We start from the raw sequence: 56,862 nt of genomic DNA on the forward strand, positions 1-56,862 counted from the left end.
TTGAGTTGGCGCTCTGGGATTTATCCCAAACAGCGAGTGCTCGCAACAACTTACGTGACCTCGGTCCAATTTATTCCGGACAGTAGTGGGCGAACGCCGGGAGGACATCAATGGGCCTCAGCCCTTCCAGCGGCTCCAGGCGCCTTCGGGTTGGGCGAGGCGGTCAGCGACGACCGAAATCACCTTCGGGTTCCACGGCAAACCCAGGTGGCTGCCGTCCACCTCGATGTTTTCCGCCCGGCGGCCAGCCCGCAGCATGCAGGCCTCCCAGGACACGACCCCATCGGAGCGGGAGTACACCGACGTGGTGGGAACATCGGGGGTGGTGCTCAGCCGAACCGACAAGGTGATGTCGCTGGCGCTGGGTTGCACGTTGAGGGCACCATACAGCCAGCCCACGTTGCTGTTGTTGCCAGTGCCCCCGAAAGGCGTGCCCAACGTGACCACCTGGCGCACGGCATCGGGCACGAGCTTGGCGATTTCCCGGGCGTAGACACCCCCGAGGCTCCAGCCCACGAGGCTGGCGCGGCGCCCATGCGCGTCCGACACCGCCTGCACGTGATCCGCCAGGCCGGCGAGCCAGTCCCCGATGTGCCCTTGCGGGCCGGTGTTCAGGCCGAGCTCCCAATCATGCACGCTGTAGCCGAGCCTCTCGCAGCAGTTGCGCAGCGGCGCAATGGCACGCTGGTCGGTTGCAAGGCCCGGGAAAAAAACCACGGGATGGCCGTCGCCGGCCGGGAGGCTCGAGCGGTCCATCAGGTGCATGCCGGCGAACTCGAACGCCGCGCGCAGCGGTTCGATGCCCAGCAGACCGAGGAACGGGGGGAAAGGCATCGCGGCGGTGGACATGGGGAAACCTCTTGGACAGTATGGGTGCATCATGAGGCCGCGCGAGGATTTTCCGCGCCCACTGTCGAGATGATTCCCGGGTCAGCGTTGGCCTACGTGATGCTGCGTAGACAGTTCCAGCAGGAAGCTTGCCGGCGCCCCTTCACCCGCCGATGGGGCGGTCCAGACGTCGAAATCGCCCGGCTCCACGGTGGGGCGACCGTCCCTCCCCACGAACCCGAGGTCGTGCCGAGTGAGCGTGAACGTGACGGATTCGGAAGCGCCGGGGGGCAGGTGCACCTGGCGGAAGCCCTTGAGCTCGCGCACCGGCCGCGTGACCGACGCGACACGGTCACGCACGTACAGCTGCACCACCTCGGTCGTGTCGCGCGTGCCGCGGTTCGTGACCCGGGCGGTCACCCGCAGCGTGCCGTTCCAGGGCAGCCGGGTGTGGCTCAGCACGGGCGGGCCGTAGTGCACGTCGCCGTACCCGAGGCCATGGCCGAACGGGTACAGCGCCTCGTTCGGGCTGTCGAGATACCGGGCCTTGTAGAACGAGTCGGGCTGCGACGCCGGCACGGGACGGCCCGTGGGCGGGTGGGCGTAGTAGTACGGCACCTGGCCGGGCTCCCGCGGGAAACTCACCGGAAGCCGCCCGCTCGGGCTGGTGTCGCCGAACAGCACGTCGGCCACCGCGTGGCCGGTTTCGCTGCCGAGGAACCAGGTGACGAGCAAGGCGGGCGCATCGCGCACCGCACCCTTGAGGGCCAGTGCCCGGCCGTTGCGCAGCAGCACCACGACCGGCTTGCCCGTGGCAGCCACGGCCTCGGCCAACGCCTGCTGGGCTGCCGGCAGCGAGATGTCGGTGCGCGAGCGGGCCTCGCCCGACATGGCCTCGCCTTCGCCCACCGCGAGGAGCACCACGTCGGCGGCACGCGCTGCGGCCACCGCGGCCGACAGCCCGCCGCGCAGCGGAGTGTCGATGCCACTGCCCCGCACCACGGTGAGCCGTGATGGGTCGGTGAGGGCCGCCCGCACGCCGTCCTCGAGCGTCACGGGTGGGCGGGCGCCGGGGAACAAGGTCCAGGGGCCGAGAAGGTCTCCGGCCCCGGCGAACGGCCCGATCAGCGCGATGCGCTGGCCGGCCTTCGGCAGCGGCAGCAGCGCACCGTCGTTCTTCAACATCACGATGGACCGCTGTGCGGCTTCGCGTGCGAGCGCGCGGTGTTCGGGCCAATCGGTTCGATCCGCACCGTCGAGCCCGCGCATCGGGGCATCGAAGAGGCCGAGGCGCTGCTTGATCCGCAGCACGCGCCGCACCGCGTCGTCGAGCCGGACCATCGGCACCTCGCCACTGGCGACCAGCGCCGGCAGGTGGTCTCGGTACAGGCCGCTCTGCATGCTGATGTCGGTGCCGGCGAGGAACGACAGCCTGGTGGCATCGCGCGCGTCCGCCGCCACGCCGTGCGCGATGAGTTCCTCGTCGGCGGTGTAGTCGGACACGACCACGCCGTCGAAACCCCATTCGCCACGCAGCACGGTGTCGAGCAGCCACGGGTTTGCGTTCGACGGCACGCCGGCGATGTCGTTGAACGACGTCATCACGGCCGCGCCTCCCGCGCCGAGCGCGGCCTGGAACGGCGGCAGGTACACCTCGCGCAGCTGGCGTTCGGAGAGGTCCACCGTGTTGTAGTCGAGCCCCCCTTCGGCCGCGCCGTACGCGGCGAAGTGCTTGGCGGTGGCGAGCATCGTGTCGGCGTGCGCGAGGTCGGTGCCCTGGAACCCGCGCACGCGGGCCGCGGCGAACTGCCGGCCGAGGAACACGTCCTCGCCGCTGCCTTCCACGCTGCGGCCCCAGCGGGCGTCACGGGCGATGTCCACCATGGGCGCGAATGTCCAGCGGAACCCGTCGGCGGTGGCCTCCACCGCTGCCGCGCGGGCGGTGCGTTCGGCCAGGGCCGGATCCCAGCTCGCGGCCTCGGCCAGCGGCACCGGAAACACGGTGCGAAAGCCATGGATCACGTCGGCCGCGAACAGCAGCGGAATGCCGAGGCGGGACTCGTTCACCGCGATGCGCTGGGCCTCGCGCTTGATGGCCAACCCCTGGCCGTTGAAGAAACCGGTGATGCGGCCCGCGCGGAGGTCGTCGCGCTGTTCAGCCGCGCTGGGCTGGCGCGTGGCGGGATTGCCCACGGTGCCCGCCGAGACGGGTGCGAACAGGCTCAACTGGCCCACCTTCTCCTCGACGGTCATGCGCGCGATCAGGGTGTCGAAGGACGGCGGGGCCGCCGCGGCGGAAGCGGCCACGAGGGCCAGGGTGGCAAGGGGCTTGAATCGCATCGGCCCGATTCTCACGGTGGCGGCGGAGGCCCTACGCCGTGCCCGGGCTCGCGGCGTCGCGGATGGCCTGCGAGAGCAGCCTCGCCACTTCCTCGATGGCATACGGCTTGGCGATGGTGCGCACCGGCAGGTTGGTGTCGAGCACCGCGGCGTACCCGCTCACGAGGATCACCGGCAGCCCGGGGCGCTGGTGGCGCAGCGCGTGCACCAGGTCGACGCCGCTCATGCCTCCGGGCATCACCACGTCGGACAGCACGGCGTGGATGTCCTGGCGCGAGCCGGCGATGGCCAACGCGTCCGGGGCGCTCGAGGCCACCAACACCGAGAAGCCGCAGTCCTCGAGCGCCTGGGCGGTGAGGCCACGGACCAGGGCGTCGTCCTCGACCAGCAGCACCGTGCCGCTGTGGCCGTGCGCGGGCGAGGCCTGCTGCACCGGCGCATCCACGGTGGGCGCGCGGCTGGAAGCCGGCACGAACAGCGTCACCGTGGTGCCGCGGCCGGGTTCGCTGCGCACGGTGGCCAGGCCGCCGCTCTGCGTGGCAAACGCATACACCTGGGCCAAGCCGAGCCCGGTGCCTTCGCCCACCGGCTTGGTGGTGAAAAACGGTTCGAACACGCGGGGCAGCAGGTCCGCCTCGATGCCGTGGCCGGTGTCGGTGACCCCCACGGCCACGTAGTTCCCGTCAGCGAGGCCGGGAATCTCGTTGTCGCGCACGCGGCAGTTGAACGCATGGACGGCAATCTTGCCACCGCGCCCCTTCATCGCGTCGCGGGCGTTCAGCACGAGGTTGAGCACCGCCAGTTCGAGCTGCACGGGGTCGAGCAGCACGGGGGAGGTGCCGGCTTCCGTGTGGAGCTCGACCGTGATGCCTTCGCGCACCGCGCCGCGCAGCAGTTCGGCCAAACCTTCGAACTGGCGGGCCAGGTCGACCACCTCGCGGTGGCCCGGCTGGGCGCGGCCGAAGCTCATCAGCTGGCGCGTGAGCTTCACGGCCTTGCCGATGGCACGTTCGCAGGCACCGAGCGCCTTGTTCGCGCGCGGGTCGGTGGCCAGCTTGCCGGCCAGCTGCACGCCGGACGCCATGGTCTGAAGCAGGTTGTTGAAGTCGTGCGCGATGCCGCCGGTGAGGCGGCCGAGCGCCTCGAGCTTCTGCGTGCTCAGCGCCGCACGCTGCGCCCGTTCGGCCTCGGCCACGGCCGACTTGACGCGCTTCTGCAGGTTGGCTTCGGCGTCGCGCAGGTCGCGGCTCGCGTTGGCCAGCAACTGCTGCACCACGTCGGTTTCGGCCAGCCCGGTGGGCTTGGGGCGCACCACGTTGCCGGCGCCCAGCGCCTCGGCGTCCGACTGCAGTAGCGCCACCGGCCCTGCGATCGACCGGCCGAGCCACATGGCCGCCAGCGCCGCGACCCCCCACATCGCCACCGAGATCAGCAGCATGGTGCGCAGCGCGTCGAGCGCGGGGCGGGTGAGTTCGGCACGAGGCAGCCCGATCAGCACGGTCCAGCCCGAGTCGGGGGCGCGGTTGAACACGGTGAACACCGGCGTGCCGTCGACCGTGGTGGTCTCGTGCACGCCGCGGGCATCCAGGGCGATGCGCGCGAGCATGTCGGGCGGGGCCGACCGGCCGATCAGCTGCTCGGCATCGACGCTGCGCGCGAGCACGCGGCCCTTGGCATCGACCAGCGTGCCCGTCCAGCCGGCCGGCAACTGCTGCTGGTCGAAGATGCGCTGCAATTGCGACGCCACGCTGCCCATGGACACGTGCAGCCGCACCTGGCCGTCGCGGATGACCGGGATCCACACCGCGAAGCTGTACTGCTTCGCGAGCGGCGACATGTACAGGTCGGACACGACCGGCCGGCCGTCGATCCTGCCCAGCTCGGCAGGCGCGCTGATGGTGGCCGGCGGCACCACCAGCAGCGAGAACGGTGCACGGGTGTTGATGAGCGTGCGGCCTTCGAGGTCGGTCAGCATCACGGCGTTGTCGGCACCCGGTGACACTGCCTTGGCCTGCTCGTAGAACGCCCGCATGTCGCCACGGTCGAGGGCGGGGGACGTGGCCAGGGTCTTCAGGATGCCGGCGCGGTAGGCCACCTCGCGGTCGGCCACGAGGCTCAGTGCGCGGGCGGTTTCGGACGCGGCCGACGTCAGCGACTTGCGGGCCTCGACGTGGATCGTGTAGGCCGCGTACAGCGAGATGCCGCTGGTGGGCAGCAGCACCCCGAGGGTGAGCAGCATGAGCCGGCGGCGCACCGATGGCGACCGGCTCCGCGGAAGCGGAGCGATCGGCACGGTGTCGGGGCCCTGGGAACGCATGGGCTGATTCTAGAAGCCCCCGGATGTTGGCCTGCCGGGCGTGATGCGGGACAATGGCGCCCAACATGAAGCGCGTTCGTTCGATGATGTGGGGTGGGGCGGTCCTGGCCGTTGCCGTGGTGGTGTTCCTGGTGTTCCAGGTGGCCGTGCGCCAGTTGCGTGCGGGCATCGAGCAGGCGCTCGGTCCGCGGGCGTCGGTGGACTCGCTCGAGGTGGGGTGGTCTGGCGTCGTGCTGACCGGCCTGCGCGTGCGCGCTGAACGCCCCGGCTGGCCTGCCGACGACGAACTGCGTGCCGACCGCGTGCGGGTGGTGCCCGCCTTGTCCAGCCTGTTTTCCGATGCGTGGCGCGTGAACCTCGTGCGGGTCGAGGGCGCGTACGTGTCCGTGCTGCGCCGCCGCGACGGCGGGCTCCAGGTGGTGCCGGGGCTCGTGCGGCCGTCGGCCAAACCGGCGGCCGCCACCGGCCGGCCCGTGCACATCGGCCGCATCGAGCTGGTCGACGCCACCGTGGCGTTCTACGACGCCAGCGTGCGGCAGCCCGCCCACCGCATGCGCCTCGAACGGCTCAATGCCGAACTCGAAGACATCGCGCTGCCCGCGCTCGACCGCCCGGTGTCCGTCGCACTGCAGGCCGTCTTCAAGGGCCCGAAGCGTGATGGCGACATTTCCATCCAGGGCCAGGTCACACCGGCCACGCGCGATGCCGACATCGCCGCCCGGCTCACCGGCGTGGACCTGATCGCGCTCGAGCCGTACCTCCTCAAGGTGAGCGAAGCCGGCGTGCGGCGCGGCACGCTCGACCTGAGCCTCGACGCCAAGGTCGCGCGCCAGCACCTGCACGCGCCAGGTGTGCTGGTGCTGAAAGACCTCGAACTCGGTGCCGGTGGCGGCATGTTCGGCACCTTCGCAGGGGTGCCGCGGCAGGCCGTGCTGGCCAGCCTGAGCCGCGACGGCCGCATCGACATGAAGTTCACCCTAGAAGGCCGGCTCGACGATCCCAAGTTCTCGCTGAACGAGACGCTGTCGCTGCGCATTGCCGCCGGCCTCGCCGAATCGCTGGGCGTGAGCATCGGCGGTGTGGTCGACGGCGTGGGCGGGGTCATCAAGGGCCTGCTCGGGCACTGACCCTCTCGAACGCCGGGCCGCCTCGCGCAGCGAGAAAGCGCTACCCGCAGCGACCCGTGGGCCCCGACGTCCGTCGGGGTGACGGGTGACGGGGTATTTATCCCGGACAGTGGGGGCCTCTCAGGACTTGCGCACCCCCTTCACCGGTGCCTTGGCGGCACCGGGCAGCGCGCTGCGTATCGCCGCGGCGGCGTTGTCGAATGCCTCTTTCGGCGATCGCTCGTCGGCGTTGATGTCCCCGAGCGCGGCGCTGAAGTGTTTCCAGAACAGCGTCATCTCCGGGTTGTTCGGCATCGGGCGGCCGTTGTAGATGGTGTCCATCGACGTGCGGATCTTCTCGTCGCTGTACATCGTCCAGAACATCGCCTTCGAGGCCGGCACCCCGATGGGCTTGTCGGCGTTCATCAGCGCCAGGCCTTCGCGCTTGAGCAGGTGGTTCTTCAGGAAGTCGTTCGCGGCGTCCTTGTTCGGCGACCTGCTGGTGATCATGGCCCCCAGCACCCCCACGAATGGCTTCGGTGTCTTTCCGGCCACGGTGGGCAGCATCGCCACGCCGTAGTTGACCTTGGCCTTCGCCAGCGCCTCCCATGCCCAGGGCCCGGTGATCCACATCGCCTGCTTGCCGGTCTTCATCGCTTCTTCGGCGTCGCCGTAGCTCATGCCGCCCTCGGGGATGGCACCGCCCTTGATGAGTTGCTGCAGCAGGTTGCCGCCCACGGCGGCGCCGGGGTGGTTGATGCCGGTGTCGGTGGCGTCGTAGGTGCCGTCGATCTTGCGCTGGAACACGTATGCGCCGCCGGCCGACATCAACGGCCACGTGAAGTAGGGGCTCGCGGTTTCCCAGCCGATCGCCCGCACGCCCTTGGCCTTGAGCTTGTTGTGCAGCGGCAGCAGCTCCTCGAAGGTCTTCGGCGGGTTCGGCACGAGGTCCTTGTTGTAGATCAGCGCGACGGACTCCACGGCGATCGGGTAGGCCCACACCTGGCCGCCGAGCGTGAAGGCGTCCCACGCGATCTGCACCACGTCGCGGCGGAACTCGTTGCCCGGCACCACCGGCGACAGCCATCCGGCCTGGACCCAGCCACCCAGGCGGTCGTGCGGCCAGATCCAGATGTCGGGCCCCTTGCCGGCCTTCATCGCCGCCTCGAAACCGCCCGGGGCATCGGTGTTGTGCGCATCGTTGTCGGCGGCGGCCTTCGTGCCCGACATGTCCTCGAAGCGGCCTGTCGTGCCGTTGAACGGCATCACGCGCACCTTCGTGCCGGTCTGGCGGGTGTAGTCGTCGGCGACCTTCTTCAGGCCCTTGTAGCCCTTGTCGTTGTTGATCCAGATGGTCAACACGCCCGGGTCTGCCGCGTGCGCGCCGCTGGCCAGCAGCAGGCCGAGGAGTGTGGACACCGCGGCGCGGCGAGTGAGGCTCGGGTACTTCATGAAAATCTCTCTCCGTGGATGAAACGAAAAAAAGGCCCCGCCGGATGGGCAGGGCCTTCAGGGTGTCGGCTGTGTCGCCGCTCGTTCAGTTGTTGACGACGTAGACCACCGCGGTGCGCGGAGGCACCGTGAAGGTCCCGTTCGCCGCGTCGTACGACGCATCGGCCGCCGGGCGGCGGTCGGTGCCGGTCAGGTGCACCGGGTGCAGCACGTACGGCTTGCCTTGTTCGGCCGCGATCGTCAGGGTGTGGGCCACCTTGTCGACGTTGACGAAGTACAGCACTTCCTTGAAGTTGGCGCCGCTGTAGCCGGTGCCGTCCAGGTGGCCGGCGAGCACGGTGGGCACCTGCGACGCACCGGTGTTGAGGAACGCGAGGCGCGCCTTGACCTCGTCGGCCGACCGCAGGCGGAACAGCGGGGTGCTCTGGCGGATCTTCAGCAAGTCGCGGAACATGCCACTGGCCGCCTCGATCTGCGGCTTGGCCGGCTTCATCGCGGGCAGGTTCGCCGCGGCCAGCACGTCGAGCGCCAGGGCCTCGTCGCCGCTGACCGGCAGCCCCACGCCGAAGTTGTTGGACGTGTACGACCAGTCGAGGCGGTTGAACCAGTCGCCCGAGTTGAAGCTGTTGTTGTCCATCGACTTCGAACGCAGCACGTCGGCTCCGGCATGGAAGTAGGCGATGCCCTGGCTGAAGCTGTTGATCGCGGCGGCGAGGGTCTGCGCGCGCACCCGGTCGTCCAGCGTCGTGGCCTTCGGCATCTTGGCGGCCAGGCCGTCCCAGAACGTGCGGTTGTCGTGGTTCTCGTAGTAGTTCACCACCTCGCCCGGCTGGCTCGCGTAACCGGCGGGGTCGGATCCGTAGAGGATCTCCTCGCCCTTGCGCACCGTGCCGTCTGCCGTCTCGAAGGCGAACGAACGCAGCGAACCGGAGAGGCCCACGCGGATCACGTCGGCCGCCTCGAGCAGCTGGGCGGCGGTGTGGCCGCTGGCTGTTTCGTTCTGGTCGTAGAACAGGCCGGTCACGAAACCTTGCTGGCGGAAGTTCGCGCCGTCGTCGCAGCAGCCGCCACCGCGGATGCGGTCGCGGGCACGGTCGCTGAACGTCGCGATGCCGGAACCGTTCAGGGACAGCTGCGAGGCCTGCGTGAAGCGCGCGCCGTTCGCCACCTCGCCGAAGTTCCAGCCCTCGCCGATCAGGAACACGTTGCGGCCGGCGGCGGTGTCCACCGCGGTCTTCAGCTGTTCCATCACGCTGCGGGGCTGGTGGCCCATCAGGTCGAAGCGGAACGAGTCGATCTTGTACTGGGTGGCCCAGGTCTTGACCGAGTCGATCATCAGCTTGCCCATCATCGCGTTTTCGGTCGCGGTGTTGCTGCAGCAGGTGGACTCCTCCACGTTGCCCTCGGCATTCAGGCGGTGGTAGTAGCCCGGCACGATGCGGTCGAGCACGGACTTCTCGTTCTGGCCGTGGCGGAACGTGTGGTTGTAGACCACGTCCATGCCCACGCGCAGGCCGGCGGCATGCAACGCGGCCACCATCTGGCGGAACTCGACGATGCGCCTGGCCCCGTCGGCAGCGTCGCTCGCGTAGCTGCCTTCGGGCGCGGTGTAGTGGTACGGGTCGTAGCCCCAGTTGAAGCAGTCGGTGTCGGCGTCGGCCTCGACGGCGTCGCGTGGGGCGGTGGAGTCGCTCGCGCCGGCGGTGATGGCCGGCACCTTGCAACCCGTCTCCGGGACGCTGCCGATGTCGTACACCGGCAGCAGGTGCACGTCGGTCAGGCCGGCCTGGGCCAGCGCCTTCAGGTGGTTCATGCCGTTCGAGGCGGTCTCGGCGAACGCGAGGTACTTGCCGCGGCGGGCTTCGGGCACCGTGCTGTCGTTGATCGAGAAGTCACGCACGTGCAACTCGTAGATCGACATGTCCTCCTGCGACGCCAGCACGGGGGCGGTGGACGCATCCCAGCCCGTGGGCTTCAGCGTGGCGCTCGACAGGTCGGCGATGTAGGTGCGCTTCGAGTCGGTGGTCAGGCTCACGGCGTAGGGGTCGGTCACGCGGTTGCGGACGACTCCGGTGCCGCGGGCGTACACGTCCACGAGGTAGGTGTAGTACTTGCCGGTGAGGTCGGCGGCATGGGCCACGCTCCAGACACCGGTGGTGTTGTCTCGCACCAGGTCCTTCACGAGCGTGGCGCTGCCAGAGCCGGTGTCGTGCACGCAGGCGCGCACCTTTTGCGCGGTGGGGGCCCACACCTTCAGCGTGGTGCTGCCCGACGCCACGGTGGCGCCGAGGTCGGTCACCCCCGTGGCCGCGGCGAAACGGTCATCGATGGCACCGGCCAGCTGGGTCTCGGTGGCGTTGATCGCCTTGCCGTCGACCGTTTCCTCCACCACCACGAGCTGGTCGCCGAGGTGGCTTGCGAGCGTCGCCTGGTCGGCATCGGCCACCGCGAGCACGGCGCCCGCGGCCACGTACTTGAAGCGTTCCGCCGCGGCGGCCGGCACGGTGGCGCCGGCGGCCAGCGAGATCGAACCGTCGGCGCCGCTCACCGGCTGGCCCTTGGCGATGCCGATCTTCGCGGTGTTCGAGTAGTAGAGCTTGTAGACCGATCCGCCCGGTGCGGCAGGCCACTGGATCAGCTTCTGGTCGAGCCAGTAGGCCCCGGCGGTCGTGAGGTTCACCTGCGTGAGGGCGGCCTCGGTGGGGTACAGCTTGGCGTCACCCTGCAGCAGCCAGACGTCGCCGACCTGGCCGTCCACCTTCAGGATGTCGTACGGCACGACGATGTCGTTCGCGCGGCCGTCCTTGTCGTTGGTGTCCGGGTTGCCCGTGCCACCCATGCCGTGCACGAGGAACGTGAAGCCGGTGCGTGCCGCGTTGTCCTTCGGGTTCAGCACCGGCACCTCGAACACCACCTCGTTCGCCGACACCGTGTAGTTCGGCATCGACGACAGGGCGACCGGGGCGTTCCATTGGGCGAGGGCGCTCGCCGGGAACGGCAGGCGGGCCGTGTCGATGCCGTTCGAGTCCCACAGGTGCAGGCCCCAGCCGGCGTAGTTGCCGTCGGTGCGGCGGTAGTGGACGCGCAGCGTCTTGATGTCCTGCGCACCGACCGCGACCGCGTCGCCGGCCGAAGACGCGTGCAGCACCTTCTGGAAATCGGCGCCGTCGCAGAACGCTGCGTCCACGTCGTTGAGGGTGCCGCCGCCGGGGGTGGTGGTGGTGCTGTCGTTGCCGCCGCCGCAGGCCGCGACCAGCGCGGCAAGTGACACCAGGGACAAGGAGGCGTGGCGCTGCCAGCCCCACGTGGTCGTGTTTCTCATTCGTCTTCCTCGATCGTTTGGCGAGGGCCCCGGAGGGCCCCGTTGATGCCGGATCGAGGGGGACGAACCTGTGTGTCGCCATGCGAACGCTTTATCGATCCAGCCCTGCGGATTCTGAATCGGTAAAGAATTCGGTCAAGTCCTCAGGTGCGAGGACTTTCCCTGATGGCGTGCCCATCCCGGGCACGAAGTGCCGGAAGGTCAGTGCACGATCTTGCCGTCGGCACCGAACATCGCGAAGTCGACGTACTGCGAACCGGTGCGGTTCTTCTGCGTGAAGTCGAGGACGTAGCCGCCCACGTCGATGGAACGGGCCGAGTCGAGGGCCGAGGTCACCGTGGCCGCGGTGGGGTTGGAGATGCCTTCCAGGGCTTTCACCAGCGCCTTCGCAGCGATGTAGCCCTCGATGGAACGGGCCGACAGGTTGGGGTCCTTCGAGGCCTGGCGCAGTGCGAGGTACTCGCGCACCACCGGGCGGTTGGTTTCCTGCGCGAGGGGCAGCACCACCGAGAACGCATAGCCGCGGGCACCCTTCGGGCCCAGGGCCTTCAGCAGCGCCTCGGTGTCGATGATCGACATGCCGTACAGCGTGGCGGTGCCGCCGGCGGTGTTGTACTGCTTGACGAATTCGACGGCCGCGGCAGTGGTGGCACCGAGCAGCACCACCTGGGGCTTCGCCTTGAGCATGTCCGACACGCTCGTTTCAACCGCGATCGTGTTGCGCGCATACGCCGTCTTGGCGGTCAGCTCGATGCCGGTCTTTCTCGCGGCTTCTTCGGCGCCCTTCAGCACGTCCTTGCCCAGGCCGTCGTCCTGGTACACCAGGCCCACGTTCTTGATGCCGAGCTGGTTGAGCTGGGTGAACAGGCGCGCCACTTCGTCGTGGTAGCTGGCCTTCACGACGTGCATGCCGTCGGCTTGTGCCACGGACGCGGCGCCGGACACGGCACCCACCATCGACACCTTGCGTTGGGCCAGGATGCCGTCCTTCACGAGGGCCTCGAGGTTCGCGGTGCCCACGGTGCTGATCATCGCGACCGGGGCCGAGCTGGCGATCAGCTCCTTCGTGAGGCGCACGGTCTCCACCGGGTTCTGCGCGTCGTCGCGGGTGACCAGCGTGATCGGACGGCCGCGCACGCCGCCCTTGGCGTTGATCGAGTCGAAGTACAGCTTGGCGCCTGCGTTCATCGCACGGCCGGTGACGCCTTGCGGGCCGGTCATCGGCGCCACCTGGCCAATCACGATGGGTTCACCGGAAGCCCAGGCGGGCAGGGCAGCGGCCACGCAAAGGCCGAGGGCCCATCGGCGTGAAACGGAAATCAGGGGGTGGTTCATCGGTACTCCAAAAGGGTGTCGGGCGGTGCGCTCGCGCACCAATCGCGGGATGTTAGCGATAAACACGGGTTAACCCTAGTGTCTGAATGTAGGTCCCTGGCCCGAACGCACTGTCTGTCACGGAAATCGCGCCGACCCCCAAGGTGTGCTGCTGAGCGTGGGAGGGCGCGTGCATGAACTCGCATGGCACAAGCAGCAGGGCGACAGGCTGGCGGTGGCCGGCCGCTTGGGCGGCGCCCGATTTCCCCGAGGCGAGGGAGAGTCCCAATTCCCCGGGACACCCACGGGCGGGCCAGCCGCAGTATCGTCCGAGGATGTTTCTGTCCGAGGACCCGCGATGATTCCTGAAACCACCACGCCACTGTCGTTCGTCAGTGATTCCCCCGAGAGCCCCTGGGCCACCTACCTGTCCCAGGTGGACCGTGTGGTGCCCTACCTGGGCAAATATGCGCGCTGGGCCGAAACCCTGAAGCGCCCGAAGCGGGCGCTGATCGTCGATGTGCCCATCGAGATGGACGATGGTTCGGTGCGGCACTTCGAGGGGTACCGGGTGCAGCACAACCTGTCGCGCGGCCCGGGCAAGGGGGGGGTGCGCTACCACCCCGACGTCACACTCGAGGAAGTGATGGCCCTGTCGGCGTGGATGACCGTCAAGACCGCGGCCGTGGGCCTGCCGTTCGGCGGGGCCAAGGGTGGCATCCGGCTCGAGCCGAAGGAACTGTCGCTCAAGGAACTCGAGCGCGTGACCCGCCGCTACACGAGCGAGATCGGCATCATCATCGGCCCGCAGCGTGACATCCCGGCGCCCGACGTGAACACCAACGGCCAGATCATGGCGTGGATGATGGACACGTACTCGATGAACACCGGCTCCACCTCCACCGGCGTGGTGACTGGCAAGCCGATCCACCTGGGTGGATCGCTCGGCCGGATCAAGGCCACCGGCCGCGGTGTGTTCGTGACCGGACGTGAGGCGGCCCGGCGCCTGGGCCTCAAGCTGGAGGGTGCGCGCATCGCCGTGCAAGGCATGGGCAACGTGGGCGGCACGGCGGCCGAGCTGTTCGTGCAGGCGGGCGGCAAGCTCGTGGCCATGCAGGACCACACCGGCACGGTCGTCAACAACGAGGGCTTCGACATCAAGTCCACGCTCGAACTGGTGAAACGTGAAGGGGGCGTGGCTGGCCATCCGAAGGGCCAGCGGGTGGACAACGAGGCCTTCTGGGACGTCGACTGCGACATCCTGATCCCCGCCGCGCTGGAAGGCCAGATCACCCCGGCCCGCGCGCGCCGCATCAACGCGAAGCTGGTGCTCGAAGGCGCCAACGGCCCCACGCTGCCCGAGGCCGACGACGTGTTCCGTGACCGCGACATCCTCGTGGTGCCCGACGTGATCTGCAACGCCGGCGGCGTGACCGTCAGCTACTTCGAGTGGGTGCAGGACTTCAGCAGCTTCTTCTGGACCGAAGACGAGATCAACGTGCGGCTCGACAAGATCATGGTCGATGCGTTGAACAACATCTGGGAGACAGCGGACCGGCACAAGGTGACGTTGCGGACCGGGACATTCGCGGTGGCTTGCGAGCGCATTCTCATTGCCCGCGAAGAGCGGGGGCTGTATCCGTAGGCCCCGGCATCGCGCCGGTCTGGTTCCCTGACGGGGGCACTGCGCCACGCTGTTCTGCCAGCAACGCGCGGCCAGCCAGACCGCGAGAGCTCTTTTCTGAAGGAGCGCTTCCGCTCGCCGGTGCTTGGTCAGCACATGGGCTCTTGCCCCGTGTGCTCGTCCAAGCAATTCCCCTGGCAACTGCATTGCGCCAGCCTGTGGGCGGCTGGCGCATGCAGGGCCAGACGAGGTCTACAACTTCACGCGACTGGCCTAGATTTTCCCCACGCCTGCATTGGCCCTCACCGACTGTTCGACGCTGGACGCGGAGTAAGGCTTGGCCATGCCACTCCTGATCTTCTTCGCGGCTGCGAGGGCAGCCGAATCCTGGCGCATTGCATCGGGCTGTGGCATCGGGTCGGCAATGTTGCCACTGCACAGTCGTCCCAGGGCGTCAGTGCATAGAGCGCGTGTTGCAGCGGTTTGCTTCCACAGGCCAAAGAATGGGGACGGCCCCCCCACGGGGGCGTTCACGCTCTTGAAGTAATTGCCCTCGATGAGTGTGTTGAGTTTTTCTTCCGGGCCATGACCGATCTCGAATGCATGCCCATTCGAGGGCGTCCGTTCGAACAGGTTGTTGGCGAAGTGATAGAAGGCGTTGCCGCCCAAGCTCGGCGCACGACCGGAGAAGTCGTGGATCCAGTTGCCGGCCATCGTCACACGACCCGTCGGAGCCGTCAGCAGGAAGTTCCAGTAGTGGCTGCCGTCACAACGATACTCGGTGCGACCGTCGAATTCGTTGTTCGAGAGGGTCACCTTGTCGACGTCTCCAAAGCCGGTCACGATCATCTGGCGGCCGATTCGAGCAAAGTAGTTGTGGTCGATCCAGACGCCGGATGCCCCCCATATCGTGATGGCATCACCGCCGAAGACCTGCCCGTAGTTGATGTCCGTGATCGACAGGTTCCGGATGATGATGTTCTGGACGCCTTTGTCCAGTTTGAAACCGAGTCCTTTGACCCCAGCCTTGCTTCCCACCCCGACGATGGTCTTGTTCGAACCCACCAGCAGGCCGGTCGAATCCTTGTATGAATAGCGTTTCGTGGTGGGGTTGCCCGCACAGCGGTGCGCCTCGTTCTCGCTGACAATCAGCATCACCTCTGGCTTGTAGGGACGCGAGCAGGTGGCCGGCTTCGCGTCCGTGCACCCATTCGCATAAAGAAGTGGCTTGTCGGCGACCATGTCGATGGTGGAGTCGATCTCGATCACGCGCGGCTCGTTGTCCGTGCATCCAACCCATCTGGTCCGGCAGAGCTGATACTCGAGATCCTTGGCGGTCCTGACGCGAACTACCTCGCCTCCGGCGCCACCCGTGACACCGGCCGCAAAGCCGATGGGCTTGTTGCTGGCCTTGACCACGGCGAGCGTGCTCTTGAAAGACGACTCGGATTCATCATCCGGGGTTTGGGCGAGATCGACTTCAGACGCTTGTTCCGGTTCGCCGGCAGTCGCCGATTGAGATTGAGCCGACACATTCTCTGCCGTACCACCGCCGCAGGCGGAAAGCATGACCAGCGCCGCCCCCGCAACCGCCAACTGGCCGAAGCGTACGAGCGCGGGAGGCCGCGAAGATGACTGAAGGAGTTGTCTCATGCGCTGGTGCCGGAATGTGAATTCGCCATCGTATGTAGCGGCGCATGGTCCGTCATGATGGAGCGCTGACGACGATCTCCTCAATTTGTAAGGGATTGACACCAATGTCGACTGATGGCAGGCTTTCTGCCGATTCGGGCGTTGTGCCACAACCCAGTCGGGCAGCACGAAGCCGCCGATGACGAGCGACGATTGCACGATCTGCGTTGCTCGTAGCGCGTCACTCGCCCCACTTCTGGCCTCACCCAAGTAGAAAAGGGCGGCCTGTCGGCCGCCCTTTTCGTCAAGCCCGCGGGATGCGGGCTGTTCTGTCGCTCAGTATTCCCAGAACATGCGCTGCAGGTCGGCCGACGAGGTGGCCTTGGTCAGCGCGAGGGCTGCGAGGATCTTGGCCTTCTGCGGGTTCAGGTCATGGGCCACGACCCAGTCGTACTTGTCGTCAGGCTGCTCGGAGTTGCGCAGCACGAAACCATCGGCAATGCGCGACGACCGGATGATCTGGATGCCGGCGGCACGGGCAGCCTTCAGGCCTTCGACCCCGTAGTCGGGCACCGAGCCGTTGCCGGTGCCGGCGTGCACGATGGCCTTCACGCCAGCCTTGGTGGCGGCCTCGACACCGAGGGTGCCCATGTTGCCCGAGCCGTAGACGATGGCGACCTCGGGCAGGGTGGTGATGGTGTCGATGTCGAACTCGGACTTGGTCGTCTGGCGCTTCACCGGCGCACGGAACCAGTACGCGCGGCGCTCCACCATCATGCCCAGCGGGCCCCACTGGCTGCCGAATGCGTTGGTCTTGATGTTGACACGCTTGGCCACGTCACGGCCCGACAGGATGTCGTCGTTCATCATCACGAGCACACCCTTGCCACGTGCGGACGGCGAGGCGGCCAGCGAGACGGCGTCGTAGAGGTTCAGCGCGCCGTCGGCCGACAGTGCGGTGCCCGGGCGCATGGAGCCCACCACGACGATCGGTTTGTCCGAACGGATCACGAGGTTCAGGAAAAAGGACGTTTCCTCGAGCGTGTCGGTGCCGTGGGTGATGACCACCCCGTTGACCGACGGGTCCTTCACGAGCGCGGACACCTGCTTGCCGAGGGCCACGAGTTTTTCGTTGGTGAAGCTCTCCGAGGCGATCTGGAAGGCCTGCTGGCCGCGGACCTCCGCCACGTCGGCCAGTTCGGGCAGGCCGGCGATCAGCTTGTCGACGGGCACCTTGGCGGCCTGGTACGTGGCGCTGTTGGCCGACGACGCGCCGGCACCGGCGATGGTGCCGCCAGTGGCAACGACCACCACGACGGGTTTCTTGGTGGCAACCGGTGCGGCGGGGGTCTGGGCGCATGCGGTGAACGGCGAGATCGCCGCCACCATCAACAGGCTGCTCACCGAACGGCGCAGCAGAGGCATCATCAAATTCATACAGAAGGCTCCAGAACAAGGGAAGTGAAGTGTGCTCGGATGCAACCCCCGTGCCACTAAGCGTTTGCCGCACTGTTCAGGTGCGCGCCAGCCCTACCCATCTTTGTGCAGGCGCTACCGCCGAGCGGAACTCGCGTGGCGAGCGCCGAGGACTCGGTGACGCCAGGACTCCCCTCGCGGCCCCGGCGTCCGGGGTCTGCCTTCCCAGGCACCGCACCACCCGAGCCGCGGGTGCGCGGCAGGGGGTCTCAACGTCCCTTGCGCCGTTCCTGCCACGCCAGCAACTCGCCGACGATGCCCTTGCGGAAGGCGATCACGCAGACGACGAAGATGCCGCCGATGATGACGTTGATCCACGAGCCCACCCGGTCGGCGAGGAAGTTCTGAAGGCCGATGATCGAAAATGCACCGATCACGGGCCCCGCGAACGTGCCCATGCCCCCGAGCAGGGTCATCAGCACCACTTCACCCGAGAGTGACCAGTGCACGTCGGACAAGGTGGCGAAGCCGAGCACCAGGGTCTTCAACGAACCGGCCAGGCCGGCGATGGCGGTGGAGAGCACGAAGGCGAGCAGCTTGTAGCGATCCACGTCGTAGCCCAGGGACACGGCACGCGGCTCGTTTTCACGGATGGCCTTGAGCACCTGGCCGTAGGGCGAGTGGACGATGCGCACGATGGCCAGGAACACCGCTGCGAACACCGCCAGCACGAAGAAGTACATGGTCAGGTCGCTGCCGAGCGGGATGAGCCCGAAGAGCTTGCCGCGGGGAACCCCCTGCAAGCCATCCTCGCCACCGGTGAACGGTGCCTGCAGGCACACAAAATACACCATCTGCGCCATCGCGAGCGTGATCATCGCGAAGTAGATGCCCTGGCGCCGGATGGCGATGAGGCCCACCACCAGCCCCAGCGCGGCCCCCACGGCGAGGCCGGCGAGCAGTCCCAGCTCGGGGCTCCACCCGGCGGTGCGCACGAGCCAGCCCGTGGCGTACGCCGCCGCGCCCATGAACGCGGCGTGGCCGAACGAGAGCAGGCCGGTGTAGCCGAGCAGCAGGTTGAAGGCACACGCGAAGATCGCGAAGCACAGCGCCTTCATCATGAACACCGGGTACAACCCGATGAAGGGTGCCACGAGCAGCAGCACGAACACGGCTGCCCACATGCGGGGTCCGGTGAACATCGACAGGCTGGATTTCATGGCGGGCGGCGGCTTGGGGGCGGAGGAGGCGGTGGCTTGCGTCATGTCATTTTTCCTTGCCGAAGAGGCCGGCCGGGCGAATCATCAGCACGATGGCCATGATGACAAAGACGACGATGCTCGACGCCTCCGGATAGAACACCTTGGTGAGGCCCTCGATCACGCCGAGCACCACACCGGTCAGGATGGATCCGAGGATGGAGCCCATGCCGCCGATCACGACCACCGCGAACACGACGATGATCAGGTTCGAGCCCATCAGCGGGGTGATCTGGATCACCGGCGCGGCGAGCACACCGGCGAGGGCGGCCAGCGCGGCCCCGGCGGCATAGGTGAGGGTGACCATCACCGGCACGTTGATGCCGAACGCCTGCACGAGTGCCGGGTTTTCAGTGCCGGCGCGCAGCGTGGAGCCGAGGCGGGTCTTTTCGACGAGGAACCAGGTGCCGAGGCACACGGACAACGACGCCACGACCACCCACGCGCGGTAGTTGGGCAGCACCATGAACCCGAGGTCGGTGGCGCCCTGCAGCAGTTCGGGCACCGCGTACTGCTGGCCCGATACGCCAAACTGTTCGCGGAACACCCCTTCGGCGATGAGCGCGAGGCCGAACGTGAGCAGCAGGCCGTAGAGCGGGTCGAGTTTGTAGAGGTGGCGCAGCAGCGTGCGTTCGATGAGCACCCCGAGGGCGCCCACGACCAGCGGCGACAGCACCAGCGCGGCCCAGTAGTTGAGTCCGAATTTCTCGAAGCTCAGCCAGGCGACGTACGCGCCGATCATGTACAGCGCGCCGTGCGCGAAGTTCACGATGCCGAGCAGGCCGAAGATCACCGCCAGGCCGAGGCTCAGCATGGCGTAGAAGGAACCGTTGACGAGGCCGAGGAGCAATTGCCCCAGGAAGGCCTGCACGGGAATGCCGAAGATGTCGTCCATGGGCGCGCCGGGAAGAATGGGAGAAGGCCGCGGCGCACGGCCCGGTTGGGGCCATGCGCCAGCGGGTCAGCGGATCACTTCCAGAGTTCGCACTTCGATTCGGCCTTGGTGGTCCACGCCGCCTCGCCCTTGATGGTCTCGACGACGTTGTAGTAGTCCCAGGGTTCCTTGGACTGCTCGGGCGTCTTGACCTGCATCAGGTACATGTCGTGCACCATGCGGCCGTCGGGACGGATGGTGCCGTTCTTGGCGAAGATGTCGTTGACGGGCGTCTTGCGGAGTTGCGCGAGCACCTTGTCGCCGTCGTCCGAGCCGGCGGCCTTCACGGCCTTCAGGTAGCTGGCGGCGACGGAGTAGTCGGCGGCCTGCAACGACGACGGCATGCGCTTGAACTTGTCGAAGAACTTGCGGCTCCAGGCGCGCGTTTCGGCGTTCTGGTTCCAGTACCAGCTGTCGGTCAGGTACATGCCCTGCGTGGCCTTCAGGCCGAGCGAGTGCACGTCGTTGATGAACATCAGCAGGCCGGCGAGTTTCATCTTCTTGGTGATGCCGAACTCGTTGGCGGCCTTGACGGCGTTGATGGTGTCGCCGCCGGCGTTCGCGAGGCCGAGGATCTCGGCCTTGCTCGCCTGCGCCTGCAGCAGGAACGACGAGAAATCGCTCGCGGACAGCGGGTGGCGCACCGAACCGGCGACGGTGCCGCCGGACGCCTTCACCACCGTGGCGGTGTCGTTCTGCAGTGCGGCGCCGAATGCGTAGTCGGCCGTCAGGAAGTACCAGCTCTTGCCACCGGCCTTCACGACCGCGCCGCCGGTGCCCTTGGCCAGCGCGACGGTGTCGTAGGCCCAGTGCACGGTGTAGGGCGAGCAGCGTTCGTTCGTGAGCGCCGATCCGCCGGCGCCCACGGCGATGAACGGCTTCTTCTTTTCAGCGGCCACCCCGGCCATGGCCAGGCTGGCGCCCGTGTTGGTGCCGCCGATCAGCAGGTCGAGGCCTTGCTGGTCGAACCATTCGCGGGCCTTGGAGGCGGCCACGTCGGGCTTGTTCTGGTGGTCGGCGAACACCACCTCGATCTTCTTGCCGTTGATGTTGCCACCGGCATCGGCCACGGCCATGCGGATGGCTTCGACGCCGCCAGGCCCGTCGATGTCGGAATACAGGCCCGACATGTCGGTGATGATGCCGATGCGGATCACGTCGCCCGAGATCTGGGCCTGGGCACCACCTGCCGCCAAGGCCGTGGTCGCGGCAACGGCACAGGCCGAGGCGATGCGGGTCAGTTTGTTGAAGGTCATCACTGTTTCTCCTGGTGGATGAGGCAGAGCGGGGAGCAAGCGGCGCCGGTCAGACGCCGAGGTATTCGTGGAGGCTGTCGAGCCTGGACGGCAATTCGGCTTGCGTGAAGGCCTGCTGGATGCGGCCGTGTTCCATCACGAGGAAGCGGTCGGCGAGCGGTGCGGCGAAGCGGAAGTTCTGCTCGACCATCAGGATCGTGTAGCCCTTCTTGCGCAGCGTGGTGATCATCAGTGCGAGCTTCTGCACGATGACCGGGGCGAGGCCCTCGGAGATCTCGTCGAGCAGCAGCAGCCGTGCGCCGGTGCGCAGGATGCGTGCGACCGCGAGCATCTGCTGTTCACCGCCGGACAGGCGCGTGCCCTGGCTGCTGGCGCGCTCCTTCAGGTTCGGGAACATCTCGTAGATCTCGGACACCGCCATGCCGCCCTGCGACAGCACCGGCGGCAGCATCAGGTTTTCCTCGGCCGACAGGCTCGAGAAAATGCCGCGTTCCTCGGGGCAGTAGCCGAGGCCCAGGCGGGCGATGCGGTGGGGGGCGAGGCCGATGGTTTCGGTGCCACGCACCTTGACCGATCCCTTGCGGGCACCCACCAGGCCCATGATGGCGCGCATGGTGCTGGTGCGCCCGGCACCGTTGCGGCCGAGCAGCGTGACGACCTCGCCTTCCTGGACGTCGAGGTCGACGCCGTGCAGCACGTGCGATTCGCCGTACCAGGCTTCCAGGTTGCGGATCTCGAGGAATGCGGCCATCTCAGTGTCCCTTCAGTTGGGCGTCGGCGCTGCCCATGTACGCTTCCATCACGGCGGGGTTCTTCGACACCTCGGCGTACGGCCCCTCGGCCAGCGTGGCTCCGCGCTGCAGCACGGTGATGGTGTCGGCGATGCTGGAGACCACGCTCATGTTGTGTTCCACCATCAGCACGGTGCGGTTGGCCGACACCTTCTTGATCAGCTGGCGGATGCGGTCGACGTCTTCGAGGCCCATGCCCTGGGTGGGTTCATCGAGCAGCATCAGCTCGGGGTCCATCGCGAGCGTGGTGGCGATCTCGAGCGCCCGCTTGCGGCCGTAGCTCAGCTCCACGGTGGGCAGCGCGGCATACCCTTCGAGGTCCACCGCGCGCAGCAGTTCGAGGGCGCGTGCATTCAGCGGCTCGAGGCTGCGTTCGGAGCGCCAGAAGTGGAACGACGTGCCGAGCTTGCGCTGCAGCGCGATGCGCACGTTCTCGAGCACCGTGAGGTGCGGGAACACCGCCGAGATCTGGAACGAGCGGATCACGCCGCGCCGCGCGATGTGGGCCGAGGACTCGTTGGTGATGTCGGCCCCGTTGAAGAGGATGTGCCCGCGGGTGGGGATCAGGAACTTGGTCAGCAGGTTGAAGCAGGTGGTCTTGCCGGCGCCGTTGGGGCCGATCAGCGCGTGGATGTGGCCGCGCTGCACCTTCAGGTCGACCTGGTTGACCGCGACGAAGCCCTTGAACTCCTTCGTGAGGCCCCGGGTTTCGAGAATGGTGTCCATCGGATCTTTCTCACTCAGCAACAGGTGGCAGGACGCCGGGCAGTGGCCGGCGGTGGACGAACGACGGAAAGGGGTGCCGGCGGGCGATCTCCGGACGCAGCGAAGAATACGAACCCGCATGTCTACCAGCAATGCGCAAAATTACCTTAGGGTGTTCCCTCGCACCACCTTCCGGGGTGATGCCCCGGAAGGTGGCGAGGGTGCTGTCGCCGACTGGCGTCAGTTCGGCACGGTGATGCTGCCTGCGGCCACGGCGATGGCGTCACCGGCCACCGGCACCGTGGCGATGTCGGGCACGTTGCTGGTGGTGATGGCCGGTGCCGCGCCCGCGGTGCCGCCGCGTGGCACGGTGCGCACCAGCTGGCTCGGTGGCAGCACGGCCTGCTGCTTCAGGTGGGCCCACATCAGGTCGAGCGCCTGGTTCATGTAGTGGTGCATGGGCACGAACAGCGTGTCGTAGCCCAGGACACCACCCGCCGCCGCGTTGAACCCGTCGAAGTGCTGGCCGTTCGTGACCTCGTAGTAGTGCAGCTTGCTCGCCGCGCCCTCCACCAGCTTGTTGTAGGCGGTGTAGGCGCGGGCCGTGTGGTTCGGCGGCAGCAGCGTGTCGCTGCGGCCGGCCACGATGACGGTGGGCTTGCCACGCAGGTTGCCGGTGAGCAGCACGTCCTGGAGGCCGGCCTGCACCCGCGCGCTCTGGGCCAGGAGGGTGCCGGTGAGCGGGAGGCCGGTGACCGTGTCCACCCCCTTGACGAGGTCGTGCAGGCACAGCAGGCCGTCGAGCGAGCCGTCGATGCGGTTCGTGGATGGCGAGACCCCCACGTGATACAGCCGCGCGCCGCCCGCCGACTCGTTGTAGATGACGTCGCCGCCGGTGTTCAACCCGTTGCCGGTGGCAAACAGGATGGCCTGCGTGGCAGGCACCTGGGCCGCCACGTTGCCGCTGGCGTCGACGTTGGCAAGGCTGAAGCCGCACACGTTGTCGCCCACCGAGAACTTGCCGTAGGCGGCCACGTAGCTCAGCGCGACGTAGACGTCGGCCAGCCGGTAGTGCGACGCATGCAGCGCGTTGTGGTTCGCGTCGGTCCAGCCGTAGTCGCGCATCTTGGCGAGCGCCGCGTCGGCCTGGTCGGCGGTGGTGGCTCCGGTGATGAGGTTCTTGTCGGCCAGGCTTTGGCAGCGGTTCGTGGCGATGGTCTCGAGCTCGACGCCGGCCACGCGGTTGGCCGGCGCGGGCCCGGTGCCGAGGCCGAGCCAGCCGGGCCGCACGAGGGTGGGCGCCTGCGCCGACGCGGAGATGGCGGCACAGGGCTCATAGATCATGCGGTAGGTGAAGTAGTCGGCCAGCGGGCGGCCGGCCACCGGCACCGCGGTGACCCCTTCGGTGACGGTGACCCCGGTCATCGAGGCCGGCTGGGCGTTGGGTTCGGACACCGCGACCCCGTCGATCAGGCCCTCGGTGTCCTGCTCGGCAGCCTGCAGCGATTCACCGCCACCGTTCGACACCGACGAGGCGATCACCGTGGTGTTGCCGGCCCCGTAGGTGCGCAGGCGGCGGCCCGTGCCGGCGTCCACCGCCGCATGGGTTTCGTTGATGGCCCAGAGCGCGAAGCGGATGCTGTCGAGCACGTTCTTGCCCCAGTCCTTCTCTGGGTTCTGCTGCGAGTGGGCGTGTTTGTACGCGAAGCGGTTCGGGTACTGGGCCTTGTAGGCCGCGAGGCCCGCGCCGGCCAGGTCGGACGCGAAATGAGCCTGGGTGCCGGCGGTGGCCCGGTCGACGAGCCGGCCGTCGATCAGGTCCACCTTGTCGGCTTCCAGGTCGTGGTACCCGATGCCCTTGCCGGCATCGGTGTAGGCCACCGCGCAGCCGCGCTTGAGGCCCCACTCGCCCGACGTGCCGATGGCGCCGTAGATGCCGCGCGAGCCGGACGACGGTGCGGTCACGATGCAGGCGGCCGCGGGGTCGAAGGTGTCGGGGATCTGCACCATCATGCCCACGTTCTTGCGGCCCGTGCCATCGTCGGCGAAGGCGATGAATTCCCGGCCGGCGATCCGGCCTTCGTCCACCGTGACGGTGCCGTCGGCCGCGACGTTGGGGCCGTACAGCGAACCGTAGCCGCCGGGGACGGAGAAGTCGACGAGCGCGCGGTAGTTGGTGTAGATGGCGCGGCGGCGCAACTCGGCGGCCGTGGGATTGGCCGCGTCGGTGAACCCGGGCGCGGACGCGCTGCCGATGCCGGTCTTGCCGAGGCCCGCGGTGAGCAGGTCGTCGGTGGTACCGTCGTACGTGGTGCGCACCGGGGTGTTGAACCCGGCGGGCAGGCTGTTGAAGTCGGGGTCGGGGTCGTCACCGCACGCGGCGACGACCAGCGGGAGGCACAGGCACAGGGCGCCGAGGCGCAGGGGGGAGTGGGTCATCGGAATCTCGCTGAGAAGGTTGATGAACATCCGGCTGCGCCTTGTGAGGGCGCGCACTTCCTACGGATCGACCGTGGGCGCGGTTCGTTTTCGTGGCATGAAAACTACCGGTTTCCCACAGTTGCAGTCAGGGTCTTTGCCGTCAGACTCGCGCCGTGGGCCACGAGCGTACGAGCGCGCCCGGGCCGGCACAACCCGAAAATCTTCCCTAGGGGTTCCCCGGGGGCCTCTGCCTTCATGCTGACCGATCCGCTCATCACCGACCCGCGCATGGCGCTCGTTTTCGACATGGCCCCCGTGGGGCTGTGTGTCTCCGAGCACCGCGTCATCCGCCGTTGCAACCAGAAATTCGCCGCGATCTTCGGCTACACGGTCCACGAGATCGAGGGCCAGTCGTTCGCGATGCTGTACCCGTCGGTCAGCGAATTCGAGCGCATCGGCGAACGCAGCCAGCAGAGCATGCGTACCTCGGGTCTCTATTCGGACGACCGCATCATGCGGCGCAAGAACGGGCAGTTGTCGTGGTTCCACTCGGTGGGCCAGTCGATGGACCCCGAGGTGCCGTTCGCGGTGGTGGTGTGGATGTTCGAGGACCTGGAGGCCACGCGGGCGGTCACGGTGGAACTCACGGCGCGCGAGCGCGACGTGGCGAGCCTGATCGTCACCGGGGCCAGCGCGAAGACCATCGCCCGCACGCTCGGGCTGTCCCCGCGCACGGTGGAGCACTACCGCACGAAGCTCATCAACAAGTACGACGTGCGCACCACCAGCGAGCTGATCTCGCGGCTGGTGGGGCCGGTGCGATAGGTGCCTGTCAGGCGGCCGCGCGTTTGCGCCACGCCGTCACGAATGCATGCGCGCTCGCGGCCACGTCCTTCAGGCTCATGCCCGGCTTGAAGAGCTGCGAGCCGATGCCGAAGCCGGTGGCCCCGGCATCCACCCACGACCCGAGGCTCGGGGCCGTCACGCCGCCCACGGGCCACAGCGGGGTGCCGGCCGGCAGCACTGATTTCATCGCCTTCAGGCCGGCGATGCCCACCGCCTCAGCCGGGAACAGCTTGAGCGCGTGAGCGCCGTAGCGAAGTGCGAGGAAGGCCTCGGTGGGGGTGGCCACGCCGGGCGCGCACAACATGCCGGTGGCCCGCGCATGGGAGATCACCTCGGGGTCGCAGTTGGGCGACACCATCAGGCGCCCGCCGGCGTGCCGCACGTCGGCCACGTCGTGCACCGTGAGCATGGTGCCGCCACCCACCCAGACCTCCGGGGGCGCCATGTCGGCCAGCAGCCGGATGCACGCCAGCGCGCCGGGGCGGTTGAGCGGCACCTCGAGCAGGCGGAAGCCCGCATCGATCAGCACACGGCCCACGGCCGGGGCTTCCTCGGGCGTGAGGCCGCGCAGGATGGCGACGAGGGGCGGGTCGACGGTGGCGAGGTAGTCGGACGGGTTCATGCGAGGGCCTGGCGGATGTGAGAGGCGAAGAAGCGCAGTGCCGCGAGGTGCACCTCGCGCGGGTCGAGGATGTGCAGGCGCCGCCGCATCAGCGCGGCGGCCGTGGCGTGGCCTTCGGCGAGCGACGGCGAACCGATCGCGTGCACCAGCTCCGGCGGGTGGTCGCCCCAGACACGTGCACGGTCATGCCACTCGGCACCCATCAGCACCCCGCTCAGGAACGAGGCCGCGTGCGCGGCCGGCATGTCCCCCCCCACCACGCGGGCGCGGGTGCTGAAGAGGGCGTTGGACAAGGCCGTGTCGCGGGCCGCGGCCACGCCGGCCTCGAAGGCCGCGGGCGAGGCTATGGGATCGCGGCTCGCCGCAGCCAGCGTGCCCTGGGTGGACAGCAGTGCGTACAGCTCGCCCGTCATGAAGGTCTGGAACGACACGAGGCGGCCGTCGCGCACCTCGGCCCACTTGCTGTGCGTGCCGGGCAGCACGAACCAGCCGTCGCGCACACCGAGCGCCACGGCACCGAGCAGCTGGGTCTCCTCGCCGCGCATCACGTCCACCCGGTCCTGGCTGCGCCAGCGGCAGCCCGGCACGATGGCACAGTGGCGTCCGAGCGAGGGGGCGTCCACGGTCACCAACTGGTGGCCCAGCGCCTCGAGCGGACCACCGGCGTCCACGTACGGCACCTCGCGCCAGCCCATCGCGCTGCCCACCATGCCGGACATCACCACCGGGGTGTCCGGCGCCAGGCCGGGCAGGCGCGCCAGCAGTTCGCCGAGGGATGCTTCGAAACGGCCGCGGGCCGCGATGACGCCCTGGTCGTCCGAGATCTCGGCGGCGCAGGTGCCATCAGGGGCCAGCAGCCAGGCTCGGCGGTTCGTGGTGCCCCAGTCGATGCCGACCAGGGCAGAGGCGGGAGAGTTCATGGGCAAAATCCAGCAACGCGCATTAGTAATACAATATCGCAAAACCTGGCCCGGTGGGGACGTGTTTGCCCGATAGACTCGGTCATTCCAACGCCCGTTCGATTGCCACCTCGCCATGCCCATGCCCCGTCCGCCGTCCGCGTCCACCTACACCGGCCGGAACCTGCATGGGCAGGTGGTCAACGAGCTGGGCAGGCGCATCGTCGGCGGCGACTACCCGCCTGGCATTGCGCTGCCGGTGGAAGAGACACTCTGCGTGCAGCTCAGCGTCAGCCGCACGGCGCTCCGCGAGGCCGTCAAGGTGCTGGCCGCCAAGGGCCTCGTCGAATCGCGTCCCCGCGTGGGCACCCGCGTGCGGGCCCCTGGCACCTGGAACATGCTCGACCCTGACGTGCTGGCATGGCGCTGTGCCGCCGGACCCGATCCGGCCTTCCTGCTGCACCTCGCCGAGATGCGGGAGATCTTCGAGCCCGCCGCGGCCTCGCTTGCGGCGTGCAACCGCGACGACACCCAACTGGCGGCCATCCGCGGCGCGTTCGACGCGATGGCCGAGGCGGCCGACGTGACCGCGTGGGTGCGTGCCGATCTCGAATTCCACAACGCCGTGCTGCAGGCCACCGGCAACCCGCTGCTGACGCCGCTCGCGGCCATGATCGGCTCGGCCCTCGAAAGCCTGCTCGGCATCACCGCCCGCCGCGCCGGCCACTTCAACGCCAGCCTGCCGGACCACCGTGCCGTGCTCGAGGCCATCGAGCAGGGCGACCGCGAGGCCGCCCGGCGGCGCATGGCGCACCTGCTCGCCGAGGCGCGCGCGATGGTGCCGGCGCCGCCCGCCGGCGCATAGCCATGGAAAGCAAGCGAAGCTAAGCGTCAGATCAAGCCACCCGCGAGGACCGGCTCCGCCGGCTTGACGTCGAACACAGTTGCTTGGGGGCAGGAGGCGATAGCCGACTGGGGGGCCTAAGCTACCGCAAGGTGGACTGGCGGTTGCGCGCTCACGCGCGCCTCGGTGGAGGCATCGAACAAGTGGACGTCGGCCGGTTGCCACGCGAGGTGGACCGTCTCACCCACCTGCGCGGTCACCTTGCCCGGCACACGTACCACGAGCGGGCCCGCGGCGGTGTCGACGAAGGCGTAGCTTTCCGGGCCCGTGGGCTCGATCATGGTCAGCTCCCCGGCGAGGCCCGTGCCGGCAGGCACGAAGCGGATCGATTCGGGGCGCAGGCCGTAGATCATGTCCTGGGTCGGGTGTCCCTGCAGCGTGGCACCCAGCTGCGGCGTAACCGGCAGCTCGATGCCCTTGGCCACGAGGCCGTTGCGATCGCGCTTGGCGTGGATCATGTTCATCGCGGGCGAGCCGATGAACTCGGCCACGAACTTGGTGGCCGGGTGGCTGTAGATCTCGTCCGGTGTGCCGAACTGCTGCAGGATGCCGTCGCGCATGACCGCGATGCGGTCACCGAGGGTCATGGCCTCCACCTGGTCGTGGGTCACGTACACGGTGGTGGTTTTCGTGCGCTGGTGCAGCAGCTTGATCTCGGCGCGCATCTCCACGCGCAGCTTGGCGTCCAGGTTCGACAGCGGTTCGTCGAACAGGAACAGCGACGGCTGGCGGGCGAGGGCGCGCCCCATGGCCACGCGCTGGCGCTGGCCGCCGGACAGCTGGCCCGGCTTGCGGTCGAGCAGGTGGCCGAGCTGGAGCATCTTCGACACCTTGTCGACCAGCACCTTGCGCTCGTCCTTCGGGACCTTGCGCATCTCGAGCGCGAACGCGATGTTCTGCTCGACGGTCATGTTCGGGTACAGCGCGTAGCTCTGGAACACCATCGCGATGTCGCGGTCCTTCGGGGCCACGTACGTGATGTCGCGGTCGCCGAGGATGATGTTGCCGGACGTGGGCGAATCGAGGCCGGCGATCATCGACAGCAGCGTCGATTTTCCGCACCCCGACGGGCCCACGAGGATCACGAATTCGCCTTCGGCGATCTCGAGGTCGACCGACTTGAGGATGTGATGCGAGCCGTAGCTCTTCTTCACCTGGCGGATGGACAAGGCACCCATGTTGTTCTCCTTAACCTTTGACTGCGCCGGCCGTGAGGCCACGCACGAAATACTGACCCGCCACGATGTACACGAACAGCGTGGGCAGGCCGGCGATCAGCGCGGCGGCCATGTCGACGTTGTATTCCTTGACACTGCTGGTGGTGTTGGCGAGGTTGTTCAGGCCCACGGTGACCGGCTTCGAATCCGCGCCGGAGAACACGACGCCGAACAGGAAGTCGTTCCAGATCTGCGTGAACTGCCAGATCAGGCACACCACGATGATGGGCGTGGACAGCGGCAGCACGATGCGCACGAAGATGCGCCAGAAGCCCGCGCCGTCCAGCATGGCGGCCTTGATGAGTTCGTCGGGCAGCGCCGCGTAGTAGTTGCGGAAGAACAGCGTGGTGCCGGGCAGGCCGCACAGCAAGTGCACGAGGATCAGGCCCCACACGGAACTGGCGATGCCCAGCCAGCCGAGCACCTGCGACATGGGCAGCAGCACCACTTGCAGCGGCATGAACACGCCGAACAGCAGCATCGCGAACATCGTCTCGCTGCCGCGGAACTTCCACTTGCTCAGCACGTAGCCGTTGATGCCGCCGAGGATGGTGGACACCAGCACGGCCGGGATCACGATCATCACCGAGTTCCAGAAGTACGGCTGCAGGCCCTGGCAGTCGGCGCCGGTGCAGGCGGTGGACCAGGCCTTGCCCCACGACGAGAAGTCGAGTGCGCTGGGCAACGCGAGCAGCGTGCCGCCGCGGATCTCGTCCATCGACTTGATGGACGTCACGACCATCACGTACAGCGGCGCGAGGAAAAAGCCGGCGAAGGCGATCAGCACGGCCCACAGCAGCCAGCGCTGCCAGGTGAGCGACCGGCTGGGCGCCGCCGCGGAAGCGACACGCGGGGTATCGAGGGTGGTCGCGCTGCTCATCGCTTCGTGCTCCGGAGTTCGCTGTAGAGGTACGGCACGACGATGGCCGCGACGGTGGCGAGCATCACGGTGGCCGACGCGGCGCCGAGGTTGATCTGGCCGCGGGTGAAGGCCATCGAGTACATGTACGTGGCGGGCATGTCGGTGGCAAAGCCTGGGCCGCCGGACGTGAGGGCCATCACGAGGTCGAAGCTCTTGATGGCGATGTGCGACAGCACCATGATGGTGGAGAAGAACACCGGGCGCAGGCTCGGGATCAGGATGCGCCAGTAGATGCGGGGCAACGAGGCGCCGTCCACCTGGGCCGCCTTGATGATCGACTCGTCGATGCCACGCAGGCCGGCGAGGAACAGCGCCATCACGAAGCCCGCGCTCTGCCAGATGCCCGCGATGGCCACGCAGTAGATGGCCTTGTCGGGGTCCACGAGCCAGTCGAACGTGAAGCTGGTGAAACCCCAGCCCTGCACGGTGTGTTCGATGCCGAGGCCCGGGTTCAGGATCCACTTCCACGCGGTGCCCGTGACGATGAAGCTCAGCGCCATCGGGTACAGGTAGATGGTGCGGAGCACCCCTTCGTTGCGGATCTTCTGGTCGAGCAGCACGGCCAGCAACAGGCCGAGCGCGAGCGAACCGCCGATGAAGAGGGTGGCGAAGATGGCGAGGTTCCACGAGGCCACCTGGAAGCGGTCGCTCGCGAAGAGGTTCAGGTAAGGCTCGATGCCGGCGAACTCGTAGTTCGGCAACAGGCGCGAGGCCGACACCGAGAAATACGCGTTCCACAGGATCAGCCCGTAGATGAAAAGGAAGCCGAGGACGAACGACGGCGCCACGACCAGCTTGGGCAGCCAGTCGATGCGCGCCCGGGCCGGGGCGTGAGTGGGGTGGCTCATAAATTGGTGGCCCGGGGCAGACGCTGGTGGTCTGCCCCGGGCCGGTCTCCTGCTGACTAGCTAACGACGGACGGACCGATCACTTCGTCTTGGCGGCGGACACGAGCTTGTCCATCGTCTGGTCGGCGGTGTCCTTGTCGCTGTTCCAGAACTGCGACACGACGTCCTTGATGGCGCCTTCGGCAGCGCTCGAGACGGCCATGCCGTGGGCGATGGACGGCACCAGGGTGCCCGACTTCGAGGTGTCGACGAAGTCCTTGGCCGACTGCTTGGCGCAGACGTCGAACTTGTCGAGGTTCATGTTCAGGCGAACCGGGATCGAGCCCTTGTTCAGGTTGAACAGTTCCTGGAACGCCGGCGACATCAGGGCCGTGGCCAGGTTCTTCTGGGCCTTGATGTTGGCTTCGTTCTTCAGCTGGAACATCGCGAAGCTGTCGACGTTGTAGGTGAAGGACTTGGCGGTGCCGGGTGCGGCGACGCACTCGAAGTCCTTGCCCGGGGTCTTGCCGGCGGCGATGAATTCGCCCTTGGCCCAGTCGCCCATCAGCTGCATGCCGGCTTCACCACGGATGACCATCGCCGTGGCGAGGTTCCAGTCGCGGCCCGGGGCGTTCTTGTCGGTGTAGTCCTTGACCTTCTTGAAGGTGGTCAGCACTTCCTTCATCTTGGCGCTCTTGAGGGCGGCCGGGTCGAGTTGCACGAGGGCCTTCTTGTAGAAGTCCGCGCCACCCACGCCGAGGGTCACGCTTTCGAAGATGGTGAAGTCTTGCCAGCTCTGGCCACCGTGGGCGAGCGGGATCACGCCGGCCTTCTTCAGGGCTTCGGCGGTGGTGAAGAACTCGGGCCAGGTGGTCGGGGCCTTGGCGCCGGCCTTCTTCAGGGCTTCGGGGTTGACCCACAGCCAGTTCACACGGTGCACGTTGACCGGTGCGGCGATGTAGTGGCCCTTGTACTTCAGGCCTTCGGAGATGGCCTTCGGCAGGTTGGCGTCCCAGTTGTCGGCCTTCGCCACGTCGTCGAGGTTGGCGAGCACCCCTTCCTTCGCCCAGTCCTGCAGCGACGGGCCCTTGATCTGGGCGGCCGACGGCGGGTTGCCGGACACGACACGCGACTTGAGCACGGTCATCGCGGAGTCACCGCCGCCACCGGCCACGGCGAAGTCTTTCCACGTGTCGCCCTTGGCCTGCAGCGTGGAGGCCAGCGCCTTGACGGCCTTCGCTTCGCCACCCGAGGTCCACCAGTGCAGCACTTCCACTTCACCCGCGTGGGCCAGCACCATCGTCGAACCCAGAGCCAGGGCTGCAGCGGCTTGCAGCGGTTTCAGGGAAAACTTGCGCATGTTTTTCTCGCTTTCAGTAGGGCGGGGCTGCCTGCCCCGAGAGGGTCATGGAAAGAGGCTCGCCGGGGACAGCCGAGGGGCTGTTCGTCGAGGCACCGGCCATCCATTTGGCCGATCCCGGAATATTAATGAATCATTAAAAGATCATTAATAAGGGATAACCCAGCCCCCGCACGGCCGTGCGGGGCCACGCCATGCCGCCTGTTCTACGCCGTCAGCTGGCGAGACGCAACTGAATGTGAACGCGCAGGCCGCGGGGCGCGCGGGTGTGCAGTTCGACCCGGCCGTCGTGGCGCTCCACGATTTCCTTGACGATGGCGAGGCCCAGCCCGCAGCCGCTGCCTTCGTGGGTGGCACGGAAGAAGCGTTCGAACACCGCCTGGTGGTGTTCCGGGAGGATGCCGGGGCCGGAATCCTCGACCTCGACGATGGCACGCTGGTCCTGTGCCACCACACGCACCGTGACGTCGGCACCTCGCCCGGCGTAGCGGATCGCGTTGTCGATCACGTTGGCCACGGCCTCGCGGATCAGCAGCGGGTTGGCGTCCACCGGCACCGGCGGCGGTGGCGTGGGGCCGCTGTCGGCCATGCCGAGGTCGATGCCGGCGGCCAGGGCCCGCGGCACCATCTCGGCCGTGACGTCCTCGATGGCCCGGCGCAGGTCGAAACGGCTGCGGCCGATGCTGTTGGTGGACTCGGGTTCGGCGCGGGCCAGCGTGAGCAGCTGGCTCACGAGGTGGGCGCTGCGGGTGGCGCTGTCGTGCACGCGCTGCAGGCGCTGCTTGAGCTCGGGGTCGGCGGTTTCCTTCAGCGCGAGTTCGGTCTGGCTCTTGAGCCCGGCGAGTGGCGTGCGCAGCTGATGGGCCGCGTCGCTGATGAAACGGCGCTGCCCGGCCACGCTGTGCCGCACCGCATGCAGCAGCTCGTTCAGCGCGCTGACCAGCACCCGCACCTCCTCGGGCGCGGTGGTCAGCTGGATGGGGGTGAGGTTGTCGGGGGCGCGGTCCACCACCGCGTCGCGCAGGCGGGCGAGGGGGGCCAGGCCGGCGCGGATGCCGGCCCACACGATCACGGACATCAGCAGCACAAGGCCGCTGAGCGGCAGGGCCATGTCGATCAGGATCTGGCCGGCGAGTGCGTCGCGGCTTGCGCGGCTCTTGGCGATCTGCACGAGCATCGTCTGTGGCAGGTCGTCTTCGCCCCATCCCACGTACAGCGCGGCGATGCGCACGGCCACCGGCTTGCCGTCCTGCTCGACCGTGGCGTTGTAGAACACCGGGCGGTCGTACGGCGGCGCGGCGCTGGTGGCGGCCGGCGGCTGTGGCAGCTTGCGGTTGCCGAGGATGAACTCACCGGGTGGCGAACTCACCATGTAGTAGACCTTGTCGTCGGGGTCCGATTCGATGATGTCGCGCGCCGCGCGTGGAAAGTCGACGAGCAGCCCGTTGCCGAGCGGCTTGACCTGCCGGCCGAGTGCCTGCGAGGCCTGGTACAGGCTGCGGTCGATGGCGAGGTTGGCGTAGCGCGCCGCCACGTTGTAGGTGATGACGGCGGCGGCGGCCCACAGCACGAGCTGTGGCAGCAGAAGCCACACCAGCAGGTGGGTGCGCAGCGAACGGGAGCCTGGCGTGAGCCATGGCACGTTGCGCAGCAGGCCGGTGGGCACGTCCGTCATCCCGGCGAACGCGCGCTGCTGTCGGTGCTCACCGTGCGCCCCCCGTCATCCCGCGTGCCCCCCGTCATCCCGGCGCAGGCCGGGATCTCCACCGTTTCGCTGAACACCGGCTTGACTGGCCGAGGCGGCAGATCCCGGCCTGCGCCGGGATGACGGAGTCCGTTGGTGGGATGACGGCGTCGGTGGGTGGTCATTCCCCCGCTTCCAGCAGGTAGCCGAGCCCCCGCACGGTGCGGATGCTCAGCCCCGAGCCTTCGAGCTTGCGCCGCAGCCGGTGGATGTACACCTCGAGCGCGCCGGCCACCGTGCCGGGTTCGTTGCCCTCTCCGGCCCAGGCCTGGCCGATCTGGTCTTTCGTGACCACCTTGCCTTGGTGCGTGAGCAGCAGGTCGAGCAGCAGCCACTCGCGGGGCGACAGGTCCACCGGCGCACCGCCGATCGCCGCGCGGCGGCCCTCGCGGTCGAAACTCATCAGGCCGCTGGTCTGCACCGGCTGGCGCGCAGGGGTCCCGGTGAGGCGCGCGCGGCGCAGCAGGGCGCCGATGCGGGCTTCCAGTTCGGGGAAGTCGAACGGCTTGGTGAGGTAGTCGTCGGCCCCGGCGTTGAGGCCGGCCACCCGGCTCTCCAGGCTGTCGAGCGCGGTCAGGATCAGCAGCGGCAGGGCGGGGCGGGCCGCATGGGCGCGCTTGAGCACGGTCAGGCCGTCCACCATGGGCAGGCCCAGGTCGATGATGCCCAGGTCGAACGGCTGGTTGAGCAGCAGGTACTCCGCCACCGCGCCGTTGTCGGCATGCACGACCTCGAAACCTGCCTGGCGCAGGTTGGCCGACAGCGCGTCGGCGAGCGTGGGGTCGTCTTCGGCGAGGAGTAGGCGCATGGGTGGGGGGGGCGTTCCGCGGGCGATTGTGGCATGGGGCCCTGGTAGGCTCCCGCCCATGAACACCGCCCGTACCCCCTGGTTGCTCGCCACTCTCGCCCTGTCGCTCGTGCTGCTCGCCTGGTCCGGGTGGCACCCCTACGAACGTGGCACCTGGGCCATGGAGGTGTTCCCCGTCGTCATCGTGGTGCCGTTGCTGTGGGCCACCTACGGGCGGTTCCCGCTGACGACGCTGCTGTACGCGCTGGTCTTCGCCCACGCCCTGGTGCTGATGCTCGGCGGGGCGTACACGTACGCGCGGGTGCCCCTCGGGTTCCAGATCGCGGACGTGCTGGGCCTCACCCGCAACCCGTACGACAAGATCGGCCATTTCTTCCAGGGGTTCGTGCCGGCGATCGCCGCCCGGGAGATCCTCGTGCGCGGCCGGTACGTGCAGGGCCGCAAGATGCTGGCGTTCGTGGTCGTGTGCATCGTGCTGGCCATCAGCGCCACGTACGAATTCATCGAGTGGGCCGCGGCCCTGGCGCTGGGGCAGGGCGCCGACGAATTCCTCGGCACCCAGGGCGACCCGTGGGACACGCAGTCCGACATGTTCTGCGCGCTGATCGGGTCGGTGGTGTCGCTTGCGCTGCTGTCGCGCTGGCACGACCGTCAGATGGCGGGCCTGCCCGCCTCCGGTTCAGCGCGCTGAGGCGTCCGGATCGGCCGTGACCGATTCGGGCGGTTGCCAGTCATCGATGACGTGGCAGGTTGCGGGCCAGGACGGGACGTCGTTCGCGCCCGGATGGTGATCACCGGCCACGATGTTCGCTCGCAACTCGCGCTGGCGGAGCACCATGGCGCGGCCGATCAGGGCCGTGTCCATGCCCGCCAGGCGTGAGAAGAGGAACGACTCTTCCTCGTCGATGTGGCCCGACACGCACGCGCCCAGCGCTGCCACCGTGGCGTCATGGCCCGGGTCACCGGGTTCCATCTCGTCAAGCCGTGCGATGAGCGACCGCACGCGGGTGTGCCCCGACGTGATGTGCCGGATGGCCGAGGCATTGCCACACGCGGCCAGCACGGCCGGGAAAAAGACCTCGTCTTCCGTCTGTTCGTGCAGGCTCAGGCCGAGGCAGATCTGGCCCACGAGGCCGGCCTCCCGGTCTCGTCCGCCGGGCCGGTGTTCGAGCCGGGAAAAGGCGTGGAACAGCTGTTTCAGGATCGTGTGCTCTTGGCGCAGCATGTCGATGGCATCGGGCAGGATCGTTGGCAGACGGTGTTTCATGGCGTGGCCCGCAGGTCAACGGCGGGGCTCCGTGCGAGGATGGCCGTCGCGCACGGCGGCGGCGAGCAGGGTCATCGCCGGCGCGGACCGGCGAACCGGCGGCCCCTGCGGGCAGGCGAGGGCAAACCGCCCCGGCGCCGGCGGCGTGGGCTGGCACAGGGCGGGAACGTCGGGGCGCAACATGGGACATCTCCAGCGCGATCGGGGGACCGCGCACTCTGGTTCTAGCCCCTTATGGCCCTTCCGGCTGTGCGGTAGCGCACGCACGCCGCCCTCAGGGCAGCAGGCGGTCGTACTCCCGTTTGACCACCGAGTAGCACTCGCACGTGCGCTGCTCGAGGCCGGGGCGGTCCAGCACGGCGATGTGGCCGCGGGCATAGCTGATCAGCCCGGCCTTCTGCAACTTCAAGGCGGCCTCGGTCACGCCCTCCCGGCGCACGCCCAGCATGTTGGCGATGAGCTCCTGCGTCATCACGAGTTCGGTGCCTTGCAGCCGGTCCAGGCTCAGCAGCAGCCAGCGGCACAACTGCTGGTCGAGCGAGTGGTGCCGGTTGCACACCGCCGTCTGCGCCATCTGGGTGATCAGGGCCTGCGTGTACCGCAGCAGCAGGCGCAACACGGTGCCGCCGCGGTTGAACTCGGCGCTCATGGCGCTCGCCTTGAGCCGCAGGCCGCGGCCTGCGCTCTGCACCACGGCGCGGCTTGGCGTGCTGCCGCCCCCCATGAACAGCGAGATGCCCACGAGCCCTTCGTTGCCCACGACGGCGATTTCCGCCGACGCACCGTCTTCCAGCACGTACAGCAGCGACACGATGGCCGTGGTGGGAAAGTACACGTGGGTGAGCGTGCCTCCCGATTCGTACAGCACCTCGCCGAGTGGCATGTCCACGGCTTCGAGGTCAGGTTGCCAGCGCGCCAGCGCGTCGGGCGGGAGCGCGGCGAGCAGGTGGTTCTCTGGTGAAACGTCCATGTCGAGGGGCTCCAGGAAGGCCGGTAGGACGGGCCGGCCTGTATCCGAGTGTAGTTCCCTTACAGTGCGCGTTTTCGCCTCCGCAGAACCCCCTTCGCCCGTCATGCCAAAAGCTTCCGTTGTCTCCGTCCTGGCCGTTGCCGCCATGGTGGGCCTGGCCTTCCTCTCGAACCCGTCCGCCGAGAAACACCGCGCCAAGATCCGCGAGCAGGTGGCCGAGCGCAGTCCGCTCGCCGGGCTGCTCGGGGTGGGGCAGCTCACCGCGTTCGCGTCCACGTACCACCCGCTGGGCATGGCCTCGTACACCACGGCCAGCGGCAAGGTGGTGTCGGTGGGCGCGTTCGGTGTGGTGGTGGTGATGCTGCCGTGGGAGGAAAAGCGGTGAGCACCGTCCATACCCGCCTGGCCCTGCTCGGTGACGTGGGCCGCGTCGCGCCGCTGTTCGATGCGTACCGGCAGTTCTACGCACAGCCGGCGGATCTCGCGCGGGCGACGCAGTTCCTGCACGACCGCCTGTCCCGGCGTGAATCGCTGATCCTGCTGGCCACGCTCGACGACGGTGCCGTGGCGGGCTTTTGCCAGCTGTACCCTACCTTCTGCTCCATCGAAGCCGCCCCCATCTACACGCTGTCGGACCTGTTCGTGTCGCCTTCCGCACGCCGGCTCGGGGTGGGCCGGGTGCTGCTGCGGGCGGCCGAGCGGCTCGCGGCGGACCGCGGCGTGGTGCGCCTGGAACTCACCACCGCCCACACGAATCAGACCGCGCAGGCGCTGTACGAGTCGCTCGGATGGTGCCGGGACGAGGTTTACCGCACGTACACCCTGGCGGTGCGGAGCCAGGCGGGTACGGCCATTGCCTGAGCACCCGAAGACCAGCGGAACGCGGTCCGGGCCACCCTATCCTGTCGGACCGGGTGGAATACTGTCGTTCCTGCTTCCGCCTTGATACAAGACTCGCACGAAATGTCACCCATGACCCGTTGCCCCACTACCCCGCGCTCAGCCCAGGTTCTGGCCTTGTTCTCCATGGTCGCGGCCCTGGCGGCCTGCGGCGGTGGTGGCGGCGGAGGTGGTGACGACAGTCCGGCGCCAGCCGCGGCCGGCCCGGCGGCCAGTGCCCCCGCGGCAGGGTCGCCGCCGTCCCAGCCCGTCACGTCGGCCGCACGGGTGGCCGGTGTCGACCTGGTCCAGGGTTTCGTGTTCCCCAGCACCGACAGTTCGCTGCTGCTGGTGTCCAACCGCGACGTGATCGTGAAGGTCAACGTCACCACCACCAACACGGCCGAGGCCCGCCCCACCGGCACCTTGCGCATCGAGGACGGCAACGGCACGCTGATCGAACAGCGCGCGCTCACGGTGCCGACTGCGGCGCTGCAGTCCACGGTGCCGGTGGTACCCGATTTCACGCACTTCTACACCGCCACCGTGCCGGCCAGCGCGGTCAAGGCCGGCCTGCGCCTCACGGTGCAGCTGGCGAACGGCCAGCCGGCCACCGTGGTGACCCCGCGGGTGGGCGGCAGCAACGCCATCACGTTCGTGGCGGTGCCGGTCAGGATCCAGGGCACGGCCGCGCAGGTGTTCGCCGGCGCGGCGTCCTACCTGGCGGCCCAGATGCCGGTGTCCACCGTCACAGCGGTCACGCACGCGGTGTTCCCGTCGCAGAAGGTGACCACGCTGCCCACCACCGATGACCAGTGGGAGGCGGCCATGCGTGAGGTGCTCGGGGAGATGGCCGAGTTGCACAATCTCGAGAACGCGACCGACCGCACCTTCTACTATGGCTTCTTGCCCAAGCGCACCTACGGCATCACCGGCCTCGGGTACATGCCGGGCCCGGCGGCCGTGGGCATCGATTTCCCGACACAACCCGATGCCGTGGTGACCACGCTCGTGCACGAGGTGGGCCACAACTTCAGCCTGCCGCACGCGCCGTGTGGCGTGGCCAGCAGCGAAGACCCCAACTACCCGTACGCCAACGCCACGCTCGGCGCCGGCTCGCGGTTCATCTGGGGCTACGACAAACGCCGCAACGCGTTCGTCGACCCGCGTCCCACCACCGTGCACGACTTGATGAGCTACTGCGATGGCGACACGTTCTCCGACTTCAACTACCGGCGCATGCAGTCCTACCTGACCCCGGCCGACCGCCTGTCCGCCACCGGCGGGGTGAGCATCAAGTCCGTCACCGACTCGGTGGAAACCGGTCCCCAGGAGTTGCTGCTGGTCAGCGGCCGCATCGAGGGTGACCGCGCCGAACTCGGGAACGTCAAGTCGTTCACCGGCATCCCGCGCAACATCCCCGCCGGCGCCTACGTGCTGCGGGTGGTGACGGCGGCCGGCACGGTCGATCACCCGTTCGCCCCCATGGCACTCGATCACTCCTCTGCCTTCCTGCCGTTCCACCTGGCCATCCCGAACCCCGGCCAGGTGGTGTCGATGCAGGTGCTGGCGGCCGATGGCAAGGTGCTGGCCGAACGCCGCGCCGGTTCTCCCGTCACCACCGATCGCACGAAGGCGGTGGCGGCGGCGGCCACCACGGTTTCGGAAACGGGCGGGGTGCTGCACCTGCGCTGGGACGCGGCGGCCCAGCGGTCGCTCACCGTGATCCATGTGGGCGACACCCGCACCGTGCTCGCCCAGGACCTGGCCAGTGGCACGGCCGAGTTGCCCACGGCGGCGCTGCCGTCCGGCGGCAGCTTCGAGCTGATCTTCTCGGACGGGCTGAACTCCGTGCGGGTCACCGCACCGCGGGGCGCCGGCGGCTCGGTGAAGTGATGTCGTGGCGCGTGCGGCTCGGTCGCACGCGTCGCTGATCTCCACCACCAGCCCGCCTTGGCCGTTGAACCAGGGCGGCCGGCAGGCAGAGAAGGTGTCTCATCCGATGTGGGAGATCCAGATGCCGGGGGCGGGTTGGGCCGGCACGTCCGGTGTGCCGGCGGTGGCCGCGGGCACGTCGGGCATGCGCCGCACCGCGAGCCCCACCGACACCATGTCGATGACCAGCAGGTGCAGGATGCGCGAGATCATCGCCACGAACGTGGAGCTGTCCTCGTCGTGGTCCACCGCCAGGCACACGTCGGCCTTGCGGGCGAGCGGCGACTGGGTGGACGTGATGGCCACGATGGCGGCGCCGCGGTCCTTCGCGGCGTCGGCGGCGCGCACCAGTTCCGGCGTCTGCCCTGAACTCGAGATGAACACCGCCACGTCGGCCGGCCCCAGCACCTCGGCCGCGATGGCGAACACCGACGGGTCGGTGCGTGCCACCACCGGGATGCGGAAGCGAAAGAGCTTGTGCTGCGCGTCGAGCGCCACCATCGCGGAGTTGCCCACCGCGTAGAGCTCCACCCGCGCCGCGTCGCGCAGCAGCACGATGGCCCGTTCGATGGCGTCCACGTTGATGGATTCGCGGAACTGCACGATGGACGAAATGGTGTTGTCGAGCACCTTCGCGCACAGGTCGGACGTGGCGTCCTGCCGGTGCACCTGGGTGCGCTGCAGCGGGATGGTGCCGGTGAGGCCCGAGCCGAGCTTGAGCTTGAAGTCGGCGAGGCCCTCGAAGCCGAGCGAGCGGCAGAAGCGGATCACCGTGGGCTGGCTCACCTCGGCGCGTTTGGAGATCACGCCCACCGCGTCGTTCAGCACCGCCCGGGGGTTCTCGAGCACCACGTTGGCCACGCGCCGTTCGGCCGGTGACAGCTGCTCGCGGGCGTTGCGGATGCGTTCGAGCAGCGGGTTGCCGCCGTCGCGCGTGGGCACGTGGTCCACCAGCAGCGTGGACACCCCGTGGAACGCGAGGTTGTCGGCCGTCAGCACGTAGGTGGGGATGCGCGAGAGGTACGCGGAGAACCGCCCCTTCGCCTCGAACCGCTGGCGGAACGGCGACCGCAGGAACAGGTCACCGAGCCGCGGCACGATGCCGCCGCCCACGAAGATGCCGCCGGTGGCGCCGAGCGTGATGGCCAGGTCGGCCGCCACGGTGCCCAGCATGGCGCAGAAGCAGTCCAGCGTGTCCACGCAGGCGGCGTCGTCGCCGCGCTGGGCGCGGCGCACGATCTCGGCCGTGGGCAGTGGCGTGAGGTTCGTGCCGTTCAGCGCCTCGTGGATCAGCTCGATGCCCGGCCCCGACACCAGCCGCTCAGCCGACACGTGCGGCAGCGTCTGCCACATGTGGCGCAACACGCGCAGCTCGCGTTCATCGCCGGGGGCAAAACTCGTGTGGCCACCTTCGCTCGCGAGGCTGATCCAGCGGTCGTTGGCGGGGATCAGCGCGGACACCCCGAGCCCCGTGCCCGGGCCCAGCAGCCCGATCACGCCGTCGGTGGCCGGTACACCCCCGCCCACCTGCACGCGCCCGGCCTCGCCCACGCCGGGCAACGCCATCGCGAGGGCGGTGAAGTTGTTGACGACCAGCAGCGTGGACAGGCCCAGCTGCTGCTGCACGTCCTGGATGGAGAACTCCCAGGCGCGGTTGGTCATGCGTACCCAGTCGCCGTCGATCGGGTAGGCGATGGCAAACGCACCGTGCCTGGGGCGCAGGTCGGGCACCGTGTCGAGGTAGGCCTGCACGAGCGGCACGAACGCGGCGTGTTCGTCGCACGGCAGCACCGCCACCCGTTCGAACCGGCCGCGCACGCGCTCGATGCAGAAACGCGCGTAGGTGGCACCGATGTCGGCGAGCAGGCGCGGTTCGGCCTCGCCCTGGTCCGCGGGATCGGTGGCCATCAGCTGGGCCAGTTGCGGGTCGGTGGAGACGACGGAGGGGGGCATGCAGGGGGAGGTGAAAGCCTCCGCCTACTGTACCCAACAAACGCGGGGCCCATGCGCGGGGTCAGGGCGCGCGCTCGAGCAGCACGTAGCGTTGCGCGGCCAGGGCCACGCGGCCGCCCTTCACCACGCCGGTGGCACCCGAGTACGCGTCGCGCACCGTGGTGCCGTCGGCGAACGTGGTGCCCACTGCGATCTCGCCCTGGCCTGCGGCGTTCATCGCCACCACCACCGTGTCGCCCGTGGTGCGGTCGGTGCGGCTGAAGGTGTACGGGGTGTCGGCGATGCGGCGGTGTTCGCCGCGGGCGAGCGCCACGTGGCGCGCGCGGAACGTGCCGAGCTTGCGCCAGTGGGCCAGCAGCGCCGCGTCCATCGATCCCCAGTTCATGTCGGAGCGGGTGGCCTGCTGCGGGTCTGAGTCGGGCACCGGGCCCAGCGGGCGGCCGGTTTCGTCGCCGTAGAAGATCTGCACACCGCCCGGAGACAGCATCAGCGCCGCGCCACCTTCCTCGAGCTTCTGGCGGTCGAACAGCGAGGTGTCGTGGGACGACAGGTAGCTCAGCGTGGAGTAGCCGGGGCGGCCGGACAGCAGCTTGCCGTAGCGGTCGAACAGGCCGTCGGGCTGGCCGAACTGGGCGCCGCTGCCCTGGAACTCGAAGTTGATCAGGGCGTCGAAGCCGCTGCTGTGCAGCGCGTCGCGTTCGGGGCCCTTGCCCCAGTACTCGCCCACCATCCAGAACGGCTCGTCGTCGATCTTCCTGGTGGGGTTCTTCTGCTTCCACTCGGTGAGCGCCTGGCCGGCGGCCGCCTTCAGGTCGGCCCAGGCGGCCGGTTCCACATGCTTGACCGTGTCGGCACGGAAGCCGTCGATGCCGTACTCGCGCACCCAGTCGGTGAGCCACGTGACGAGGTAGCCGCGCACCGTGGTGTCCGGCAGGTCGCGTGCGTTGGTGTCGGGTTTGCCGGGCTGGGCCACGGGGGCCGGCATCGCCGCGCCCTGGGCGGCCTTGAGGCCCTTTTTCGCGGGGGCGGCGGGCGGCGGAGAGACCGGTGCACGCTTCTGCAGGAACGCCGGCAGCTTCACGAACGCCGTGCTGTCGGTGCGGAAGTCGGGCAGGTACGCGAGCTGCATCGTCTGGTCGTCGCGCCCACCCTCGAGGTAGCCGGGCAGGCCGGCGCGCACCCAGTCGCGGCCCCACCACTGGCCGAACGCGAAGTTGTTGTAGTCGATGTACGAGTGGTAGTCGGCGAGCGTCGCCTTCTCCGAATCTGGCCACAGCACCTTCAGGCCCAGGTCCTTGGCGGACTGGATGTCGAGGTAGCCCGGGTGGTTCATCACCACGTCGAACAGGATGCGGATGCCCTGCGCATGCGCGGTGTCCACCATCTCGCGCAGTTCGGCGGGAGTGCCCATCGACTGGTCGAGCGTGGTGAAGTCGAGCGCGTAGTAGCCGTGGTACGCGTAGTGCTTGAACTCCTTGTTGCCGCCCACCACCCAGCCGTGGATCTGCTCGTACGGCGCGGTGATCCAGATGGCGTTGACCCCGAGCTGCCTGAACCAGCCTTCCTTCAGCTTGTCGGTCACGCCCTTCAGGTCACCGCCATGGAAGGTGCCGATCTCGTCCTTGCCGTCCTTCTGGCGGCCGTAGGCGTTGTCGTTCGACGGGTTGCCGTTGGCGAACCGGTCGGTGATCAGGAAGTAGACGATCGGGTTGTCGGCGAAGCGGCCCGGCACCGCCGCGGGGGCGGTGGGGGTGGCCTTCGTGGCCGGCGCCGTGGGTGCCGAGGTGGAACACGCCGTGGCCATCAGCGACAGCACGGCCGCGGCAACGAGCCGCTTGGGGAGGAAGTGGTTCACGGCGTGTTCTTCCGGCGGATCAGCTGCAGGGCTTGGCTTCGCGGGCCTTCCTGGCGTCGTCGAGCGACGTGTAGATCTTGCGGTCGCCGCTGTTGACCCAGATCTCCTTCGTGGCCGACCCGTCGAACGCCATGTCGCGTCCGCCCTGTTCCTTCGAGTCACCCTTGTGGATGATGTAGTTCACGCGGCCCTTCGTGAATTCGTCGAGCTTGATGGTCCAGAACACCCCGAAGTCGTTCTTGCCGCTCGGTTGCAGCGGTTTTTGCCATTCGACGCCGGTCACCGGAATGCCACCGTCCTTCCACAGGTGTGCGCCCCAGCCGTCGTACGTGCTGTCGCAGCGGTTGTAGTTGATCGTGGCGGTCTGCGCCTGGGCGCCCAGGGCGCCGGCAGCCAGCGCGGCGGCCACGGCGAACTTCAGGGACGAACGGAACTCGGTCATGGTGAGGAACCTCTCGGGCAACGTGAAGGGAAGGGGTCGCATGGGGGCGGCCCCGGTTGGGGGAAGCGGCGAGGCTCAGCCCTTGATGCCGCCGGCCGTGAGGCCGGAGATCATCCATTTCTGCGCCAGGATGAAGACGAGCGTGATGGGCAGGCCGGACAGGATGGCCGCGGCCGCGAAGTCGCCCCACAGGTACTTCTGCTCGTAGAGGAAGAGCTTGGAGCCCACGGCCAGCGTGAGCTTGGCTTCCTCGTGCAGCAGGATGGAGGCCACCGGGTACTCGATGATGGCGCCGATGAAGGCCAGCAGGAACACCACCATCAGGATGGGCACCGCCATGGGCAGCAGCACCATGCGGAAGGCCTGCCACGGGGAGGCGCCGTCCACCTTCGCCGCCTCCTCGATCTCCACCGGGATGGTGTCGAAGTAGCCCTTGATGGTCCACACGTGCAGCGCGATGCCGCCCGAGTAGGCGAGCAGCAGCGACCAGTGGCTGTCGATGCCGAAGGCCGGGAACACGTTGCCGATGCGGTCGAAGATCGCGTAGATGGCCACGAGGGCCAGCACCGACGGGAACATCTGCATCAGCATCAGGCCGGCGAGCGAGGCCTGCTTGCCGCGGAACTTCATGCGCGCGAACGCGTAGGCGGCGGTGGTGGACAGGAACAGCGTGATGACGGCGGTGAGCCCCGCCACCTTGACCGAGTTCCACAGCCACACGAGCACCGGGAAGTCGGGTTTCACGAGGCGCCCGTCATCGGCCGTGTACGACATGCCGAGCGCGAGCTTCCAGTGTTCGAGGCTGATCTGTTCGGGGATCAGGCTGCCGGCGGCGAAGTTGCCGGGCCGCAGCGAGATCGACAGGATCATCAGGAACGGGAAGATCACGAGCAGCACGAGGCCGATCAGGAAGAGGTGCGCCAGCACGACGCGCCAGCGGTGGGATTTGTCGACGACGATGGCCATGTGGGTGGTTCCTTAACGCGCGTCTTCGCGGGCGATCTTCGTGAAGCGCATCTGCACCAGCGAGATCACGGCCACCATCGCGAAGATGACGGTCGAGATCGCCGCGGCCAGGCCGAACTGCTGGCCCGAGTCCTGGAAGGCGATGCGGTAGGTGTAGGAGACCAGCAGGTCGGTGGTGCCCGCGGGCACGCTGGTGTCGAGGAAGTCGGGCCGGCCGCCGGTGAGCAGTGCGATCAGCACGAAGTTGTTGAAGTTGAACGCGAACGCTGAGATCAGCAGCGGCGTGAGCGGCTTCATGATCAGCGGCAGCGTGATGCGGAAGAAGTTCGTCAGCGGGCCGGCGCCGGCCACGGCCGAGGCCTCGTACAGGTCCGACGGGATGGCCTTGATGAGGCCCATGCACACCACCATCATGTACGGGTAGCCGAGCCACACGTTGACGATCAGCAGCATGATCTTCGCGAGCGTCGGGTCCGAGAACCACGCCGGCCGGATGCCGAACAGTGCCTCGAGGATCAGGTTGATCTCGCCGAAGTTGTTGTTGAAGAGGCCCTTGAACACGAGGATCGAGATGAAGCCCGGCACCGCGTACGGCAGGAACAGCATCACGCGGTACACCCCCTTGAACTTGAGCGCGTCCCAGTTGAACAGCACGGCGAGCAGCATGCCGAGCGCCGCCGCGAAAAAGACGGTGAGGGCCGAGAACGCCACGGTCCACGCGAAGATGCGCACGAACGGCTCGCGGAACGCGGCGTCGGTGAAGATGCGGCGGTAGTTGTCGAGGCCCACGCCTACCTGGAAGCCCGGCTGCACCTGTTGCCCGGCCTGGGTTTCGTAGAACCCGGTCTTGAAGTTCGCGGTGAGGACGTCGCCGGTCTGCTTGTTCAGCAGCGTGCCGTCGCCGCGGGGTTCGTACAGCGGCTCCACCGGGCCGAACTGGCGCAGGCCGGTCATGCGCAGCTTGCGGCCGTCCGGGGTGACGAAGGTGAGCGCCTTCAGCGCGGCCTGGCGCGCGATCAGGTCGCGGAACTGCACCGGCTCGCCGAGGGCGATCTTGACCTGCTCGGCAGGCGCCACGGCCAGTTCGAGCGGGGTGGTGTTCTTCAGGGCAAGCGGACCGGAGACGAACGCGGCCTGCGTGTCGGGGTTTTCGAACCGGGCGCGGAACTCGGCGCCATCGGGGTGCAGCGTGAACTGGAGGTTGCTGCCTTCAACCTGGTAGGTCTCATCGACCAGGTACTGCGTGGCGCGGGGAAACTTCAGCAGGTTCTTGGAACTGTGGTTCGTGAAGCCGATGCCCATGGTGTAGACCATCGGGAACACGACGAAGATCAGCGCGGCGCCGATGCCGGGAAACAGGTAGCGGTAGGCGTAGGCCTTGGACGACGTATAGACCCACGCGGCCAGCGCGGTGATCACGAGGATGGTGCCCGCCAGCAGCGTCTCGCCGGCGGCGTGCACCATCACCACGACATACAGCGCGGACAGCAGCACCGCGGTCAGCAATACCGGCGCTGACCAGCGCGACAGGGACATCTTCAAGCTCATGGCGGACAGGGGAAAAGTCGGAAGCCCGCCGGGGCCTCGGGCTCCGGCGGGGGATTCACGGCAGGTTTAGTTCGAGGTGATGCGCTTGGCCGCGCCGTCGAGCGCTTCCTTCGGCGTCTGGCGGCCTTCGGTCATGTTCTGCAGCGCGGACTGCATCGACGACCAGAAGCGGCCCATCTCCTTGATGTTGGGCATCGGTGCGCCGTCTTGCGCGCTGGCCATCGTGACCTGGATGTTCGGGTTGCTCTTGAGCTCCGAGAACAGGGCCTTGCTGGCCGGCGTGCCGAGCGGCACGTCGTCGTTGATCTGCTTCAGGCCGTTGACGCTGAGCATGTAGTTCTCGATGAACTCCACGGCCACGTCGCGGTTGGGCGACGCTTTCGAGATCATCGCGCCCAGCACGCCGACAAACGGGGCCGCCTTCTTGCCGGCCACGGTGGGGATCTTGGCAACGCCGTAGTCGACCTTGGCCTTCTTCAGGTTGTCCCACGACCACGGGCCGTTGATCATCATCGCGACCTTGCCCTGGGCCATGCCGGCTTCCATCTCGGCGTAGCCTGCACCCTTGGTCATCACGCCGTCCTTGACGAACTTGGACAGCAGTTCGGCGCCCTTGAGCGAGCCGGCGTTGTTGACACCGGTGTCGGCCGGGTCGTAGGTGCCATCAGGCTTGAGCTTGAACACGTAGCCACCATTGGCGGCCAGGAGCGGCCAGGTGAAGAACGTGTTGTTGTAGTCCCAGAGGATGGCCTTCTTGCCGGAGGCGGACAGCTTCTTGTCCAGCGCGGCGATTTCCTCGAAGGTTTTCGGCGGGTTGGGCACGAGGGCCTTGTTGTAGACGAGTGCGACGGCTTCGATCGAGATCGGGTAGCCCCAGGTCTTGCCACCCACCGTGAAGGCCTTCCAGGCCAGCGGGTCGATGTCGGCCTGCACCTTCTTGCCCGGGGTCACGGTCTGCAGCAGGCCGCCGCCGATCCACTCGCCGATGCGGTCGTGCGGCCAGATCCAGATGTCGGGGCCCTTGCCGGCCGCGGCGGCCTGCTGGAACTTGCCCGGGGCGTCTTCCGGGTGCTCCACGATGACCTGCACGCCGGTCTTCTTGGTGAACTCTTCGCCGACCTTGGCCAGGCCGTTGTAACCCTTGTCACCGTTGATCCAGATCAACAGCTTGCCCGGCTCGGCCGCCTGGGCGTGCAGCGCGAAGCCGCCACCGAGGGCCAGGGCTGCCGCAGCGGCCAGCAGTTGAATCTTTTGGCGTTGGACTTTCATCTTCAGTTCTCCTTCAGTGGATGCCGAGTCAGGGCAAGGTGTGCCCCTGTTCGTCGAACAGGAAACAGCGTTGGGGGGGAAAGACGAGCCAGGCGGTGTCGCCGGTGTTGAGGGGGTTCTCGGGGTCGGTGCGGATGGTCAGCGGTTCGGGCGAGTCACCGACGCTCACGTGCAGGTAGGTCGAATCCCCGAGGTGTTCGGCGAGCTGCACGAAGGCCTTCACGGCGCCGTCGCTCGCAGTGCCGGTGGCGCTGATGTGTTCCGGGCGAACGCCGAGCGTGACCTTCGCGCCGGCAGCCAGCGCAGTTGTGTTGGCCGCCACGGGAACGCGGGTGCCGTCGGCCAGGCGCACGAGGCCGTCGGCCTCGATGGCCCCGTCGATGAAGTTCATCTTCGGCGAGCCGATGAATCCGGCGACGAAACGGTTCACGGGGCGGTGGTACAGCGCCATCGGCGTGCCCACCTGCTCGATGCGGCCGGCGCTCAGCACCACGATGCGGTTCGCGAGGGTCATGGCCTCGACCTGGTCGTGGGTGACGTAGATCATCGTCGTCTGCAGTTCGCGGTGCAGGCGCGACAGCTCGACACGCATCTGCACGCGCAGCGCGGCGTCCAGGTTCGACAGCGGCTCGTCGAAGAGGAACACGCCCGGCTTGCGCACGATGGCGCGGCCGATCGCGACCCGCTGGCGCTGGCCGCCGGACAGCGCCTTCGGCTTGCGTTCGAGCAGGTGTTCGATCTGCAGGATCTGCGCGGCGCGGCTCACCGCGGCCTTCATCGCGTCCTTCGTGAAGCCGGCCAGGCGCAGGCCGAAGGCCATGTTCTCGGCCACGCTCATGTGCGGGTAGAGCGCGTAGCTCTGGAACACCATCGCGATGCCGCGCTTGGCGGGCGGCACCTCGTTGACCTGCTGGTCGCCGATCCACAGCTCGCCGGCGGTGATTTCCTCCAGCCCGGCGATGCAGCGCAGCAGTGTCGATTTGCCGCAGCCCGACGGGCCCACGAACACGACGAATTCGCCGTCGTTGATCTCGAGGTCGATGCCGTGCAGCGTTTCGACGTCGGCGTAGGACTTGCGCAGCCCCTTGAGTTTCAGATGTGCCATGTGTCAGTCGTCCGCGGTGTCAGGCGGCCATCTCGCCGAAGTAGAAGCCGTGCCCGGGCAGCGTGAAGCGGTTGCCGGCGCGTCGGCCTTGTTGCGCCGGGTCCAGGTGGGTGGCCGTGGCCACGGTGGTGGCCACGTCGAGCGTGATGTCGACCGGGGTGGCGCCGAGGTTGAACACACACAGCAGTGTCTTCCCGCCGGCGCCCGCCTCGGGCGATCGCACCAGTGCCAGCACGGGTTCCGGCGCGTCGATGAAGCGGATGTCGCCGGTGAGCAGCGCGGGCTGGGTCTTGCGCCAGGCGAGCAGGCGGCGCATGAAGTTCAGCGGCGAGGCGGGGTCGGCCTCCAGCACGTCGACCGCACGGGCGCGGTGTTCGGCCGGCACCGGGAGCCACGGCGCCACGTCGAGGCCGTTGCTGAAGCCCCCGTGCGGCTGGTGCTGCGCCCAGGGCATCGGGGTGCGGCAGCCGTCGCGGCCCTTGAATTCGGGCCAGAACGTGATGCCGTACGGGTCCTGCAGCTTCTCGAACGGGATGTCGGCTTCCGTCAGGCCCAGCTCGTCGCCCTGCCACCAGCACACGCTGCCGCGCAACGACACGAGCATGGCCATCGCGACCTTGCTGTAGGCGAGGGGCGCGTCGGCGCCGCCCCAGCGGGTCTGCACGCGGGCCACGTCGTGGTTGCCGTAAGACCAGCTGGCCCAGCCGTCGTGCATCTGCGCCTCGAGCTCCTCCACCTCGCCGCGGATGTGGGCGGCCGAGTTGTCGGTGGTGAGCAGGTTGAAGCTGTACGCCATGTGGAGCCGGTCGCCGCCCTTGGTGTACTCGGCCATGACCTTCAGCGAATCGTCGTCGCCGATCTCGCCCACGCTGGCCGCGCCGTACTCGTTGAGCAGCGCGCGGATGCGCTTGAGGTACGGCACGTTCTCGGGCTGGGTCTTGTCGTACAGGTGGCGCTGCATGCCGTACGGGTTGCTTTCACCCACGCTGCGGGTGTCGCGTTTCTCGGCCGGCGGGTTGTTGCGCAGCTGGCGGTCGTGGAAGTGGAAGATGCAGGCGTCGAACCGGAAGCCGTCCACGCCCCGTTCGAGCCAGAAGCGGATGTCGGCGAGCACCTGGTCCTGCACTTCCGGGTTGTGGAAGTTCAGGTCGGGCTGGCTGGCCAGGAAGTTGTGCAGGTAGAACTGCCGGCGGCGGGCATCCCACTGCCAGGCGGAACCGCCGAACACGCTGAGCCAGTTGTTGGGCGGGGTGCCGTCGGGCTGCGGGTCGGCCCACACGTACCAGTCGGCCTTCGGGTTCGTGCGGCTCGTGCGGCTTTCGGTGAACCAGGCATGCTGGTCGGACGTGTGCGACAGCACCTGGTCGATCATGATCTTCAGGCCGAGCACGTGGGCTTCGGTGATCAGGCGGTCCAGGTCGGCCAGCGTGCCGAACAGCGGGTCGACGTCGCGGTAGTCGGCGATGTCGTAGCCGAAGTCCTTCATCGGGGAGCGGAAGAACGGCGAGATCCAGATGGCATCCACCCCGAGGCTCGCGATGTACGGCAGGCGGTCGATGATGCCGGGCAGGTCGCCCACGCCGTCGCCGTTGTGGTCGGCAAAGCTGCGCGGGTAGACCTGGTAGATCACGGCGCCACGCCACCAGGACGTGTCGGCAGGGATGGGTCGGGGGGATGCGGAAGTATTCACGGGACGAGGCTCGGCGTCGGGCAGTTCAATGGCAGGGCAAGAACAGGGCAAGAACAGGGCTTCAAGGCCATGGGCACCACCGGGGTGATGGCCATGGCGCTGAAGGCAAGCCCACCGGCTCGTGGCCAGCGGACCTGCCGGAAACAGGTGCGCATAGGGTCTCCGAAATGGCGGCGGGGTTCCTTGTGGGATTCCCTGCCAACCATTTGCGTCAACCCCGGTGGATCACCACCACGATTCCACTTGCAGACCGTAGGACAGGCCGTTGGTCTTGGTGCCGAAGACGCCGTTGGCGATCGTGTTGCCGTTCAGCGTGTTGGCATCGTTCCACTTCGCGTAGGTGACGAAACCACGGAAGACCGGGCGCGACCAGAAGCCCTTCGACAGGGCGAGCTGCGGTGCGATCGTCAGCTTGGCCAGCTTGGCGGTGGCTTCGGAGCCGGTCTTGGTCTGGTCGTAGCCGGCTTCGACGGCGAGGCTCACGTTGTCGTTGAAGTTGTACTGCGGGCGGATGCCGATGCTGGCCCAGTTCGAGTCGTTGCCGCCGGCCTTCGCGAAGACCTTGCCATACGAGGCGGTGAACATGCCGCTGACGTTCGTGCCGGCCAGATCGAAGTAGAGCTGGTCGTGGATGCGGTAGGACCAGTCGTTCTCGGCGGTTTCGCTGCCGCTCACGTACGTGGGGACGAAGCTCCAGTTGGCACCCAGGCCTTCGCCCAGCACCAGCGCGACCTTGTTGAAGCCGCCGCCGAACACGTTGCTCTGGGTCTGCTCGAGGAACAGCTGCGTGCCCTTGCCTTCGCCGCCGGCCGGGTTGGCCGTGCTGCCGAACAGGTACAGCAGTTCGCCTTCCATCTTGCTGTTGGTCCACAGCGGGATTTCGTACAGGCGGGCGCTGAGGTGCTTGGACGTCATCTGGTTCGCGTTGTGCCCGTTGCCGGTGCCGCCGTCGCTGTTGCGCTGCTGGTAGGACAGGGCGAACTTGAGCTGACCGAAGGCGATGTCCTCGATGCCGGCGCCGGGGCCGCTGTTGCTCCAGTAGTAGTAGTCGTTGATGTGGATGTCGTGGCGGTTGTAGAAGCGCTTGCCGACCCAGACCTTGGCGTCGCCGAACGTGGCGCCGTCACCGAAGAAGCCGCCGGCCTGGAAGAAGTTCTGGCGGCTGGCGACGTTGAGGCTGTCGCCGTTGGTGCCTTCGAAGTCCTGGCCGTTGTTTTCCTGGAGCGCGAGCATCAGGTTGTACTTGGCCCAGGCGCCGTCGGCCTTGCCGAACGGGGCCACGACCATGGCTTCGCCGTAGGAGTCGCACTCGTTGCCGAGCCGGTACTTGGCCTGGGCGTTGCGACCCTGGAAGCACTGCAGGCCGCCGCCTTCGCTGGTCGTGCCGACCTGCGTGCGCATGTAGCCATGGAACTCAACGCCTTCGGCATGCGCAGACGGCGCACCGAAGGCGCCGGCTGCGGCGGCGGCCACGGCCAACATCTTGAACTTCTTGATCATCACGGAGGGACTCCTCGTCTAGCTGCTGCTCGGAACCGACCCGAGGCCTCAATGGGCCCTTGTGTGTCGGCGGTTGGGGGAAACGGGTTTGGCGCACCGCGGCAACCGGAGCGCGCGCTGCGCCCGCGCCAACGGCGGCGGGCAGCAGGGGTTCGGCGGAAGCGATGAGGTGCGACATGAAAGCGGTGTTCGGGGTGGGTTCGGCGAAAGTAGCTTGACTACAGCGACGCGTGCCATTTGCGACTGGAAAGGACTTTAGGTGGGTTACTGAATCGAGAAACAGCGGGATAACCCTAGTGTGATACGAGGCCAAACCCTAATGGTGTTCGCCTGGGGTTTACGTTTCTGGACGTCCTACAGGTGATCGCATACCATGCGCGGATGTAGTCTGGGTACAGAGTGGCGCACCGCGGTGTTGACTCGGCGCCACACTTTTTTCAACAGAGGTCATCCACTTGAACCAGGAATCCACCTTCCCCCGGCTGCTCGGCGACATCGGCGGCACCAATGCCCGCTTCGCCTGGCAGGCTTCGCCCGGTGCCGCCCTGACCGACATCGCGACGTACCCGGCGGCGGACTACGCCACCGTGCTCGACGCCATCCGCGAATACCTGCGCGCCCACGCCAAGCCCACGCCGCGCTGGTGTGCCATCGGCATCGCGAACCCGATCACCGGCGACCGGGTGCAGATGACGAACCACCACTGGTCGTTCTCGATCTCCGAAGTCCAGCGTGCGGTCGGGCTCGACCGCTTCCTGCTCATCAACGACTTCACCGCGCTGGCGCTGTCGTTGCCGGCGCTCGAGGCCGGCCAGCTGCGCCAGGTGGGCGGTGGGCAGGTGGTCGACGGTGGGCCGGTGGCGTTGGTGGGGCCGGGCACCGGCCTCGGGGTGTCGGGGCTGCTGCACACCGGAGGTGGGGTGAGCGTGCCCCTCAATGGCGAAGGGGGTCACGTCACGCTGGGTGGCACGAACGACCGCGAAGATGCCGTGATTGCATCGCTTCGTCGCCGTTTCGGGCATGCGTCCGCGGAGCGTGCGCTCTCCGGCCCGGGGCTCGTGAACCTGTACGAGGCGCTGTGCGAGCTGGACGGGGTGCTGGCAAAACCCATGACGGCAGCGGCACTCACCGCCGCATCGGTGGCCGGCAGCGACCCGCAGGCGGCCGAAACCGAGGCGCTTTTCTTCTCGTTCCTCGGCACGGTGGCCGGCAACCTGGCCCTGTCGCTCGGAGCGCGGGGTGGGGTTTACATCGGGGGGGGTATCGTGCCGCGCCTGGGTGACCGTATCCTTGCGTCCGCCTTCCGCAACCGTTTCGAGCAGAAGGGGCGTTTCCAGCCCTACCTGGCCTCGATCCCGGTGTTTGTCGTGTCGGCCGAGGTGTCCCCGGCGCTGATCGGGGCTGCCCGCGCCCTCGACGTTCTTTGATGTACCGCTCGTCTTTCCTGGAGACCGACAGATGTTCAACCTGACTGCACTCAGCCGAGGCACCGCTGGCGTCGTGATGGGCCTGGCCCTGGCCATGCCCGTGTTCGCCCAAAAGCCGCTCGACTTCGTGCTGGGCGGCATGCCGCCGAAAGAATCCGCTGGCGAAAAGCTCGTGTTCCGCATCAACGAACTGAGCGCCATCCAGCTTGTGCCGCGCGAAGGTGGCGTGCCCAACCAGCACCCCCGCGTCGTGGAACCGGAGGTGATCCGCCAGCAGCTGTCGGCCCTGCGCCTCACGCCGCCAAAGGGGGCGGTGGAGCCGCTGTTCGGGGAAGCCGAATCGGCCGACCTGGCCGAACCCATCGCCCGTGCGCTGGCCGCCGCGAAGCCCGACCAGGACTTGCTGCTGCTCTCCACGTCGCGCCGCGACGGTTCGTACTTTTCGCCACCGGTGGGGCTCACGGCGCGCCTGTTCGTGGCCAACGACCGCCTCAACGTGATCGTGCACGACGCCCGCAACGAGTACTACAGCCGCTGGCGCGGCACCAGCATCCGCCCCGATTTCACGTTCGGCTCGCGCACCGCGGCGAGCAAGACGAACCTGCTCGCGCAGGCCGGTGTGTTGCAGCGTCCGGACTGGGCGGCCCTGCCGCTCGTGCCGCTGGCGGCCGACCCGGCCAAGCCGGCGGTGGCGCCGGCACCGGTGGTGGTGCAGGTGGCCCCGTACGTTGCGCCCGCGGCGGCCCCTGCGGCGGTGGCGCCTGCGCCTGCCGCTGCGCCGGCCGTTGCGCCCTCCGAGGCCGAGAACCGGTTGCGCACGCTCAAGCGGCTGCGTGACGGCGGGTTGATCTCGGAAGAGGAGTTTCAGCAGAAACGGGCCGAGGTGCTGAAGGCGCTCTGACGCTGGGCCTTTTGGCTCGCAACGCAGTCACCCCGGCCACCCGCCGGGGCCGGGTGGCTGCGTGCAGCGCTTGTTCCCTGGCGAGGCCGCGCCGGGTCTCGTCCCGGCAGCCGACCCGCAGGTGCTCGTTACTTGCGAGGCTCCGATGCCTGTCCCGGTGACTGCGCAAGCGACAGCCAGCGGTCGAGTGTCTGCGGGTTGGCCATCAGCGCCTCGCTGTCGCCCCGGTGCACCACCGCGCCTCGGTCGAGTACCACCGCGAACTGCGTGATCGGCAGGATCATGCGCGGGTTCTGCTCGACGATGATCGCGCTCATGCCCTCGTCGCGCACCACCCGCGCGATCGAGCGCAGCAGCTCCTCGACGATGATCGGCGCGAGGCCCTCGAGCGGCTCGTCCAGCAGCAGCAGCTTCGGGTTCAGCACCAGCGCACGCGCCACGGCGAGCATCTGCTGCTCGCCGCCCGAGAGCTGGTTGCCCATGTTGGCCTGGCGCTCCGCCAGGCGCGGGAACATCTCGTAGGCGCGCGCCACCGTCCATGGTCCGGGCCGCGCGACCGCTGTCAGGTTCTCGTGCACCGTCAACGACTTGAAGATGTTGCGCTCCTGCGGCACCCAGCCGATGCCAGCCGCGGCGCGTTTGTACGATGGCAGCGTGCTGATGTCCTGGCCGTCCAGCACGATGCGGCCCGCATGCCGGCGCGTCTCGCCAACCAGCGTGTTCAGCAGCGTTGTCTTGCCGGTCCCGTTGCGGCCGAGGAGCGCGAGCGATCGGCCTTTCTCCAGCACGAGGTCGATGCCTTGGACGACCACGGCCTCGCCGTAACCCGACTTCAAACCCTCGACGCGCAGCAGCTCAGCCATGTTGGCTCTCTCCGAGGTACACGGACTTCACGCGCGGGTCGGTCGAGATGCTCTTGACGTCACCTTCGGCGAACAGCGCGCCATCGACCAGCACCGAGACCGTCCGCGCGAAGTTGAAGACCAGGTCCATGTCGTGTTCGATCAGCAGCACGGTCACGTCAGCCGGAAGCGCGTTGACGATGTCGAAGATCGCCTGCCGCTCGCCCTCGGGCACGCCAGCGACCGGCTCGTCCAGCAGCAGCACGCTCGGCTGGCAGGCCAGGGCGGTCGCGATCTCGAGTTGGCGCCGCTTGCCGTAGGAGAGGTATGCCACCTTCTGGTCCATCACGTCGTCGAGATTGAACTGCCGGAGCAACGATTCGCATCGTTCGGCCACCCTTGCATCGCGCCCGAGCGGTTGCCAGAGCCGCTGGCTGATACCGATCTGGTTGGAGACCGTCATGGCCAGCGACTGAAGCGGTGTCATCTCGGCGAAGAGTTGGTTGATCTGGAAGGTGCGGACGATGCCACGCCGGACACGCCGGTGCGAGGGCAGCCGCGTGATGTCCTCGCCGTTGAGAATCACCGTGCCAGAGGTCGGCTCGAGCACGCCGGTGAGCAGGTTGATCAGCGTCGTCTTGCCGGCGCCGTTGGGGCCGATCAGCGCCTGGCGTGCGCCCTTCTCGATCTTGAGGGAGACGTCGTTGGTCGCTGCGAAGCCACCGAAGCGCTTGACGAGGTTCCTGGTTTCCAGAACGACGGTCATGACTTCTTCCACCACGTCCACGGTTTGAAGAGGCGGTCGCGCCCGACCATGACCAGCACGACGAGGAACAGGCCCAGCCAGAAGGTCCAGTACTGCGGCGTCCAGGCCGACAGCAGGTCGTGCATCAGCTTGAGGGCAATCGCGCCAAGCACGCCGCCCCACAGCCAGCCGGTGCCGCCGATCACGACGACCAGCAGCACGTCGGCGCTGCGATGGAAATCGAGTCCGTCGAGCGAGGCGAAACCGGTCGTCTGCGCGAGCGCCGCGCCGGCCGCGCCGGCCATCGCGGCCGAGATCGTGTAGATCACACCCAGCCGCAGGTCGACGTTCAGGCCGATCGCCGCGGCGCGCAGGCGGTTGTCGCGGATGGCTCGCAGTGACCACCCGAACGGCGAGGCGACGATGCGGCGCGCGACAAGCAGGCCGACGACGAGCAGCACAAGGGAATACGCATAGGCTGTGCGGCCGTAGAGGTCGAACTCGAACCGGCCGAGCAATGGGCCGATCGTCACACCCTGCAAGCCGTCGGCGCCGCCGGTGAACTCGAGCTTGTTGGCGAGCTCGAACAAGATCGCCGCGACGCCCAGCGTGATCATCAGCCGCGCCAGGTCGGAGCCGCGCATCACCAGCACGCTGCTGACCGCGCCGAGCAACGCGGCGGCGGCGATGGCGACACCCAGG

General features: G+C 68.0%; 47 protein-coding genes (1 of these 47 only partly in view). 10 read left to right on the forward strand and 37 right to left on the reverse strand.

The genetic code is table 11. The annotated features are described in order from the left end of the window. Positions 1-117: 117 nt before the first annotated feature. The 3 genes from ASC87_RS07950 to ASC87_RS07960 form a co-directional block, all read right to left on the reverse strand. Positions 118-849: a triacylglycerol lipase gene (locus tag ASC87_RS07950; RefSeq protein ID WP_056659338.1), complete on the reverse strand. Its 732-nt coding sequence runs from the start codon at positions 847-849 to the stop codon at positions 118-120. 81 nt (positions 850-930) lie between these two features. Further along, positions 931-3,168: a glycoside hydrolase family 3 N-terminal domain-containing protein gene (locus ASC87_RS07955; protein WP_056659341.1), complete on the reverse strand. Its 2,238-nt coding sequence runs from the start codon at positions 3,166-3,168 to the stop codon at positions 931-933. A gap of 31 nt (positions 3,169-3,199) precedes the next feature. After that, positions 3,200-5,485 carry an ATP-binding protein gene (locus tag ASC87_RS07960; RefSeq protein ID WP_056659344.1) on the reverse strand — a complete coding sequence of 762 codons (2,286 nt, stop codon included), beginning with the start codon at positions 5,483-5,485 and terminating at the stop codon, positions 3,200-3,202. 65 nt (positions 5,486-5,550) lie between these two features. Here ASC87_RS07960 and ASC87_RS07965 point away from each other — a divergent pair, with 65 nt between their 5' ends. Continuing rightward, positions 5,551-6,612 (forward strand): DUF748 domain-containing protein, encoded by a 1,062-nt coding sequence (locus ASC87_RS07965; protein ID WP_157603902.1) that lies wholly within the window; start codon positions 5,551-5,553, stop codon positions 6,610-6,612. A gap of 120 nt (positions 6,613-6,732) precedes the next feature. Here ASC87_RS07965 and malE (ASC87_RS07970) read toward each other — a convergent pair whose 3' ends face one another. From malE (ASC87_RS07970) to ASC87_RS07980, 3 genes are all read right to left on the reverse strand, one after another. Further along, positions 6,733-8,043, reverse strand: coding sequence for a maltose/maltodextrin ABC transporter substrate-binding protein MalE (gene malE, locus ASC87_RS07970; RefSeq protein WP_082568474.1), 1,311 nt, complete (start codon positions 8,041-8,043; stop codon positions 6,733-6,735). Between the two features lie 85 nt (positions 8,044-8,128). Beyond that, positions 8,129-11,365 carry an alpha-1,6-glucosidase domain-containing protein gene (locus ASC87_RS07975; RefSeq protein WP_056659350.1) on the reverse strand — a complete coding sequence of 1,079 codons (3,237 nt, stop codon included), beginning with the start codon at positions 11,363-11,365 and terminating at the stop codon, positions 8,129-8,131. 201 nt (positions 11,366-11,566) lie between these two features. After that, entirely contained in the window at positions 11,567-12,700 is a 1,134-nt protein-coding gene (locus ASC87_RS07980) for an ABC transporter substrate-binding protein (protein ID WP_056659353.1), read from the reverse strand. A 337-nt stretch (positions 12,701-13,037) separates the two neighbouring features. Between ASC87_RS07980 and ASC87_RS07985 the strand changes: the two genes are divergently transcribed. Further along, positions 13,038-14,324: a Glu/Leu/Phe/Val dehydrogenase gene (locus ASC87_RS07985; protein ID WP_056659356.1), complete on the forward strand. Its 1,287-nt coding sequence runs from the start codon at positions 13,038-13,040 to the stop codon at positions 14,322-14,324. 252 nt (positions 14,325-14,576) lie between these two features. Here ASC87_RS07985 and ASC87_RS07990 read toward each other — a convergent pair whose 3' ends face one another. From ASC87_RS07990 to ASC87_RS08025, 8 genes are all read right to left on the reverse strand, one after another. Continuing rightward, positions 14,577-16,154 carry a polysaccharide lyase family 1 protein gene (locus ASC87_RS07990; RefSeq protein ID WP_157603903.1) on the reverse strand — a complete coding sequence of 526 codons (1,578 nt, stop codon included), beginning with the start codon at positions 16,152-16,154 and terminating at the stop codon, positions 14,577-14,579. Positions 16,155-16,271: 117 nt separating this feature from the next. Further along, a complete protein-coding gene (locus ASC87_RS07995; RefSeq protein WP_056659362.1) occupies positions 16,272-17,372 on the reverse strand; it encodes an asparaginase in 1,101 nt (366 codons plus the stop codon). Between the two features lie 248 nt (positions 17,373-17,620). Then, complete coding sequence (locus tag ASC87_RS08000; RefSeq protein ID WP_056659549.1) at positions 17,621-18,571, reverse strand: branched-chain amino acid ABC transporter permease; 951 nt, start codon at positions 18,569-18,571, stop codon at positions 17,621-17,623. Between the two features lie 46 nt (positions 18,572-18,617). Continuing rightward, complete coding sequence (locus ASC87_RS08005) at positions 18,618-19,505, reverse strand: branched-chain amino acid ABC transporter permease (protein ID WP_056659365.1); 888 nt, start codon at positions 19,503-19,505, stop codon at positions 18,618-18,620. A 74-nt stretch (positions 19,506-19,579) separates the two neighbouring features. Then, positions 19,580-20,800 carry an ABC transporter substrate-binding protein gene (locus ASC87_RS08010; protein ID WP_056659367.1) on the reverse strand — a complete coding sequence of 407 codons (1,221 nt, stop codon included), beginning with the start codon at positions 20,798-20,800 and terminating at the stop codon, positions 19,580-19,582. A 49-nt stretch (positions 20,801-20,849) separates the two neighbouring features. Continuing rightward, the gene (locus ASC87_RS08015; RefSeq protein WP_056659370.1) at positions 20,850-21,551 is read right to left on the reverse strand and encodes an ABC transporter ATP-binding protein; all 702 of its coding nucleotides are present in this window, start codon (positions 21,549-21,551) and stop codon (positions 20,850-20,852) included. Position 21,552: 1 nt separating this feature from the next. Beyond that, positions 21,553-22,317 carry an ABC transporter ATP-binding protein gene (locus ASC87_RS08020; RefSeq protein WP_056659373.1) on the reverse strand — a complete coding sequence of 255 codons (765 nt, stop codon included), beginning with the start codon at positions 22,315-22,317 and terminating at the stop codon, positions 21,553-21,555. 219 nt (positions 22,318-22,536) lie between these two features. Beyond that, positions 22,537-24,735: a 3-hydroxybutyrate oligomer hydrolase family protein gene (locus tag ASC87_RS08025; RefSeq protein ID WP_056659551.1), complete on the reverse strand. Its 2,199-nt coding sequence runs from the start codon at positions 24,733-24,735 to the stop codon at positions 22,537-22,539. 237 nt (positions 24,736-24,972) lie between these two features. On the opposite strand from ASC87_RS08025, the gene ASC87_RS08030 reads away from it, so the two are divergent. Further along, entirely contained in the window at positions 24,973-25,542 is a 570-nt protein-coding gene (locus ASC87_RS08030) for a LuxR C-terminal-related transcriptional regulator (RefSeq protein WP_082568476.1), read from the forward strand. Between the two features lie 7 nt (positions 25,543-25,549). On the opposite strand, the gene ASC87_RS08035 is transcribed toward ASC87_RS08030, so the two are convergent. Together ASC87_RS08035 and ASC87_RS08040 are read right to left on the reverse strand one after the other, a co-directional pair. Next, a complete protein-coding gene (locus ASC87_RS08035) occupies positions 25,550-26,185 on the reverse strand; it encodes a 2-dehydro-3-deoxy-6-phosphogalactonate aldolase (RefSeq protein WP_056659377.1) in 636 nt (211 codons plus the stop codon). After that, the gene (locus tag ASC87_RS08040) at positions 26,182-27,105 is read right to left on the reverse strand and encodes a 2-dehydro-3-deoxygalactonokinase (RefSeq protein WP_056659380.1); all 924 of its coding nucleotides are present in this window, start codon (positions 27,103-27,105) and stop codon (positions 26,182-26,184) included. The genes ASC87_RS08035 and ASC87_RS08040 overlap by 4 nt, the downstream gene beginning before the upstream one ends. 115 nt (positions 27,106-27,220) lie before the next feature. On the opposite strand from ASC87_RS08040, the gene ASC87_RS08045 reads away from it, so the two are divergent. Next, entirely contained in the window at positions 27,221-27,949 is a 729-nt protein-coding gene (locus ASC87_RS08045) for a FadR/GntR family transcriptional regulator (protein ID WP_235582102.1), read from the forward strand. A gap of 116 nt (positions 27,950-28,065) precedes the next feature. Here the strand turns inward: ASC87_RS08045 and ASC87_RS08050 are convergent, their stop codons facing one another. From ASC87_RS08050 to ASC87_RS08075, 6 genes are all read right to left on the reverse strand, one after another. Next, entirely contained in the window at positions 28,066-29,166 is a 1,101-nt protein-coding gene (locus tag ASC87_RS08050) for an ABC transporter ATP-binding protein (protein ID WP_056659383.1), read from the reverse strand. A 10-nt stretch (positions 29,167-29,176) separates the two neighbouring features. Beyond that, positions 29,177-30,085 carry a carbohydrate ABC transporter permease gene (locus tag ASC87_RS08055; RefSeq protein ID WP_056659386.1) on the reverse strand — a complete coding sequence of 303 codons (909 nt, stop codon included), beginning with the start codon at positions 30,083-30,085 and terminating at the stop codon, positions 29,177-29,179. After that, positions 30,082-30,975 (reverse strand): carbohydrate ABC transporter permease, encoded by an 894-nt coding sequence (locus tag ASC87_RS08060; RefSeq protein WP_056659389.1) that lies wholly within the window; start codon positions 30,973-30,975, stop codon positions 30,082-30,084. The genes ASC87_RS08055 and ASC87_RS08060 overlap by 4 nt, the downstream gene beginning before the upstream one ends. A gap of 79 nt (positions 30,976-31,054) precedes the next feature. Beyond that, the gene (locus ASC87_RS08065; RefSeq protein WP_056659392.1) at positions 31,055-32,314 is read right to left on the reverse strand and encodes an ABC transporter substrate-binding protein; all 1,260 of its coding nucleotides are present in this window, start codon (positions 32,312-32,314) and stop codon (positions 31,055-31,057) included. A 214-nt stretch (positions 32,315-32,528) separates the two neighbouring features. Next, positions 32,529-33,989 carry a sensor histidine kinase gene (locus ASC87_RS08070; RefSeq protein ID WP_056659395.1) on the reverse strand — a complete coding sequence of 487 codons (1,461 nt, stop codon included), beginning with the start codon at positions 33,987-33,989 and terminating at the stop codon, positions 32,529-32,531. Between the two features lie 190 nt (positions 33,990-34,179). Then, the gene (locus ASC87_RS08075; RefSeq protein ID WP_056659398.1) at positions 34,180-34,866 is read right to left on the reverse strand and encodes a response regulator transcription factor; all 687 of its coding nucleotides are present in this window, start codon (positions 34,864-34,866) and stop codon (positions 34,180-34,182) included. A gap of 58 nt (positions 34,867-34,924) precedes the next feature. On the opposite strand from ASC87_RS08075, the gene ASC87_RS08080 reads away from it, so the two are divergent. Further along, entirely contained in the window at positions 34,925-35,557 is a 633-nt protein-coding gene (locus ASC87_RS08080) for a DUF2238 domain-containing protein (protein WP_056659401.1), read from the forward strand. On the opposite strand, the gene ASC87_RS08085 is transcribed toward ASC87_RS08080, so the two are convergent. The 3 genes from ASC87_RS08085 to ASC87_RS08090 form a co-directional block, all read right to left on the reverse strand. Further along, positions 35,546-36,133: a hemerythrin domain-containing protein gene (locus ASC87_RS08085; RefSeq protein WP_056659404.1), complete on the reverse strand. Its 588-nt coding sequence runs from the start codon at positions 36,131-36,133 to the stop codon at positions 35,546-35,548. The two genes, ASC87_RS08080 and ASC87_RS08085, sit on opposite strands and share 12 nt — an antisense overlap. A 15-nt stretch (positions 36,134-36,148) precedes the next feature. Then, positions 36,149-36,316, reverse strand: coding sequence for a hypothetical protein (locus ASC87_RS31675; protein WP_157603905.1), 168 nt, complete (start codon positions 36,314-36,316; stop codon positions 36,149-36,151). Positions 36,317-36,407: 91 nt separating this feature from the next. Then, entirely contained in the window at positions 36,408-37,103 is a 696-nt protein-coding gene (locus tag ASC87_RS08090) for a Crp/Fnr family transcriptional regulator (RefSeq protein ID WP_056659407.1), read from the reverse strand. A 103-nt stretch (positions 37,104-37,206) separates the two neighbouring features. Between ASC87_RS08090 and ASC87_RS08095 the strand changes: the two genes are divergently transcribed. The 3 genes from ASC87_RS08095 to ASC87_RS08105 all read left to right on the forward strand — a co-directional run bounded on the left by ASC87_RS08095 (position 37,207) and on the right by ASC87_RS08105 (position 39,878). Then, complete coding sequence (locus tag ASC87_RS08095) at positions 37,207-37,488, forward strand: hypothetical protein (protein ID WP_056659410.1); 282 nt, start codon at positions 37,207-37,209, stop codon at positions 37,486-37,488. Beyond that, a complete protein-coding gene (locus ASC87_RS08100; RefSeq protein WP_056659413.1) occupies positions 37,485-37,964 on the forward strand; it encodes a GNAT family N-acetyltransferase in 480 nt (159 codons plus the stop codon). The genes ASC87_RS08095 and ASC87_RS08100 overlap by 4 nt, the downstream gene beginning before the upstream one ends. Before the next feature lie 111 nt (positions 37,965-38,075). Next, the gene (locus tag ASC87_RS08105; protein WP_157603906.1) at positions 38,076-39,878 is read left to right on the forward strand and encodes a M66 family metalloprotease; all 1,803 of its coding nucleotides are present in this window, start codon (positions 38,076-38,078) and stop codon (positions 39,876-39,878) included. 99 nt (positions 39,879-39,977) lie between these two features. On the opposite strand, the gene glk (ASC87_RS08110) is transcribed toward ASC87_RS08105, so the two are convergent. The 9 genes from glk (ASC87_RS08110) to ASC87_RS08150 all read right to left on the reverse strand — a co-directional run bounded on the left by glk (ASC87_RS08110) (position 39,978) and on the right by ASC87_RS08150 (position 52,245). Further along, on the reverse strand, positions 39,978-41,870 hold the full coding sequence (glk, locus tag ASC87_RS08110; protein ID WP_082568477.1) for a glucokinase: 1,893 nt from the start codon (positions 41,868-41,870) through the stop codon (positions 39,978-39,980). Positions 41,871-41,931: 61 nt separating this feature from the next. Further along, entirely contained in the window at positions 41,932-43,725 is a 1,794-nt protein-coding gene (locus ASC87_RS08115; RefSeq protein WP_235582103.1) for an alpha-amylase family glycosyl hydrolase, read from the reverse strand. A gap of 19 nt (positions 43,726-43,744) precedes the next feature. Then, on the reverse strand, positions 43,745-44,167 hold the full coding sequence (locus ASC87_RS08120) for a pullulanase-associated domain-containing protein (protein ID WP_056659420.1): 423 nt from the start codon (positions 44,165-44,167) through the stop codon (positions 43,745-43,747). 75 nt (positions 44,168-44,242) lie between these two features. Further along, positions 44,243-45,133: a maltose ABC transporter permease MalG gene (gene malG, locus ASC87_RS08125; protein WP_056659423.1), complete on the reverse strand. Its 891-nt coding sequence runs from the start codon at positions 45,131-45,133 to the stop codon at positions 44,243-44,245. A gap of 12 nt (positions 45,134-45,145) precedes the next feature. Then, positions 45,146-46,669 carry a maltose ABC transporter permease MalF gene (gene malF / locus ASC87_RS08130; protein ID WP_056659426.1) on the reverse strand — a complete coding sequence of 508 codons (1,524 nt, stop codon included), beginning with the start codon at positions 46,667-46,669 and terminating at the stop codon, positions 45,146-45,148. A 78-nt stretch (positions 46,670-46,747) separates the two neighbouring features. Beyond that, on the reverse strand, positions 46,748-47,950 hold the full coding sequence (malE, locus tag ASC87_RS08135; protein ID WP_056659429.1) for a maltose/maltodextrin ABC transporter substrate-binding protein MalE: 1,203 nt from the start codon (positions 47,948-47,950) through the stop codon (positions 46,748-46,750). 28 nt (positions 47,951-47,978) lie between these two features. Next, positions 47,979-49,055, reverse strand: coding sequence for an ABC transporter ATP-binding protein (locus tag ASC87_RS08140; protein ID WP_056659432.1), 1,077 nt, complete (start codon positions 49,053-49,055; stop codon positions 47,979-47,981). A gap of 19 nt (positions 49,056-49,074) precedes the next feature. Next, on the reverse strand, positions 49,075-50,745 hold the full coding sequence (locus ASC87_RS08145; RefSeq protein WP_056659435.1) for an alpha-glucosidase family protein: 1,671 nt from the start codon (positions 50,743-50,745) through the stop codon (positions 49,075-49,077). 225 nt (positions 50,746-50,970) lie between these two features. Beyond that, positions 50,971-52,245 carry a carbohydrate porin gene (locus ASC87_RS08150; RefSeq protein WP_056659438.1) on the reverse strand — a complete coding sequence of 425 codons (1,275 nt, stop codon included), beginning with the start codon at positions 52,243-52,245 and terminating at the stop codon, positions 50,971-50,973. A 455-nt stretch (positions 52,246-52,700) separates the two neighbouring features. Between ASC87_RS08150 and glk (ASC87_RS08155) the strand changes: the two genes are divergently transcribed. Beyond that, on the forward strand, positions 52,701-53,672 hold the full coding sequence (gene glk, locus ASC87_RS08155) for a glucokinase (protein ID WP_235582104.1): 972 nt from the start codon (positions 52,701-52,703) through the stop codon (positions 53,670-53,672). 31 nt (positions 53,673-53,703) lie between these two features. Beyond that, a complete protein-coding gene (locus tag ASC87_RS08160) occupies positions 53,704-54,573 on the forward strand; it encodes an SHOCT domain-containing protein (RefSeq protein ID WP_056659443.1) in 870 nt (289 codons plus the stop codon). Positions 54,574-54,701: 128 nt separating this feature from the next. On the opposite strand, the gene ASC87_RS08165 is transcribed toward ASC87_RS08160, so the two are convergent. The 3 genes in view from ASC87_RS08165 to ASC87_RS08175 are tightly spaced (each overlapping or abutting the next) and all read right to left on the reverse strand, a layout consistent with a single transcriptional unit that may run on beyond the window. Continuing rightward, positions 54,702-55,436: an ABC transporter ATP-binding protein gene (locus tag ASC87_RS08165; RefSeq protein ID WP_056659444.1), complete on the reverse strand. Its 735-nt coding sequence runs from the start codon at positions 55,434-55,436 to the stop codon at positions 54,702-54,704. Continuing rightward, complete coding sequence (locus tag ASC87_RS08170; protein ID WP_056659446.1) at positions 55,429-56,181, reverse strand: ABC transporter ATP-binding protein; 753 nt, start codon at positions 56,179-56,181, stop codon at positions 55,429-55,431. Before ASC87_RS08170 ends, ASC87_RS08165 begins: the two co-directional genes overlap by 8 nt. Continuing rightward, on the reverse strand, positions 56,178-56,862 hold the 3' portion of the coding sequence (locus ASC87_RS08175) for a branched-chain amino acid ABC transporter permease (RefSeq protein WP_056659448.1). 293 nt of this gene lie beyond the right edge of the window; 685 of the gene's 978 nt are visible here — the last part of the coding sequence; its start codon lies off the right edge, out of view; it ends in the stop codon at positions 56,178-56,180. Before ASC87_RS08175 ends, ASC87_RS08170 begins: the two co-directional genes overlap by 4 nt.

The organism is Rhizobacter sp. Root1221 (assembly GCF_001425785.1).
In the GTDB taxonomy this organism is placed as follows: Bacteria; Pseudomonadota; Gammaproteobacteria; order Burkholderiales; family Burkholderiaceae_C; genus Rhizobacter.

Excerpts from the sequence above, each read along its gene's own strand:
- ASC87_RS08065 (WP_056659392.1), bottom strand. The coding sequence starts at position 32,314 with ATGCGCAAGTTTTCCCTGAAACCGCTGCAAGCCGCTGCAGCCCTGGCT.
- ASC87_RS08025 (WP_056659551.1), bottom strand. The coding sequence starts at position 24,735 with ATGACCCACTCCCCCCTGCGCCTCGGCGCCCTGTGCCTGTGCCTCCCG.
- malE (WP_056659429.1), bottom strand. The coding sequence starts at position 47,950 with ATGAAAGTCCAACGCCAAAAGATTCAACTGCTGGCCGCTGCGGCAGCC.
- ASC87_RS08150 (WP_056659438.1), bottom strand. The coding sequence starts at position 52,245 with ATGATCAAGAAGTTCAAGATGTTGGCCGTGGCCGCCGCCGCAGCCGGC.
- ASC87_RS07955 (WP_056659341.1), bottom strand. The coding sequence starts at position 3,168 with ATGCGATTCAAGCCCCTTGCCACCCTGGCCCTCGTGGCCGCTTCCGCC.
- ASC87_RS08060 (WP_056659389.1), bottom strand. The coding sequence starts at position 30,975 with ATGAGCCACCCCACTCACGCCCCGGCCCGGGCGCGCATCGACTGGCTG.
- ASC87_RS08140 (WP_056659432.1), bottom strand. The coding sequence starts at position 49,055 with ATGGCACATCTGAAACTCAAGGGGCTGCGCAAGTCCTACGCCGACGTC.
- ASC87_RS08005 (WP_056659365.1), bottom strand. The coding sequence starts at position 19,505 with ATGGACGACATCTTCGGCATTCCCGTGCAGGCCTTCCTGGGGCAATTG.
- ASC87_RS08040 (WP_056659380.1), bottom strand. The coding sequence starts at position 27,105 with ATGAACTCTCCCGCCTCTGCCCTGGTCGGCATCGACTGGGGCACCACG.
- ASC87_RS08075 (WP_056659398.1), bottom strand. The coding sequence starts at position 34,866 with ATGCGCCTACTCCTCGCCGAAGACGACCCCACGCTCGCCGACGCGCTG.
- ASC87_RS08090 (WP_056659407.1), bottom strand. The coding sequence starts at position 37,103 with ATGGACGTTTCACCAGAGAACCACCTGCTCGCCGCGCTCCCGCCCGAC.
- ASC87_RS08165 (WP_056659444.1), bottom strand. The coding sequence starts at position 55,436 with ATGGCTGAGCTGCTGCGCGTCGAGGGTTTGAAGTCGGGTTACGGCGAG.
- glk (WP_082568477.1), bottom strand. The coding sequence starts at position 41,870 with ATGCCCCCCTCCGTCGTCTCCACCGACCCGCAACTGGCCCAGCTGATG.
- ASC87_RS08105 (WP_157603906.1), top strand. The coding sequence starts at position 38,076 with ATGACCCGTTGCCCCACTACCCCGCGCTCAGCCCAGGTTCTGGCCTTG.
- ASC87_RS08120 (WP_056659420.1), bottom strand. The coding sequence starts at position 44,167 with ATGACCGAGTTCCGTTCGTCCCTGAAGTTCGCCGTGGCCGCCGCGCTG.
- ASC87_RS07985 (WP_056659356.1), top strand. The coding sequence starts at position 13,038 with ATGATTCCTGAAACCACCACGCCACTGTCGTTCGTCAGTGATTCCCCC.
- ASC87_RS08085 (WP_056659404.1), bottom strand. The coding sequence starts at position 36,133 with ATGAAACACCGTCTGCCAACGATCCTGCCCGATGCCATCGACATGCTG.
- malG (WP_056659423.1), bottom strand. The coding sequence starts at position 45,133 with ATGGCCATCGTCGTCGACAAATCCCACCGCTGGCGCGTCGTGCTGGCG.
- ASC87_RS08015 (WP_056659370.1), bottom strand. The coding sequence starts at position 21,551 with ATGGCCGCATTCCTCGAGATCCGCAACCTGGAAGCCTGGTACGGCGAA.
- ASC87_RS08170 (WP_056659446.1), bottom strand. The coding sequence starts at position 56,181 with ATGACCGTCGTTCTGGAAACCAGGAACCTCGTCAAGCGCTTCGGTGGC.
- ASC87_RS08160 (WP_056659443.1), top strand. The coding sequence starts at position 53,704 with ATGTTCAACCTGACTGCACTCAGCCGAGGCACCGCTGGCGTCGTGATG.
- ASC87_RS08050 (WP_056659383.1), bottom strand. The coding sequence starts at position 29,166 with ATGGGTGCCTTGTCCATCCGCCAGGTGAAGAAGAGCTACGGCTCGCAT.
- ASC87_RS08030 (WP_082568476.1), top strand. The coding sequence starts at position 24,973 with ATGCTGACCGATCCGCTCATCACCGACCCGCGCATGGCGCTCGTTTTC.
- ASC87_RS08000 (WP_056659549.1), bottom strand. The coding sequence starts at position 18,571 with ATGAAATCCAGCCTGTCGATGTTCACCGGACCCCGCATGTGGGCAGCC.
- ASC87_RS08055 (WP_056659386.1), bottom strand. The coding sequence starts at position 30,085 with ATGAGCAGCGCGACCACCCTCGATACCCCGCGTGTCGCTTCCGCGGCG.
- ASC87_RS08035 (WP_056659377.1), bottom strand. The coding sequence starts at position 26,185 with ATGAACCCGTCCGACTACCTCGCCACCGTCGACCCGCCCCTCGTCGCC.
- ASC87_RS08080 (WP_056659401.1), top strand. The coding sequence starts at position 34,925 with ATGAACACCGCCCGTACCCCCTGGTTGCTCGCCACTCTCGCCCTGTCG.
- ASC87_RS08095 (WP_056659410.1), top strand. The coding sequence starts at position 37,207 with ATGCCAAAAGCTTCCGTTGTCTCCGTCCTGGCCGTTGCCGCCATGGTG.
- ASC87_RS07980 (WP_056659353.1), bottom strand. The coding sequence starts at position 12,700 with ATGAACCACCCCCTGATTTCCGTTTCACGCCGATGGGCCCTCGGCCTT.
- malE (WP_082568474.1), bottom strand. The coding sequence starts at position 8,043 with ATGAAGTACCCGAGCCTCACTCGCCGCGCCGCGGTGTCCACACTCCTC.
- ASC87_RS08010 (WP_056659367.1), bottom strand. The coding sequence starts at position 20,800 with ATGACCTTCAACAAACTGACCCGCATCGCCTCGGCCTGTGCCGTTGCC.
- ASC87_RS07960 (WP_056659344.1), bottom strand. The coding sequence starts at position 5,485 with ATGCGTTCCCAGGGCCCCGACACCGTGCCGATCGCTCCGCTTCCGCGG.
- ASC87_RS31675 (WP_157603905.1), bottom strand. The coding sequence starts at position 36,316 with ATGTTGCGCCCCGACGTTCCCGCCCTGTGCCAGCCCACGCCGCCGGCG.
- malF (WP_056659426.1), bottom strand. The coding sequence starts at position 46,669 with ATGTCCCTGTCGCGCTGGTCAGCGCCGGTATTGCTGACCGCGGTGCTG.
- ASC87_RS08020 (WP_056659373.1), bottom strand. The coding sequence starts at position 22,317 with ATGGACACCATTCTCGAAACCCGGGGCCTCACGAAGGAGTTCAAGGGC.
- ASC87_RS07975 (WP_056659350.1), bottom strand. The coding sequence starts at position 11,365 with ATGAGAAACACGACCACGTGGGGCTGGCAGCGCCACGCCTCCTTGTCC.
- ASC87_RS07965 (WP_157603902.1), top strand. The coding sequence starts at position 5,551 with ATGAAGCGCGTTCGTTCGATGATGTGGGGTGGGGCGGTCCTGGCCGTT.
- ASC87_RS07950 (WP_056659338.1), bottom strand. The coding sequence starts at position 849 with ATGTCCACCGCCGCGATGCCTTTCCCCCCGTTCCTCGGTCTGCTGGGC.
- ASC87_RS08070 (WP_056659395.1), bottom strand. The coding sequence starts at position 33,989 with ATGACGGACGTGCCCACCGGCCTGCTGCGCAACGTGCCATGGCTCACG.
- ASC87_RS07995 (WP_056659362.1), bottom strand. The coding sequence starts at position 17,372 with ATGAATTTGATGATGCCTCTGCTGCGCCGTTCGGTGAGCAGCCTGTTG.
- ASC87_RS08045 (WP_235582102.1), top strand. The coding sequence starts at position 27,221 with ATGCCCATGCCCCGTCCGCCGTCCGCGTCCACCTACACCGGCCGGAAC.